At 64.2% G+C, this 57,485-nt stretch carries 49 protein-coding genes, 2 tRNA genes and 2 pseudogenes; 39 read left to right on the top strand and 14 right to left on the bottom strand.

The window, feature by feature from the left end:
- Positions 1-91 precede the first annotated feature (91 nt).
- The 6 genes from tig to YU9_RS0125415 all read left to right on the top strand — a co-directional run bounded on the left by tig (position 92) and on the right by YU9_RS0125415 (position 7,509).
- Positions 92-1,453: a trigger factor gene (gene tig / locus YU9_RS0125440; RefSeq protein WP_027575337.1), complete on the top strand. Its 1,362-nt coding sequence runs from the start codon at positions 92-94 to the stop codon at positions 1,451-1,453.
- 378 nt (positions 1,454-1,831) lie between these two features.
- Positions 1,832-2,467 carry an ATP-dependent Clp protease proteolytic subunit gene (locus tag YU9_RS0125435; protein ID WP_027575336.1) on the top strand — a complete coding sequence of 212 codons (636 nt, stop codon included), beginning with the start codon at positions 1,832-1,834 and terminating at the stop codon, positions 2,465-2,467.
- A 419-nt stretch (positions 2,468-2,886) separates the two neighbouring features.
- Positions 2,887-4,158: an ATP-dependent Clp protease ATP-binding subunit ClpX gene (gene clpX, locus YU9_RS0125430; RefSeq protein WP_008547851.1), complete on the top strand. Its 1,272-nt coding sequence runs from the start codon at positions 2,887-2,889 to the stop codon at positions 4,156-4,158.
- A 323-nt stretch (positions 4,159-4,481) separates the two neighbouring features.
- Complete coding sequence (gene lon, locus YU9_RS0125425) at positions 4,482-6,905, top strand: endopeptidase La (protein ID WP_027575335.1); 2,424 nt, start codon at positions 4,482-4,484, stop codon at positions 6,903-6,905.
- 59 nt (positions 6,906-6,964) lie between these two features.
- Entirely contained in the window at positions 6,965-7,369 is a 405-nt protein-coding gene (locus YU9_RS0125420) for a GFA family protein (RefSeq protein WP_027575334.1), read from the top strand.
- A gap of 63 nt (positions 7,370-7,432) precedes the next feature.
- Positions 7,433-7,509: transfer RNA gene (locus tag YU9_RS0125415), tRNA-Val, on the top strand.
- 202 nt (positions 7,510-7,711) lie between these two features.
- Here the strand turns inward: YU9_RS0125415 and YU9_RS0125410 are convergent.
- The 3 genes from YU9_RS0125410 to YU9_RS0125395 all read right to left on the bottom strand — a co-directional run bounded on the left by YU9_RS0125410 (position 7,712) and on the right by YU9_RS0125395 (position 11,099).
- The gene (locus tag YU9_RS0125410; RefSeq protein ID WP_051380507.1) at positions 7,712-8,071 is read right to left on the bottom strand and encodes a hypothetical protein; all 360 of its coding nucleotides are present in this window, start codon (positions 8,069-8,071) and stop codon (positions 7,712-7,714) included.
- Positions 8,072-8,438: 367 nt separating this feature from the next.
- The gene (locus YU9_RS0125400) at positions 8,439-10,289 is read right to left on the bottom strand and encodes a caspase family protein (RefSeq protein ID WP_027575332.1); all 1,851 of its coding nucleotides are present in this window, start codon (positions 10,287-10,289) and stop codon (positions 8,439-8,441) included.
- A gap of 180 nt (positions 10,290-10,469) precedes the next feature.
- The gene (locus YU9_RS0125395) at positions 10,470-11,099 is read right to left on the bottom strand and encodes a hypothetical protein (RefSeq protein WP_198028299.1); all 630 of its coding nucleotides are present in this window, start codon (positions 11,097-11,099) and stop codon (positions 10,470-10,472) included.
- Between the two features lie 441 nt (positions 11,100-11,540).
- Between YU9_RS0125395 and YU9_RS42450 the strand changes: the two are divergent.
- Together YU9_RS42450 and YU9_RS0125385 are read left to right on the top strand one after the other, a co-directional pair.
- A pseudogene (locus YU9_RS42450) lies at positions 11,541-12,390 on the top strand (class I SAM-dependent methyltransferase).
- A gap of 33 nt (positions 12,391-12,423) precedes the next feature.
- On the top strand, positions 12,424-14,076 hold the full coding sequence (locus YU9_RS0125385) for a hypothetical protein (protein WP_027575330.1): 1,653 nt from the start codon (positions 12,424-12,426) through the stop codon (positions 14,074-14,076).
- Positions 14,077-14,082: 6 nt separating this feature from the next.
- Here the strand turns inward: YU9_RS0125385 and YU9_RS42445 are convergent.
- From YU9_RS42445 to YU9_RS42440, 6 genes and pseudogenes are all read right to left on the bottom strand, one after another.
- Positions 14,083-15,045: pseudogene (locus YU9_RS42445) on the bottom strand (cation diffusion facilitator family transporter).
- A gap of 2 nt (positions 15,046-15,047) precedes the next feature.
- Positions 15,048-18,278 carry an efflux RND transporter permease subunit gene (locus YU9_RS0125375; protein ID WP_027575329.1) on the bottom strand — a complete coding sequence of 1,077 codons (3,231 nt, stop codon included), beginning with the start codon at positions 18,276-18,278 and terminating at the stop codon, positions 15,048-15,050.
- Positions 18,271-19,248 (bottom strand): divalent metal ion exporter adaptor subunit IhpB, encoded by a 978-nt coding sequence (ihpB, locus tag YU9_RS0125370; RefSeq protein ID WP_027575328.1) that lies wholly within the window; start codon positions 19,246-19,248, stop codon positions 18,271-18,273. The genes YU9_RS0125375 and ihpB overlap by 8 nt, the downstream gene beginning before the upstream one ends.
- Positions 19,245-20,519: a divalent metal ion exporter subunit IhpA gene (ihpA, locus tag YU9_RS0125365; protein ID WP_027575327.1), complete on the bottom strand. Its 1,275-nt coding sequence runs from the start codon at positions 20,517-20,519 to the stop codon at positions 19,245-19,247. The genes ihpB and ihpA overlap by 4 nt, the downstream gene beginning before the upstream one ends.
- A 54-nt stretch (positions 20,520-20,573) precedes the next feature.
- Positions 20,574-20,936: a hypothetical protein gene (locus tag YU9_RS0125360; protein ID WP_027575326.1), complete on the bottom strand. Its 363-nt coding sequence runs from the start codon at positions 20,934-20,936 to the stop codon at positions 20,574-20,576.
- 119 nt (positions 20,937-21,055) lie between these two features.
- Positions 21,056-21,292: a hypothetical protein gene (locus YU9_RS42440; protein WP_051380508.1), complete on the bottom strand. Its 237-nt coding sequence runs from the start codon at positions 21,290-21,292 to the stop codon at positions 21,056-21,058.
- 359 nt (positions 21,293-21,651) lie between these two features.
- Between YU9_RS42440 and YU9_RS0125350 the strand changes: the two genes are divergently transcribed.
- Positions 21,652-22,542 carry a hypothetical protein gene (locus tag YU9_RS0125350; RefSeq protein WP_027575325.1) on the top strand — a complete coding sequence of 297 codons (891 nt, stop codon included), beginning with the start codon at positions 21,652-21,654 and terminating at the stop codon, positions 22,540-22,542.
- 63 nt (positions 22,543-22,605) lie between these two features.
- Here the strand turns inward: YU9_RS0125350 and YU9_RS0125345 are convergent, their stop codons facing one another.
- The 5 genes from YU9_RS0125345 to YU9_RS0125320 form a co-directional block, all read right to left on the bottom strand.
- The gene (locus tag YU9_RS0125345) at positions 22,606-23,670 is read right to left on the bottom strand and encodes an MFS transporter (protein WP_245266523.1); all 1,065 of its coding nucleotides are present in this window, start codon (positions 23,668-23,670) and stop codon (positions 22,606-22,608) included.
- 212 nt (positions 23,671-23,882) lie between these two features.
- On the bottom strand, positions 23,883-25,133 hold the full coding sequence (pepT, locus tag YU9_RS0125340) for a peptidase T (RefSeq protein ID WP_027575323.1): 1,251 nt from the start codon (positions 25,131-25,133) through the stop codon (positions 23,883-23,885).
- A 118-nt stretch (positions 25,134-25,251) separates the two neighbouring features.
- Positions 25,252-25,566: an HU family DNA-binding protein gene (locus YU9_RS0125335; protein ID WP_027575322.1), complete on the bottom strand. Its 315-nt coding sequence runs from the start codon at positions 25,564-25,566 to the stop codon at positions 25,252-25,254.
- A 204-nt stretch (positions 25,567-25,770) separates the two neighbouring features.
- Positions 25,771-25,847 (bottom strand) — tRNA-Asp (locus YU9_RS0125330).
- 159 nt (positions 25,848-26,006) lie between these two features.
- Positions 26,007-26,210 carry a hypothetical protein gene (locus YU9_RS0125320; protein ID WP_027575321.1) on the bottom strand — a complete coding sequence of 68 codons (204 nt, stop codon included), beginning with the start codon at positions 26,208-26,210 and terminating at the stop codon, positions 26,007-26,009.
- A gap of 274 nt (positions 26,211-26,484) precedes the next feature.
- On the opposite strand from YU9_RS0125320, the gene YU9_RS0125315 reads away from it, so the two are divergent.
- The 30 genes from YU9_RS0125315 to YU9_RS0125160 all read left to right on the top strand — a co-directional run bounded on the left by YU9_RS0125315 (position 26,485) and on the right by YU9_RS0125160 (position 57,215).
- Entirely contained in the window at positions 26,485-27,000 is a 516-nt protein-coding gene (locus YU9_RS0125315; protein ID WP_027575320.1) for a MarR family winged helix-turn-helix transcriptional regulator, read from the top strand.
- 174 nt (positions 27,001-27,174) lie between these two features.
- Complete coding sequence (locus tag YU9_RS0125310; protein ID WP_027575319.1) at positions 27,175-29,436, top strand: TonB-dependent siderophore receptor; 2,262 nt, start codon at positions 27,175-27,177, stop codon at positions 29,434-29,436.
- Positions 29,437-30,167: 731 nt separating this feature from the next.
- Positions 30,168-30,533 carry an NADH-quinone oxidoreductase subunit A gene (locus tag YU9_RS0125300; protein ID WP_008136158.1) on the top strand — a complete coding sequence of 122 codons (366 nt, stop codon included), beginning with the start codon at positions 30,168-30,170 and terminating at the stop codon, positions 30,531-30,533.
- Positions 30,524-31,111: an NADH-quinone oxidoreductase subunit B family protein gene (locus YU9_RS0125295; protein ID WP_027575317.1), complete on the top strand. Its 588-nt coding sequence runs from the start codon at positions 30,524-30,526 to the stop codon at positions 31,109-31,111. Before YU9_RS0125300 ends, YU9_RS0125295 begins: the two co-directional genes overlap by 10 nt.
- An 11-nt stretch (positions 31,112-31,122) precedes the next feature.
- On the top strand, positions 31,123-31,734 hold the full coding sequence (locus tag YU9_RS0125290; RefSeq protein ID WP_027575316.1) for an NADH-quinone oxidoreductase subunit C: 612 nt from the start codon (positions 31,123-31,125) through the stop codon (positions 31,732-31,734).
- 2 nt (positions 31,735-31,736) lie between these two features.
- Positions 31,737-32,933, top strand: a complete 1,197-nt coding sequence (locus YU9_RS0125285; RefSeq protein WP_027575315.1) for an NADH-quinone oxidoreductase subunit D — start codon at positions 31,737-31,739, stop codon at positions 32,931-32,933.
- A complete protein-coding gene (locus YU9_RS0125280) occupies positions 32,933-33,895 on the top strand; it encodes an FkbM family methyltransferase (RefSeq protein ID WP_027575314.1) in 963 nt (320 codons plus the stop codon). Before YU9_RS0125285 ends, YU9_RS0125280 begins: the two co-directional genes overlap by 1 nt.
- Before the next feature lie 12 nt (positions 33,896-33,907).
- Positions 33,908-34,519: an NADH-quinone oxidoreductase subunit NuoE gene (nuoE, locus tag YU9_RS0125275; RefSeq protein ID WP_027575313.1), complete on the top strand. Its 612-nt coding sequence runs from the start codon at positions 33,908-33,910 to the stop codon at positions 34,517-34,519.
- The gene (locus YU9_RS42435; protein WP_027575312.1) at positions 34,519-34,725 is read left to right on the top strand and encodes a hypothetical protein; all 207 of its coding nucleotides are present in this window, start codon (positions 34,519-34,521) and stop codon (positions 34,723-34,725) included. Before nuoE ends, YU9_RS42435 begins: the two co-directional genes overlap by 1 nt.
- Before the next feature lie 15 nt (positions 34,726-34,740).
- Positions 34,741-36,066 carry an NADH-quinone oxidoreductase subunit NuoF gene (nuoF, locus tag YU9_RS0125265; protein WP_027575311.1) on the top strand — a complete coding sequence of 442 codons (1,326 nt, stop codon included), beginning with the start codon at positions 34,741-34,743 and terminating at the stop codon, positions 36,064-36,066.
- Positions 36,067-36,071: 5 nt separating this feature from the next.
- The gene (gene nuoG, locus YU9_RS0125260; RefSeq protein ID WP_027575310.1) at positions 36,072-38,147 is read left to right on the top strand and encodes an NADH-quinone oxidoreductase subunit NuoG; all 2,076 of its coding nucleotides are present in this window, start codon (positions 36,072-36,074) and stop codon (positions 38,145-38,147) included.
- Positions 38,148-38,157: 10 nt separating this feature from the next.
- Entirely contained in the window at positions 38,158-39,225 is a 1,068-nt protein-coding gene (nuoH, locus tag YU9_RS0125255; RefSeq protein ID WP_100232716.1) for an NADH-quinone oxidoreductase subunit NuoH, read from the top strand.
- Between the two features lie 14 nt (positions 39,226-39,239).
- Positions 39,240-39,728 (top strand): NADH-quinone oxidoreductase subunit NuoI, encoded by a 489-nt coding sequence (nuoI, locus tag YU9_RS0125250; RefSeq protein ID WP_027575308.1) that lies wholly within the window; start codon positions 39,240-39,242, stop codon positions 39,726-39,728.
- A 137-nt stretch (positions 39,729-39,865) separates the two neighbouring features.
- On the top strand, positions 39,866-40,504 hold the full coding sequence (locus YU9_RS0125245; RefSeq protein WP_027575307.1) for an NADH-quinone oxidoreductase subunit J: 639 nt from the start codon (positions 39,866-39,868) through the stop codon (positions 40,502-40,504).
- Positions 40,501-40,809 (top strand): NADH-quinone oxidoreductase subunit NuoK, encoded by a 309-nt coding sequence (gene nuoK, locus YU9_RS0125240; RefSeq protein WP_008547737.1) that lies wholly within the window; start codon positions 40,501-40,503, stop codon positions 40,807-40,809. Before YU9_RS0125245 ends, nuoK begins: the two co-directional genes overlap by 4 nt.
- Positions 40,810-40,816: 7 nt before the next feature.
- The gene (gene nuoL, locus YU9_RS0125235; protein WP_027575306.1) at positions 40,817-42,910 is read left to right on the top strand and encodes an NADH-quinone oxidoreductase subunit L; all 2,094 of its coding nucleotides are present in this window, start codon (positions 40,817-40,819) and stop codon (positions 42,908-42,910) included.
- Positions 42,911-44,419 (top strand): NADH-quinone oxidoreductase subunit M, encoded by a 1,509-nt coding sequence (locus tag YU9_RS0125230; RefSeq protein WP_027575305.1) that lies wholly within the window; start codon positions 42,911-42,913, stop codon positions 44,417-44,419.
- 22 nt (positions 44,420-44,441) lie between these two features.
- The gene (nuoN, locus tag YU9_RS0125225) at positions 44,442-45,878 is read left to right on the top strand and encodes an NADH-quinone oxidoreductase subunit NuoN (RefSeq protein ID WP_027575304.1); all 1,437 of its coding nucleotides are present in this window, start codon (positions 44,442-44,444) and stop codon (positions 45,876-45,878) included.
- A 1-nt stretch (position 45,879) separates the two neighbouring features.
- The gene (locus YU9_RS0125220; RefSeq protein ID WP_027575303.1) at positions 45,880-46,686 is read left to right on the top strand and encodes a biotin--[acetyl-CoA-carboxylase] ligase; all 807 of its coding nucleotides are present in this window, start codon (positions 45,880-45,882) and stop codon (positions 46,684-46,686) included.
- Positions 46,686-48,356 (top strand): ribonuclease J, encoded by a 1,671-nt coding sequence (locus tag YU9_RS0125215; RefSeq protein ID WP_027575302.1) that lies wholly within the window; start codon positions 46,686-46,688, stop codon positions 48,354-48,356. The genes YU9_RS0125220 and YU9_RS0125215 overlap by 1 nt, the downstream gene beginning before the upstream one ends.
- Positions 48,357-48,368: 12 nt before the next feature.
- Complete coding sequence (locus YU9_RS0125210; protein ID WP_156952106.1) at positions 48,369-48,917, top strand: hypothetical protein; 549 nt, start codon at positions 48,369-48,371, stop codon at positions 48,915-48,917.
- Positions 48,918-48,935: 18 nt separating this feature from the next.
- A complete protein-coding gene (gene mce, locus YU9_RS0125205; RefSeq protein WP_027575300.1) occupies positions 48,936-49,340 on the top strand; it encodes a methylmalonyl-CoA epimerase in 405 nt (134 codons plus the stop codon).
- A gap of 9 nt (positions 49,341-49,349) precedes the next feature.
- Positions 49,350-49,625 (top strand): DUF1467 family protein, encoded by a 276-nt coding sequence (locus YU9_RS0125200; RefSeq protein WP_027575299.1) that lies wholly within the window; start codon positions 49,350-49,352, stop codon positions 49,623-49,625.
- A gap of 175 nt (positions 49,626-49,800) precedes the next feature.
- Positions 49,801-50,148, top strand: a complete 348-nt coding sequence (locus YU9_RS0125195) for a hypothetical protein (protein WP_027575298.1) — start codon at positions 49,801-49,803, stop codon at positions 50,146-50,148.
- 33 nt (positions 50,149-50,181) lie between these two features.
- Complete coding sequence (mtnK, locus tag YU9_RS0125190; protein WP_027575297.1) at positions 50,182-51,468, top strand: S-methyl-5-thioribose kinase; 1,287 nt, start codon at positions 50,182-50,184, stop codon at positions 51,466-51,468.
- A gap of 348 nt (positions 51,469-51,816) precedes the next feature.
- The gene (locus YU9_RS0125180) at positions 51,817-53,406 is read left to right on the top strand and encodes an ABC transporter substrate-binding protein (RefSeq protein ID WP_027575296.1); all 1,590 of its coding nucleotides are present in this window, start codon (positions 51,817-51,819) and stop codon (positions 53,404-53,406) included.
- A 54-nt stretch (positions 53,407-53,460) separates the two neighbouring features.
- Complete coding sequence (locus tag YU9_RS0125175; RefSeq protein ID WP_027575295.1) at positions 53,461-54,384, top strand: ABC transporter permease; 924 nt, start codon at positions 53,461-53,463, stop codon at positions 54,382-54,384.
- Positions 54,381-55,202 (top strand): ABC transporter permease, encoded by an 822-nt coding sequence (locus YU9_RS0125170; protein WP_027575294.1) that lies wholly within the window; start codon positions 54,381-54,383, stop codon positions 55,200-55,202. The genes YU9_RS0125175 and YU9_RS0125170 overlap by 4 nt, the downstream gene beginning before the upstream one ends.
- A complete protein-coding gene (locus tag YU9_RS0125165; protein WP_027575293.1) occupies positions 55,199-56,179 on the top strand; it encodes an ABC transporter ATP-binding protein in 981 nt (326 codons plus the stop codon). The genes YU9_RS0125170 and YU9_RS0125165 overlap by 4 nt, the downstream gene beginning before the upstream one ends.
- On the top strand, positions 56,172-57,215 hold the full coding sequence (locus YU9_RS0125160) for an ABC transporter ATP-binding protein (protein WP_027575292.1): 1,044 nt from the start codon (positions 56,172-56,174) through the stop codon (positions 57,213-57,215). Before YU9_RS0125165 ends, YU9_RS0125160 begins: the two co-directional genes overlap by 8 nt.
- Positions 57,216-57,485: the final 270 nt, after the last annotated feature.

The raw sequence follows: 57,485 nt of genomic DNA, 5'->3' as shown, positions 1-57,485 counted from the left end.
GCGTGGAGGCGTTTGCCTCGCGCCGGATCGATTAATGACAGCGTCCCGACGCGCGACGTGCCGGGACCGAACGAAAAGAAGATTGGACGCCATGCAGGTCACAGAAACCCTCTCGGAAGGTTTGAAGCACGAGTTCAAGATCAGCGTTCCCGCGTCTGATCTCGATGCCAAGGCCGGCGCCAAGCTCGTCGACCTCAAGGACAAGGTCCGCATCAACGGCTTCCGTCCGGGCAAGGTGCCGGTCTCGCACCTGAAGAAGGTCTACGGCCGCTCCGTAATGGCCGAGACCATCGACCAGACCATTCGCGACACCAACACGCAGCTGTTCTCCGAGCGCGGCTTCCGTCTCGCGACCGAGCCGAAGATCACCATGCCGACGGAGCAGAAGGACGTCGAGGAGCTGCTGAGCGGCAAGACCGATCTGACCTACACGGTCGCGATCGAGGTGGTGCCGGCGATCGCGCTCGCCGACTTCAAGACGTTCCAGGTCGAGAAGCCCGTTGCCGACGTCTCCGACGTCGACGTCGATGAGGCGATCAAGCGCATTGCCGATTCCAACCGCACCTTTGCCGACAAGGGCGAGGGCGCCAAGGCCGCCTCCGGCGATCGCGTCACCATCAACTTCAAGGGCAGCATCAACGGCGAAGTCTTCGAGGGCGGCACCGGCGAAGGCATCCAGGTCGTGATCGGCTCCAACACCTTCATCCCCGGCTTCGAGGAGCAGCTCATCGGCATCGGCGCCAATGAGACCCGCACACTGAAGGTGTCGTTCCCCAAGAACTACATGAACGACAAGCTGGCCGGCCAGCCCGCCGAGTTCGAGACCTCCGCGACCCTGATCGAGGCGCCGCAGGACCTTGCGATCGACGACGAGTTCGCCAAGTCGCTCGGCCTGGAATCGCTGGACAAGCTCAAGGAAGCCGCGCGCGAGCGCCTGACCGCCGAGTTCGCCACTGCGACGCGCCAGCGCGTCAAGCGCGCGCTGCTCGACCGCCTCGACGAGGCGCATCGCTTCGAGGCGCCGCCCTCGCTGGTCGACGAGGAGTTCAATCTGATGTGGAACTCGGTCAAGGCCGAGATGGACTCCGCCGGCAAGACCTTTGCCGACGAGGACACCACCGAGGACAAGGCGAAGGAAGAGTACCGCAAGATCGCCGATCGCCGCGTGCGGCTCGGCCTCGTGCTCTCCGAGATCGGCGAGAAGAACAAGATCACCGTGACCGACGACGAGGTCGGCCGCGCCGTGATCGAGCGCGCGCGCTCGATGCCCGGCCGCGAGAAGGAGGTCTGGGACTATTACCGCAACAACGCCCAGGCGCTGGCCCAGCTTCGTGCGCCGATCTACGAGGACAAGGTCGTCGACTTCATCCTCGAGCTCGCCAACGTGACCGAGAAGAAGGTCTCGCGCGAGGATCTCTACAAGGACGACGACGCGGAAAAGACCGCAGCCTGAAGGCTCTAGAGCGTTTTCGAGGGAAGTGGACACCGGTTCGCGTGAAGAGAAACGCGCCAAAATTGAAGCTAGAGCCCTTTCCGATTCCATCGGAACGGGGCCCTAGGACAGCCTTCTATTAAGGATGATCAGGAAAGAGGCCCAAGCTAGCCAGATGGCCGGCTGGGCCTCCTTGTGCGAATCAGCTTCAACTCCCCAACGGATTAAGCCTTAATGCGCTCCACACTTGTCAGGCGCGAATTGGGCTATATCTGTCGCTACGCGTTCTACCTCTACCAAGTTCCTGCATCACGGGACGTCCATCCGCCCTTCCGGCACATCCAGCCAAACTGGCGGCCAGGCCCGGCGATGTCCGTCTCCGAAAACCCTAGGTGACTCATGCGCGATCCGGTTGAAACTTACATGAACCTCGTGCCCATGGTGGTCGAGCAGACCAACCGTGGCGAGCGCGCCTACGACATTTTCTCGCGCCTCCTGAAGGAGCGCATCATCTTCGTGACCGGCCCGGTCGAGGACGGCATGTCGACGCTGATCGTCGCGCAGCTCTTGTTCCTCGAGGCGGAAAATCCGAAGAAGGAAATCTCGATGTACATCAACTCGCCGGGCGGCGTGGTGACGTCGGGCCTTGCGATCTACGATACCATGCAGTTCATCCGCCCGCCGGTCTCGACGCTGTGCACGGGGCAGGCGGCCTCGATGGGCTCGCTGCTGCTCGCCGCCGGCGAGAGGGACATGCGCTTCTCGCTGCCGAACGCGCGCATCATGGTGCACCAGCCCTCCGGCGGCTTCCAGGGCCAGGCCACCGACATCATGCTGCACGCCCAGGAAATCCTGAACCTGAAGAAGCGGCTTAACGAGATCTACGTGAAGCACACCGGCCAGACCTACAAGTCGATCGAGGACGCGCTGGAGCGCGACAAGTTCCTGACCGCGAACGACGCCAAGGAGTTCGGCCTGGTCGACAAGGTCATCGACAAGCGCGCCGAGGAGCCAGTGCCGGCGAAAGCCCCGTAGCACTACTGGGGCATCATCACGGCGATCCCTCGGCTCCGCGCGGGTGCGCGCGTCGCAAAACGTGGTTTTGCGCGCTGCGACAAGCAGAAAGTTCCGCTTTCGTGCTTGTTTTTCGTGGCAATCCCGCAACGCCGGGGTGATTTCGATAACTTTGGCCCGTGCCAAGTCCGGAAATCACGGTATTGTCACGGGTAGCCGGCGACCCCCGATTAGCGAATTCTTGATAGTCGGGTGACAGCATGGTTGGCTACGCTTGATCGGCTATGATCGCGGAGAATCGAGTGACCGTGATTCGCAACGGATGTAATGCGTAGGGTCTTTATTGGTACGGAATTTGCTCTACTTAAGCTTCATCCCGGCCATCGTGTCGGAATGGAGCGATCGAGCGGAACGGGATCGAACCGCGGACGGAGACAGGAATGAGTAAGGTCGGCACGAGCGACTCCAAGAACACGCTATATTGCTCGTTCTGCGGCAAGAGCCAGCACGAAGTCCGCAAACTGATCGCGGGCCCCACGGTCTTCATCTGCGACGAGTGCGTCGAGCTCTGCATGGATATCATCCGCGAGGAGAACAAGTCCTCGCTGGTCAAGTCGCGCGACGGCATTCCGACGCCGAAGGAAATCTGCAAGGTGCTGGACGATTACGTGATCGGCCAGAGCCATGCGAAGAAGGTCCTGTCTGTCGCGGTGCACAACCACTACAAGCGTCTCAACCACCAGACCAAGCACAACGACGTCGAGCTCGCGAAGTCGAACATCCTGCTGATCGGTCCGACCGGCTCGGGCAAGACGCTGCTCGCGCAGACGCTCGCCCGCATCCTGGACGTGCCGTTCACGATGGCGGATGCGACGACGCTGACCGAAGCCGGCTATGTCGGCGAGGACGTCGAGAACATCATCCTGAAGCTGCTCCAGGCCGCCGACTACAATGTCGAGCGCGCCCAGCGCGGTATCGTCTACATCGACGAAATCGACAAGATCAGCCGGAAGTCCGACAACCCCTCGATCACGCGCGACGTGTCGGGCGAGGGCGTGCAGCAGGCGCTGCTGAAGATCATGGAAGGCACGGTGGCTTCGGTCCCGCCGCAAGGCGGCCGCAAGCATCCGCAGCAGGAGTTCCTGCAGGTGGATACCACCAACATCCTGTTCATCTGCGGCGGCGCTTTCGCCGGTCTCGAGAAGATCATCTCGGCACGCGGACGGTCGACCTCGATCGGCTTCGGCGCCCAGGTGCTCGCGCCGGAGGATCGCCGTACCGGCGAGATTTTCCGTCACGTCGAGCCTGAGGACCTCCTGAAGTATGGCCTCATCCCCGAATTCGTCGGCCGTCTGCCGGTCGTGGCGACGCTCGAGGACCTCGATGAGACCTCGCTGAAGAAGATCCTCACGGAGCCGAAGAACGCGCTGGTGAAACAGTACCAGCGGCTGTTCGAGATGGAGAACATCGAGCTGACCTTCGCCGACGAGGCGCTTGGCGCGGTCGCCCGCAAGGCGATCGAGCGCAAGACCGGCGCGCGGGGCCTGCGTTCGATCCTCGAGGCGATCCTGCTCGAGACCATGTTCGACCTGCCGGGCCTGGAAGGTGTGGAAGAAGTCGTGATTTCCCGCGAAGTGGTGGAAGGAACGGCGCGTCCGCTCTACATCTACGCCGATCGATCCGATCGCGCCGTCGAGAACGCCAGCGCCTGATCTGGCGGCGCTGGAACGCTCCAATTGTCTCCTCAATGTGGGCTGCGGAACTGGTATTTCCGCAGCCGGTGTTGCGTCGCTTATTGCGTGCGTAAGCGCCTGATGGCGCGCGTTTTTCAGTGACTTGACACCCCCCGGGTCGATAGCCACCTAATGTCGGCGGGCGAGCGAAAATTCTCTTCAAGATTCGCCTCAGTTCCGATCCGGCGAGCCGGTCCAACTCGTAGAGGACATACCGGTCTTGCGGATCACCTCGGCACCTTGTGGCGGTTGCGCATGATCAGCGGGCTGCGTGCAAGGGGGCAAAGCAAAAGGAAAAGGCCATGACTAATCCCAAACCCCGGCCAACCATCGTCCACGGCGAAACGCACGCCTATCCCGTGCTGCCGCTGCGCGACATCGTCGTCTTCCCGCACATGATCGTTCCGCTTTTCGTCGGCCGCGAGAAGTCGATCCGCGCGCTCGAAGAGGTGATGAAGAACGACGCGCTGATCATGCTCGCGACGCAGAAGAACGCGTCCGACGATGATCCGGCGCCCGATGCCATTTACGAGACCGGGACGCTTGCCAGCGTGCTCCAGCTCTTGAAACTTCCCGACGGCACCGTGAAGGTGCTGGTCGAGGGGCTCGAGCGCGCGCGCGTGTCGAAATACACCGACCGCGCCGACTATTACGAAGCGACTGCCGTTGCGCTCGCCGATACCGACGCGAAGTCGGTCGAGGCGGAGGCGCTGGCGCGCTCGGTCGTGTCCGACTTCGAGAGCTATGTGAAGCTCAACAAGAAGATCTCGGCCGAGGTCGTCGGCGTCGTGCAGGCGATCACCGACTTCGCCAAGCTCGCCGACACGGTCGCATCGCATCTCGCCGTCAAGATCGCGGATCGGCAGGGCATCCTGGAGACGCTGTCCGTCACCACGCGCCTTGAGAAGGTGCTGGGCCTGATGGAGAGCGAGATCTCGGTGCTGCAGGTCGAGAAGCGCATCCGCTCGCGCGTCAAGCGCCAGATGGAGAAGACCCAGCGCGAGTACTATCTCAACGAGCAGATGAAGGCGATCCAGAAGGAACTCGGCGACGACGACGGTCGCGACGAGCTCGCCGATCTCGAAGAGAAGATCTCCAAGACCAAGCTCTCCAAGGAAGCGCGCGAGAAGGCGCAGCATGAATTGAAGAAGCTGCGCCAGATGTCGCCGATGTCCGCGGAAGCGACCGTCGTGCGCAACTATCTGGATTGGCTGCTGTCGATCCCGTGGAACAAGAAGTCCAAGGTGAAGAAGGATCTGGAGCAGGCGCAAGCCATCCTGGATTCCGATCACTACGGGCTCGAGAAGGTCAAGGAGCGCATCGTCGAGTATCTCGCGGTGCAGTCGCGCGCCAACAAGCTGACCGGGCCGATCCTGTGCCTCGTCGGGCCTCCCGGCGTCGGCAAGACCTCGCTCGGCAAGTCGATCGCGAAGGCGACGGGGCGCGAATTCGTGCGCGTCTCGCTCGGCGGCGTGCGCGACGAGGCCGAGATTCGCGGTCACCGCCGCACCTATATCGGCTCGATGCCCGGCAAGATCATCCAGTCGATGCGCAAGGCCAAGTCGTCCAATCCGCTGTTCCTCTTGGACGAGATCGACAAGATGGGCGCCGATTTCCGCGGCGATCCGTCCTCGGCGCTGCTGGAGGTTCTCGATCCCGAGCAGAACGGGACGTTCAACGACCACTATCTCGAGGTCGACTACGATCTGTCCAACGTGATGTTCATCACGACCGCGAATACGCTCAATATTCCCGGGCCGCTGATGGACCGCATGGAGATCATCCGGATCGCGGGCTACACCGAGAACGAGAAGGTCGAGATCTCGCGCAAGCATCTGATCCCGAACGCGGTGTCCAAGCACGGCCTGGACTCCAAGGAGTTCTCGATCGACGACGAGGCGCTGCTGCTCTTGATCCGCCGCTACACCCGCGAAGCGGGCGTGCGTAACCTGGAGCGTGAGCTCTCCACACTCGCCCGCAAGGCGGTGAAGGAGCTGATGATCTCCAAGAAGAAGTCGGTCAAGGTCACCGAGAAGACTCTGGAAGAGCTGCTCGGCGTTCCGAAGTACCGCTTCGGCGAGATCGAGAGCGAGCCGCAGGTCGGCATCGTCACGGGTCTTGCCTGGACCGATGTCGGCGGCGAGCTGCTGACCATCGAAGGCGTCATGATGCCCGGCAAGGGCAAGATGACGGTCACGGGCAATCTGCGTGACGTCATGAAGGAGTCGATCTCGGCGGCGGCGTCCTATGTCCGCTCGCGGGCGATCAACTACGGCGTCGAGCCGCCGCTGTTCGACCGGCGCGACATCCACGTGCACGTGCCCGAGGGCGCGACGCCGAAGGATGGTCCGTCCGCAGGCGTTGCCATGGCCACCGCGATCATCTCGGTCATGACCGGCATCCCGGTCCGCCACGATGTCGCGATGACCGGCGAGATCACGCTGCGCGGCCGCGTGCTGCCGATCGGCGGCCTCAAGGAGAAGCTGCTGGCTGCGGCCCGTGGCGGCATCAAGACGGTGCTGATCCCCGAGGACAACGCCAAGGATCTCACGGAGATTTCCGATGCGATCAAGGGCGGCATGGAGATCATCCCGGTCTCGCGCCTCGACGACGTCGTCGCCAAGGCGCTGGTGAAGAAGCCGGTGCCGATCGTCTGGGAAGAGGACACCAAGGTGACGGTGAAGCCGGATGGCGACGAAGCCGCCGGCGGCCTGACCGCTCACTGATCTCGAGCGAAAGATGATAAAACGGCGCCTTCGGGCGCCGTTTTTGTTCGAGGCTGGCCATGCAGATCGACGGACAATGCCATTGCGGGAAGATCACCTTTGAGGCCGAGATCGATCCCGAGGCGGTCTCGGTGTGCCATTGCACCGATTGCCAGACGTTGACCGGCTCGCCGTTCCGCGTGACGGCGGTCTGTTCCGGGACCGATGTCCGCCTGACCGGCGGCACGCCAAAAATCTACGGCAAGCGCGGCGACAACGGCCGGATGCGTTTCCAGCACTTCTGCGCCGATTGCGGTTCCCCGCTGTTCACGAGCGGCGAGGGCGACCAGGCCGATGATTGGGGCATCCGCTGGGGCAGCATCCGCCAGCGCAACGCGCTGCGCCCCAGCTGGCAGATCTGGTGCCAGTCGGCGGCGGTGTGGATCGATACCGTGCCGCTGCTGCCGGGCAGGCCGCAGGATTGAGGCCCAAGTCGTTTGAGCTGGGGTCTTGCCGGTTCGGGGCCCGTAGGGCTAAAGAGGCGGCGAGGGCGGTTAGCTCAGCTGGTTAGAGCATCTCGTTTACACCGAGAGGGTCCGCGGTTCGAATCCGTGACCGCCCACCACTCTTCGCTTTGCGGGGCCAAGCATGCTGCCATGCCGGGCGGCCAATTGGAGCATGGCTTCAGCGCAAAGCCCTCCATTCGGTCCGCGGCTGGCTGGTTCGTTCGAAGGGCATATCACCCAGCAAATCTCGACCGGGCATGCCAAGGACCACCGTGGGGACGTCACGTGCCCCACAGTGGCGCGTCATTCCTGACGGAAGTATCAGGCCGTCTTGGTGAATAGTGTCAGGACGCCTTCGGCAATGTTGATCGCAACGACCTGGGACGAGGTCAGACCCTTCGCCTTGAGCGCGGAGGCCGCCTGGGGAGTCGCGTCAATCGTTTTCCGGAGCGATTGAATATCGTCATCGCTTGTCTGTGCGACGATTTCATCGACCTTCGAGCGCACCGCTGGTTGCAGGTCCTTAATGTCCACGACCTGAATCTGGCGGATGACGGTGCCCTGCGCGGCCGGCGATTCCGCTCCCGGTTGCGACGATGTTCCTTGCGCCTGCACGAAAGTCGGCGTCCCGAAGGAGAGGGTTGCGATGATGAGGGGTGCCATGAAGCTGCGCATGGTCATGCCTTTCCAAGGTGAGCAACCTGGAAACACTATCCACGAAATCTGGTTGTCGTCTGATTCCGATGTGGCCGTTCGGTGAAACCAATGCGGCCGCAATGCGCACAGGTGAGACACGCTGCGCCGGGTCCGGTGATATCTACGACAGGCGGTTAGCTCAGTTGGTTAGAGCATCTCGTTTCCACAGAGACGGTCCGCGGTTCGAATCCGTGACCGCCCACCACACTCGCTCACGCAACGAAGCAGGCTGCCGCGCCGACCATGGCGGCGAGGGAGGACATTTCCCTGACAATTTCCGCGGGGCAGTCCCACTCCTGTTTTCCAAAAGCAGCCAATTAGAAGATCCGAAACATCCAGGGAGCGTACTGGCTTAGTTGCAAACTTCAACACTCTCGCCGGTGTGGGTATTGGCATTGCCGCCGCCCCTGCGAAACTCCAATCGACAACCTTTGGATACGGGTCGGCAGCCGGCACTGTTGCATACGATTTGTCCGCTCGACTGCGGCTTGGATGGAGCAGACTCGGCCTTCTTGCGCTCTGCATCACGTGTGGCGCTATTGTCGCGCGTGGCGACCGTGTTCTTCTCCTGCACCTTCTCGCATTCATTGTCGTCATTGACGCGATAGCCGGCGCGGCAGGTGATCTTGACGCAGGCGTCGCCATCGGCCCTGAAGCCGCGGTCGCAGACCAGCGGACAGACGCGGCCCGGCTTGGCCTTGAGCGCGTCCAGCGCGTCGAAGCTGGCGAGCTTGGCGTCGAACTTGGTGCCGGCATATTTGTTGAACAGCGTCAGCGAACGTTGTGACGACGCATTCCAATCGCCGTCTGCCGAAGCTGTCAGACAGCCGACGCGGCGGAGCTCCGCCTGCACCAGCTTCGTCATCTCCTGCGGCGATAGCGACGGCGCGGTTGAGGAGGGCGCGATCGCCGCGACCTTCTGCTCTGCGTTGGCAGAGGCTTGTTTCTCGGCAGCTTGCTTGGCGGCCAGCTCGGCGGCGGCCTTGTCGCTCGCGAGTTTCTCGGCAAGCGCGTTCTCGGCCGCTTGCTTGTCAGCCAGCGCCTTCGCTGCGGCGGCCTCGGCTTCCTTCCGGCGTTGTTCGGCTGCGGCCGCCTTGGCCTCCTCGATCTGCTTGGCCTTCTCGGCAGCGAGACGCCTCTCCTCGGCTGCTTTAGCCGCGGCCGCCGCCTTCTCCTGCTCGGCCTTGGTGGCGCGCTCGGCGGCGAGCCGCTCCTTTGCTTCCTCAGCCTGGCGCGCCTTGTCGGCGGCGGCCGCGCGGCTTTCTTCGGCGGTGATTTTGTTCAACTGGCCTTTGGCAAGATCGGCATAGAAACCGCCCGGAAAGCGGTTGAGGAAGGCTGTCCATCCGTCACGGGTCCCGAGCTGAAGCGCCAGTTCGTAGTCGCGCCGGATTTCGCTGTCGGGGTTTGGCTGGGGGCCGGCCACGACAGGCTTCGCCGCAACCAGCGACACATCGTCTCCGCCCAGCGAGCCATAAACATAAGGCTCCTGCTTGTAGCCGGTGTTCTTGAGAACGTCGTCGCGGACGAAGCCGAACGCCTTGCGCAGGTCGAGCCCGGGCGTCGGCAGCCGCTCGACCAGCGCTGCGGCAAACGGACTGTTTTTGGAGTCGCCGTCGGAGGCGGTCGAACCGGCCTTGGCCGCAAAGGCGACCATGGTGTTCGGGCTGGTCGGCTCGACCTTGGCGAGGCCGCGGCCAATGGCGCGCGATGCAACGGTGCGCTTCATCGTCTTGGCGAACGGGTTGTCGCGGCAGGCATCGAGGATGACGAGGCGGAGCTGCTTGGCCGGCTCGATGGCGAACAACACCCGATCGAGCGGAAAAGCCTCGTCGAAGACGTCGGTGTCGGTTTCCAGCGCAGCGTCGGTTGGAATGAGATAATTGTTGCCGTCCAGCTCGATGCCGTGGCCGGCATAATAGATCACCGCGACATCGGCCTCGCGCGCCTTGGTCCCGAACTCACGCAGCGCCTTGCGCATGTCGACGACGCTGAGGTCGAGCTTGACATCCACAGTGTCGAACCCGGCTTTCTTGAACATGCCGCCGACCAGGGAGGCATCGTTCACCGGGTTGGTCAGCCTGGCCACGCTCTTATAGGCGGAATTGCCGATGACCAGCGCGACGCGGCGCTCGGCGTGTGCCCATCCGCAGCCGATCCAGACAGCAAAAATGAACAAACCAAAAAACCGTAGCGCGCCCATCGCAGCCCCAAATCACAATGTGATCAGAGTATCCGGAGCCTTGCGGAAGGCAAGCGGACGGTCCGTGATGGACGTCACAATCTGCCGCGCTTCTCCCGTGGGGTTAGCAGGCGGCGAGGGCGGTTAGCCCTCGCTCCCACGCCCCGCGAGCGCTCGGTCCTCGAGCCCTGCGTTGTGCCGTCACGTCATCGGCCGCGCCGTTTCCTTCAGCGCCTGGGCTGTCGTCGCCATGCCGGCGGCATAGGCGGCTCCTGCGCCAAGGAGAAGCGAACAGAAGCTTGCAAACATCACGTACGAGAAGTGTTTGCGGGCCTCGTCGAGCTGGGCCGGCGTCGCCGGCCGAGTCGTCGCACCGACCGTGTCCCGTCCCGTATTGTTCGTCCAATAGGCGACGCGGGCGCTCGCTGTATATGACGGGCCGACCAGGTTGCTGGCGATGCTGGTCGCGGACATCGGCATCATCGCGGCCGCAGCCACTATGACGACAGTCGTAACCGCCCAGGCGGCAAGGGCGTGGCCGACGCGGCCGAGCCCGGACTGATCCGGCGAGTTGGCTGCCGCAACGGCACCGCCAACAAAGGCGGCAATGATCCCCGACACCGCCCACCACACGAACGCCGCCCAGCTAGCGCCGGCAGGTGCCGACGAGGCCGTGGGAATGTCGATTGCGAGCAGACCGACGCCAAGACCGAGCATCGTCAGCAGGATCTGGACGACCAACGATGCGAACATGCCAGCCAGTACGGCCGACCATGTCCAGCCAAAAAAGGGGTTAGGAAATGCACGTGTCACCATGACGAAATCCTCCACGAAGTTCGTTTCTAGTTCCAACGCGCGCTCGAATCTTCCGTTCCTGGGAGCAGGAACTCCCGAGGCATTCGCGGTTTGGTTCGCACAAGATGGAAGAAGGCCGGATACCATGACGCTTGGTAGAGGCGCCCTGTTGTGGCTGCTAGGTATTCCTCTCCCTGTCATCCTGCTGCTTGCGCTGTTCTGGCGTTAGCTTGCGGATCGGAGAGAGGGCGGAGAAGGCGCGGCGCTCGATGGCGTGTCGGCGCACAATTAGGTTTTGGCAAAGGTGGCAACCGCCGGCGGCACAGATCCGCCTCACCCACGTGCAATCCGTCACACTTCTTCGGCCAAAGGGCTGCACAGGGTCCCCAGACGTGATATCGCCCGCTATGGTGCTGCAGCGTTTGATTGGATAGCGCTGGCGTCAGCATCGCGCGAATGGCAACGACCGGGGACACCATGCAACAGCCCAGCGGACACGCTGAGAACGCCGACCAGGAACGGGCCGAGCGGGCAGCGCTAGGCCGATCGCCATGCGGTGCAAGAGAAGCTGCTCGGACCCATTGCCGACGTCCTGATCGAGCGCGCCAAGCCGAGGCGGGGTGAGCGCGTGATCGACGTTGGCTGCGGCTCCGGCGCGACGACGGTGGCGTTCGCAAAGGCTGTTGCGCCCGATGGTTTTGCGCTCGGCCTCGACGTCTCCGAGCCGATGCTGTCGCAGGCGCGCGCGCTGGCGCCAAAAGGCCTGCCGCTGGATTTCGTGCTGGCGGATGCGACAGTGCATCCGTTCGAGCCGGCGAGCTTCGATCTGCTCGCCTCGCGCTTCGGCGTGATGTTCTTTGCCGACCCCATTGCATCCTTCATCAATTTGCGTCGCGCGCTGAAGCCGACAGGGCGGCTCGCCTTCGTCTGCTGGCGCGAGCCGAAGGAAAATCCCTGGATGATGGCGCCGCTGATGGCGGTCTATCACCACGTGCCGAAGATGCCGCCGGTCGGACCGGAGGAGCCGGGCCCGTTCGCCTTTGCGTCGGAGGAGCGCGTGATGCGCATCCTGAAAGGTGCAGGCTTCGCGCAGGTGGCAATGGAGCCGCATAATCTGGCGATGGATATCGCGATCGGCGGCGGCCTCGATGCCGCCGTCGACGGCTCGCTGCAGATCGGCCCGGCCAGCCGCGCGCTCCAGGGCCATCCGCCCGAGACATACGAGGCCGCCAGGGCCTCGATCCGCGAGACGCTCGCGCCGTTCCTGAAGGGGCCAAGCGTCGAATTGCAGGGCGCGATCTGGATCGTGACCGCGAAGACAGCGTAGTCGTCCCCGAACTTCCGGTTGCGAGCATTCAAAATGGATCAAGCACTGGACCAGCGCACTGGTCTTTCGTCCGCTTTGCCCCGGTGGGCAGATTCTATCGCGTGGTTCTGGATCTGGGTTGGTGCGATCGGCCTCGCCCTGCTGGTTCACCTTGCTTTCCTGGTGGCCTGGCCGGATCACTTCATTCATGAAGACAGTGCGGCCTATATCATACAGGCCGAATCCATCCTGAGAGGACAATATATCGAGGATGTGATGAAGCGGCCGTACGGCGTGGCCGCCTTCCTAGTACTGCTGTCGAAGCTGTTCGGCCCGCACATCCTCGTCTTCGTCATCGCGCAGCACCTGATGAGCGTCGGCACCGCGCTTTTCGTTGCAGCGATCGTGCGTTTTGCCGGCGCGCCGCGTTTCTTCGCGCTGTTGGCCTTTTGTCTTGCGGCGCTGCACGGCCGCCTCATCCACTACGACAATACAATTGGTGCGGAGACGATCTCGAACTTCCTGATCAGTCTTGCGGCCTTCATCGCCGCGGGCGCCGCATTGAGGAAATGGCCGGCGTTGCCGGCCGCAGCGGCCGTGGGCTTGACGCTCGGCGCCGTCATGACCTGCCGGTCGGCGGCGATAGGACAGGCCGCTGTCATTCTCTTGTGGCTGGCGGTGGTGTTGGACGCGGGACTCCTGCGCCGTCTTGGCGTGCTTGCACTGGCGGGCTTTCTCGCCTCGGCCGTCTACCTGACGCCGACGGCGATCAATGTCGTGATCGGCAAGCGTCCCGCCGGCAACGAGACCCTGGCCGTGATGGCCTTCGTGGTCGGCTATTCCGGCGATTTCGAGCATGGCGTTCATCTCGACCGGAAGGCGCAGGCGCGGCCGTTCGTCGAGCAGATGCGGGCTGCGGACACCCCTCGGGGATGGTCCGACATCGGTGTCTATCAGTGGCCATTCGGCGCGATGCACCGTCTAGCAAAGCCAGGCGACAAAGATGCAGATCTCGAAAGGGTCGTGCGTGACATCTTCATCGAAACACTGACGACGCCGTCGACGCTCTATCGACACCTCACGAAGCACTTTCTCCGGGAAATGTATTTCCTGCTCTTCGACGCAAATTCGGTTGCGCGGCGGGCACCCAGTCCGCAGGGCTACGAGTTCTTCACGGACCGAGACAGGTTCCCGTTCTTTGGAACTCCGACCGGGTTCAAACCCGGACAGTTGATTCACGACTACTACAAACCCTGGTGGCCACTGTCGCGGCTGCTGCCGAGCGCGGATCAGTTTCAGCTCACCTTGAGCCGTCTCTTTGCGCGCGGCTACGCGCCGAGTTCGGATCTGGTCCCGCTGTGCTGCGGGTTGAAAGTCTCGACTGAATACGATGATCGTCCGGGCGCGATGTTATGGCTGTCTTCGGCAACACTCATCCTCGCTCTTGTGCTTCTGATTGGCGTCCCCGCGAGCCATGCGGGCTTGGTCCGGCAGTCATCCGGATGCCTCATTGCCGGCAGCAGCTTGATGATCCTGCTGGCGGTGGTCAGCTCCGCATTTCCGACCTTCCTCATTTATGGACTCAATCGCTACGCGTACTACACCATTCCCTTCCTCGCCGGCGCGAGCGCGATGCTGGGGAACGTGGTGTTCGACTGGCTCAGGGCCAGAGCCAAGGCCGGCCGGGCCGGCGGCGACAAGGCCTAGTCGCGTTCACACCACGTCATCCGGCGCCAGCGCGCAGCCATTGTCCGGATGCGTCTCGACCTGAAGCGTGGTGTGGCCGATGCGGAAGGATGTCTTGAGGAGTTGCGCCGTCTGCATCAGGAATGCGTCGTCCGCGCGCGTGGGCATGACGAGGTGACAGGTCAACGCCGTCTCGGTGGTCGAGATCGGCCAGACGTGGAGATCGTGGATCGCTGACACGCCGGGCCGCGCCAGCAGGAACGCCCTGATCGCGGCGAGGTCGGTACCTTTGGGGGCGGCAGCCATCGACATGTCGATCGAGCCGCGCAAGAGGCTGGTCGTGCTCCAGAGGATGGTGGCGCAGATGACGAGACTGGTGACGGGATCGAGCCAGAGCCAGCCGGTCCCGATGATCAGCGCCGCCTAGACCACGACGCCGAGCGAGACCGCGGCGTCGGCGGCCATGTGCAGGTACGCACCTTCGATGTTGATGTCGTCCTTGCGCCCGCGCGCGAACAGCATGGCGGTGAAGCCGTTGATGAGGATACCGATGCCGGCGACCACCATCACCGTGACGCCGGCAATCGCCTCCGGCTGGCGCAGGCGCAAGATCGCTTCCCAGCCGATCGCGCCGGTTGCGACCAGCAGGAACACCGCGTTCGCAAGTGCCGCGAGAATCGTGGAGGCGCGCAGGCCATAGGTGAAGCGGCCGCTCGGGGCGCGGCGCGCCGCGATCGATGCACCCCAGGCCACGACCAGGCCGAGCACGTCGGAAAGGTTATGGCCGGCATCGGCGAGCAGGGCGGTGGAGTTGCCGATATAGCCGTAGACCGCTTCGGCCACGACCAGCGCAGTGTTGAGAGAAATGCCGATCGCGAACGCCTTGCCGAAATTCGCGGGGGCATGGACATGGCCGTGACTGTGGTCGTGACCATGACCACGGTCGCCATGATCATGGTGGGGATGACCGTGTTGATCATGGCTGCCCAATTCTAGCGCTCCTCGGACGCCGCCAAATCAGGCGCCATTGTAGGCGTTTCGCTTGCCACGTCACGACGGAAAAGCACGTAGAGTGCTGGCAGCACCAGCAATGTCAGCACCGTCGAGGAGATGATGCCGCCGATCACCACGGTTGCAAGCGGCCGCTGCACCTCCGCGCCGGCGCCGGTGGCGAGCGCCATCGGCACGAAGCCGAGGGAGGCAACGAGCGCGGTCATCAGCACCGGGCGCAGCCGCGTCAGCGCGCCTTCGCGCACGGCCTCGACGAGGGGGCGCCCCTCGCTGCGCAGCCGCTCGATGAAGGCGATGATGACGAGGCCGTTGAGCACGGCGACGCCCGATAGCGCGATGAAGCCGACACCGGCGCTGATGGACAGTGGAATACCCCGGAGCAAGAGCGCCGCGACGCCCCCGGTCAGCGCCAGCGGCACGCCGGAGAACACCAGCGCTGCGTCGGCTGCCGATCCCATCCCCATGAACAGCAGCAGGAACACCAGGAGCAGCGCCACCGGCACCACGATCGTCAGCCGCTTGGTGGCGGACACCAGCTGCTCGAACTGTCCGCCCCAGCCAATCCAGTAACCCGGCGGCAGCTTGACCTTCTCGGCCACCGCCGCTTCGGCATCAGTGACGAAGGAGCCGAGATCGCGCGCGCGGACATTGGCGGTGACGACGATGCGCCGCTTGCCGTTCTCGCGGCTGATCTGGTTGGGCCCGGGCGTCGCATCGACGGTGGCGACCGACGACAGTGGCACATAGCGCATCTGAGCCAGGGGAGAGGCGGCCAGCGTGGTTCGAATGGCCGTGCCGGAGCCGACCTCCTCGCCGGGAGGCAGTGGAATCGGGATTGCGCGGATGGCCTCGAGATTGCCGCGCAGATGCTCTGGCAGGCGCACCACGATATCGAAGCGGCGGTCGCCCTCGAACAGCTTGCCGGCCGACTTGCCGCCGACCGCGATCTCGACGATGCCCTGCACCTCACCGACACTGAGGTCGTAGCGGGCCAGCGCCTGGCGGTCGAGGCGGACGGTGAGGATCGGCAGGCCCGCGACCTGTTCGATCTTGACGTCGCTGGCGCCACGGATGCCGCGGATCGCGGCCTCCACCTGTCGTGCGGCGCCTTGCAGGATGTCGAGATCGTCGCCGAAGATCTTGACACCGACATCGGTGCGCACGCCGGAGATCAGCTCGTTGACGCGGAACTGGATCGGCTGGGAGATTTCATAGGCGCTGCCGGGAATGTCGTCCGCGGTATGGTCGATGGCCTCGATCACCTCGGATTTCGGCTTGTCCGGGTCGGGCCATTCGGCGCGCGGCTTCAGCATGATGTAGCCGTCGGTCTGCGCCGGCGACATCGGGTCGGTCGCGATCTCCGCGGTGCCGATGCGGGTGAAGAACTCCTTCACCTCGGGGATCTGCTTGATGCGCTTTTCCAGCGCCTTCTGAAGGTCGAGCGACTGAGTGAGGCTGGTGCCGGGAATCCGGATCGAAGCCAGCGCGACGTCGCCTTCGTCCAGGCTGGGGATGAACTCGCCCCCCATGCGCGAAGCGGCGATGCCGCTTGCGACCACGATGACGACCGCCATGATCGCAACCGCGGCCCGATTGTCGATGGCAAAACGGAGCAGGGCGAGATAAGCGCGCTTCGCCGCCCGCATGAACAGGTTCTCATGCTCGGACACCTTGCCGGTGACGAAAATGGCAACGGCCGCCGGCACGAAAGTGATGGAGAACAGCACGGCCGCCCCGAGCGCCATCAGCACGGTCAGCGCCATCGGCGTGAACATCTTGCCTTCGACGCCGGTCAGCGTCAGCACGGGAAGGTAGACCACGGCGATGATGAGCGTCCCGAACAGGCTCGGCTTGATCACCTCGCTCGACCCGCGCAGGATCGCGCGCAGCCGTTCCGAGGTCGTCAGCAGCCCGCCCTTCTCGCGCTGGGCCACGGCCAGCATGCGCAGGCAGTTCTCGACGATGATCACGGCACCGTCGACGATAATGCCGAAGTCGATCGCGCCCAGACTCATCAGATTGGCGCTGACCTTGGTCTCGACCATGCCGGTGATCGTCATCGCCATGGACAGAGGAATGACGCAGGCCGTGACTAGCGCAGCGCGAATGTTGCCGAGGATCAGGAACAGCACGGCCACCAGCAGCGCCGCACCTTCCAGGAGGTTGTTCCGGACCGTGCGAATGGTGGCCTCGACCAGATCGGTGCGGTCGTAGACGGTCCGTGTCACCACACCCTCGGGCAGCGATTTGGCGATGTCCTCGAGGCGGGCTGCGACGCGGCGCGCCACGGTCCGGCTGTTCTCGCCGATCAGGAGCATCGCGGTGCCGAGCACGGTCTCCTCGCCATTGCGCGTCGCTGCTCCCGTGCGCAAATCGCGGCCTTCCGTCACGGCCGCGACGTCCCTGATCCTAACGGGATTGCCGCCGCGCGAGCCGATGACGATGTCCTGGATCTCGCTCACATTGGCGACCTGGCCCGGCGCGCGAACGAGGTATTGCTCGCCGTTGCGCTCGATATAGCCGGCCCCGACATTGGCGTTGTTGGCGGCGAGCGCGGTCATGACGTCGCGAAAGCCGAGCCGGTAGGCCATCAGCTTGCCGGGGTCCGGCAGCACGTGGAATTGCCGCTCGAAGCCGCCGATGGTGTTGACCTCGATCACCCCAGGCACGTTGCGAAGCTGCGGCCGGATGATCCAGTCCTGCACGGTACGCAGATCGGTCAGCGAATAGTCGTGACCGCCTTGCGTCTTGGCGTCCGTCTTGGCGCCCGCTTTGGCCTCGACGGTATACATGAAGATTTCGCCGAGCCCGGTCGAGACTGGGCCCATCGCCACCTCGACACCCGCCGGGAGTTGGTCTTTCACCTGCTGGATGCGTTCGCCGACGAGCTGGCGGGCGAAGTAGATGTCGGTGCCGTCCTTGAAGACCACCGTCACCTGGCTGAGGCCGTAGCGCGACAGCGAGCGGGTGTAATCGAGCTTGGGCAGGCCGCCCATCGCGGTCTCGACGGGGAAGGTGATGCGCTGCTCGGTCTCTAGCGGCGAATAGCCGGGGGCGCGGGTGTTGATCTGGACCTGGACGTTGGTGATGTCAGGCACGGCGTCGATCGGCAGGCGCTGGAAATTCCAGGCGCCGAAAGCGACGGCGCCGAGCGCGAGCAGCAGGACCAGCCAGCGTTGGTGCAGCGATACGGCGATGAGACGCTCAATCATGCTCGGCCTCGCCCTTGCCCATCTCCGCCTTCACGACGAAGCTGTTCTCCGCGACGTAGTGCTCGCCGGCCGCAAGACCGGCCTTGATCTCGACGAACTTCGGATCGGAATCCCCTGTTTCGACCGGGCGCGCCTCGATCTTGTCGCCGTCCTCGCGCACGAACACGATGGTCTTGTTCTCCAGCGTCTGGATCGCGCTGCGGCGCACGGCGACCGCAACATTGCGCGCCGCGAGGATCAGCCGCGCCGTGACGAACAGGCCGGGTCGCAAGCGTCCGTCCGAATTTGGCAGCACCACGCGCGCCAGCGCGGTCTGGGTCTCGCTACTGCCGATCGGCGCCATGTAGGAGATCGTGCCCTTGATCTCGCCGCGGCCGTCGTCGGGATCGATCAGCACCTCGTCGTTGATGTGGACGCGCCTGAGGTCCTGCCGATAGATCGACAGGTCGACCCAGATAGTCGAGAGATCGGCAACGACGAAGGCCGGCTTCTGCTCGGAGGCATATTCGCCGAGGGAGATCTGCCGCTCGATGATGGTGCCGGCGATCGGCGCCTTCAGCTCGTAGACGGTGAGGCTCTGGTTGCTCTCGATGGCGGCGAGCAGGTCATCCTTGGCGACCCTGTCGCCGATGCGCTTCAGGATGGATTTGACGACGCCCGGAAAGCGCGGCGTCACCTGCACCACGGCTTCCTGGTTGGCGCGCAGGATGCCATTGAAGGACAGCGTGTCGGTCAGTGTGGCGCTCGCGGCCTCCGCCAGGGTCACGCCGGCAGCGGCCAGCTTCACGTCGGAGATGCGGATGCGGTCTGCGCCGTGCTCGTCCTGCTCGACATGATCGTTCGGCTTCTTCTGTTCGGAATGCTCGGCATACTCGGTGTGTGCGAGCTTGGCCGGGGCGAGCAGGGAATAGAAGTAGGCGCCGAGCGCGGCGGCAACGATGGCGATGAGAATGGTGGAGGAGGTCCTCATCGTGCGCTCTCCCGCGCCAGCGTGAAGGGGTTGCCGACGAGGCCTTCGATGGTCGCAACGCCGGCATGGAAATTTTGCAGCGCCTCCTGCTCGCGCAGCCGCGCCTGGGTGACGCTGGCCTGGGCGTCGAGCACCTCGAGCAGGGTGAAGCGGCCCTGGCCGTAGCCTTGCGAGATCGCCTCGGACGCTTCGACGGCCTTAGGGATCGCGGTCTCGCGCAGCACCGCGAGCTCGCGCAGCGAGCTCTGGAGCGAGTCGTAGGCGCGGCCGGCGATCACGATCAGCGTGTTGCGATTGCCCTCGCGCTCGGCACGGGTCTTGGCGAGGCTTTCCTGGGCCGAGAGGATGTTGCCCTGGTTCTGATCGAACACGGGGACCGGCACCGAGAGAGTGAGGCGCACGGCATCGTCATTGGTTTCGTTGTAGTGGCGCCAGCCGGCGGCAATCCGCACGTCGGGATAGGGCTTGAGCCGCGCCAGCAGCAGCTCGGCATTGCGCTGCGCGTAAACGGCGGTCCAGCGCACCAGTTGCGGATTGGCATCGATGGCGGCGACCACCGCCTGGAACGCGGGCGGGCGTCCCGTGATGTCGAGCCGGCCGGAGACCTCGCCGAATTTTGCGGCGGGATCGCCCATCAGCACCGCAAGCTCGCGCCTGGCGCCGGCCAGCGTCGCCTTGAAGCGCTCGCGGTCGGCTTTCACCAGGGCGGAGGCGACCTCGGCGCGGCCGGTCTCGGCCGGCGAGGAGGCGCCAGCCTCGACGCGGCGGCGCAGCAGCGGCGTCAGCCGGTCGATGGCGGCAATCTGCTCGTCGAGGATCTGGATGCGCCGCTGCGCGCCAAGCACGCTGAGGAAGGCGATCGCGGTCTCCGACAGCACCTCCAACCTGACAGCTTTGCGCTGGATCGCGGCGACCTCGACGCCGGCCTGTCCGGCGGCGATCCGCGCGTCGCGCTTGCCGAACAGCTCGAAAGCCTGGCTGATCTGAAGCGTTGTCTCGGCCGATCGCGTCCCGCGATATTTGCCGGAGCCGAATGAATCGTCCTGCTCGTAGGACAGTTCCGGATTGAGCAGCGCGCCCGCCTGGATGCGCTGGCCCGTGGCGATGCCGACGTCGCGTTCCGCCGCTGTCAGCCGTGGGCTCGCGGCCAGCGCGCGCGACAACGCGCTCCGCATCGTCAAAGTCTGGGCGTGAGACGGCGATAGCGCCACGCCGGCAATCAGGCACGCCGCCGCGCACGCCAGGCGCGCGGCCATTCCCCTGCAAAACATGAACCGACCTGTGAAGGATGAACCTAATGGGCGCGGGACGCCCGACCAATCCGTTCAGGCAAAATGTTTGGGAGGCGGGGAGTCGGTATCCAGGACAATTCCGGCGAGCCGGGGTGCACGTTGCGGGCTCGCTGCCGACACGAGCGTGACCGATGCGGTCACTGGCGCCGGCTGCGTCACCGTCAGCGAGAAGCAGCCATGGCAGTGATGGCTGCCGATGACCTTGTGGTCGCCGTGGCCCGCGGGGCCATCAAGGACCGCAGCGATCTCCGAACCGCCGGCGGGCGTGGTGACGTCGATGTCGTGCGAGCCGTGTAGCGCGCTCGCGAGCAGATAGACCGCCGCGATCAGCACGGACAGCAGCCCGCGCCAGTTGCGCGAGCGGCAGGATCCTGAGGGCTGGCGGTTTGCGAGCACGACGTCACTCTGGTTGCGGTCTGCGCTCGGCCTAGCATGGGCGCGGGAACAGTGTCGACCCGCAACATTGTTACGTCCCTGGAACAATGCCGCCGCGGTGCACACGTCGCCAACGCCTCTCACTGGCGGATAATGACGGGCCGATGCGGGGCCATGGCTTCGATCGTGGGGGCCAGCTCCGGAGCGTCGCCGCCGCCGTCAGCCTCCATGGTGATGACGGCGTGACAGCTCGCTTCCATCGCCCGTTCCAGCCATTTGATGGCTTCATCGATCCATTGGTCGTGGTGCTCGGGATCGGCGAGGGCCTTCTCCCGGAATGCATTGGCCTGCTGCAGGCACGCCGTTCTGCGATCCACGCGCATCTCCTGATTTGGAGGTTCCGCCCCAATCGCATCTTTGATGATCCCGGCCCCGGCGTCGTTAACATAGGACAGGGACGGGCAAGCTGACTGCCACGCGGAAAGGCCCCAGCCGGACGAACCGGCTGAGGCCTCATGTGCTCACACTCTCTATCCTTGGGACAGAGCATGTAACCTGCGTCTCTCCAATTCGTTCCCGACGATCTGTCCGATTTGGAACGTTCCTCATACCTCGCGATTAGCGAGCAGAAGAAACTGAGGAGGACGGACAATGGACGGACTGATTTATCTGATCGGCTTGATCGTCGTCATCATGGCGATCCTGTCGTTCTTCGGTCTGCGCTGAGAGCGCCGCGATGACGGTTGAAACTCTCATGCGGGAAGAGGTCATGGAAGGCGGCCTGGCGATCGACGCGCCTCGAGCCATCCAGTGGAGCTCGGTGTTCGCAGGCGCACTTGCTGCAGGCGCAATGTCGTTCATCCTGCTGGGCTTTGGTGTTGCCATCGGCCTTGGCGTCAGTTCGGCCTCGCCGTCGTGGCGCGATGCCTCGGCTGCGCTGGCGCTGCTCTCCGGGCTGTATCTGATCATCCAGGCCATCATTAGCTTCGGCTTCGGCGGCTACGTCGCCGGCCGGACAACGCAACCGGCGCCGACGCCGGCCAAGATCGAGGATGATGGCGAGCGGCGCGACGGCTTGCATGGCCTGACCGCCTGGGCTCTCGCTGTGCTCCTCGGCGCAGCTCTGCTCGCGCTTCTCGGCGCTGCTGCGATCGACCGTTCGCCGATGCGCAGCTCGGCGAGCAACACGTCAGCCGCCGAGCCCCTGTTGAGCTATGAGCTCGACAAGCTGTTCCGCGCGCCGCGCCGCGCGCCGAACACTGATCTGAGGGAAGCCCGCGCCGAAGCGGGACGCATCCTGATGACTTCGTCCAGCCACAGCGGCGTCAGCACCGATGACCGGGCCTACCTCGTGCAGCAGGTCGCGGCTGTGACGGGCCTCGCGGCACCTGACGCCGAACGGCGGGTCGACACCCTGATCGCAGAGTCCAAGACGGCCATCAACCGTGCGCGACGCAACTCGATCATCGTGGCGTTCTCGGTCGCAGCCGCGACCCTGGTCGGCGCCGCGGTGGCCTGGGCTGCAGCCGTCGCCGGCGGGCGGCATCGCGATGGAGAACCGTTGCCGAACTGGATGGCGAGCTCCAACCGCTTCCATCGCAATCCGCGCGCGATGCCGGTGCCGTAGGATCGTCACGCAAGATCGTGTCGGCCGCGCTCGTTGGCGGGGGGCGGCCGACGTCCCTGGCTCTCACTGGGTGGCTGGTTGCGCTTGCGTTCGCCGCGCCAGGGCAAAGACCGGCACCGCCAATAGCTGCATCGCAATCGAAAACACGATCAGCGCCGTCATCGAGCGGTCGTACAGGAGGCCGGTGACGATGCTGCCGACCAGCCACCCAACGCCATAACCAGCGTAGTACAGACCGAACGCCAGGTTGCGCTTTCCCTCGGGAAGCACCTCGGCGACGAGCGCCTTGAGCAGGGTATCCTGCGTCGCGTAGCCAACGCCCCACAACAGCATGCCGATGAGCACCAGTTGAAAGTCTCCGAGGAACACGAGCGGCGAGAACGGGGCGGAGAGGCACACCGCGCCGATCACCACGGGGAGACCGAGGTGATCGTAGAGCCTGCCTAGAGCGAGACTCGCGAGCACGCCGAACGCCGTCGAGGCCGCCAGCAAGACCGGAATCCACTGCTCGGATGCGACCTTCGATTTTGACAGATGGTACGAGATCAGCTCGAAGCTCATCAGGCCGGCGGCAAACAAGGCGCCCGCCAGCATGTACAGCCAATACGGCAGGGCGAAGCTTCGCGCCGGCGCCGTCTGTCCCTGCTCGAGCCGTGACGGCAACGGGAAATTCACGCGTGCGACGACCAGTGCGAGGAGCGCGGACACGGCGGATATCAGCAGAAGCGCATAACCAGTCCGATAATCTCCTTTCAGGAACAGGACCAGGGCGATCAGAAGCGGGCCAATGGTAGCCCCGATCTCGTCCAGCGCGGTGTTGACAGCGTAGACCCATCCCTTGCCGAGCTCGCCCGTCGTGTAGGAGAGCATCGCCTCGACCGTCGGCTTGCGCAGCGCGCGTCCGATTCTTTCGGCAAGAATGAATGCGGCTGCCGTCTGCCAATTCCAGGCAAGGGCCATGGCTGGAACCGCAAACAGGTTGATGACGTAACCAGCGAAGGTGATGAGCCAATAGCGACCGGTGCGGTCTGCGAGATAACCAGCACCGAGCCGCAGCGAATAGCCGAGGAACTCACCCGCACCGGCTGTGATGCTGACCGCCGCCGCGCTTGCGCCGAGCGAGGCCATGAAGGGACCATTGATGCTCGCGCCGCCCTCGTAAGTGACGTCGCCGAACAGGTTGACCACGCCCATCGTCAGTACGAACGTGAAAGCGGGCGATGCGTGCGCGGGCAATTTGATCATAGCCCTGATCCTGCCGGGCTGGGGAGCCGCTTAGTGCCTGGCCGCGCTCGCAAACGACTTGCCGGCGCGGGCGCGGACCTGAATCCGGTCGACGGCTAGGCGCGCTCTTCCCAGATCATCGCCAGATGCACGATGGTCTGCACCGCCTTTTCCATGTCCTGCCGGCTGACCCATTCGAGCCGCGAATGAAACGCGTGCTCGCCGGCGAAGATGTTGGGGCAGGGCAGGCCCATGAAGGACAGGCGCGAGCCGTCGGTGCCGCCGCGGATCGCCGTGCGGATCGGGCGCAGGCCGGTACGGCGGATGGCCTCGATGGCGTATTCGAGAACGTGCGGGTGACGATCGATCACCTGCTTCATGTTGCGGTACTGCTCCTTCACCTCGAACTTGTAGGTCGAGCGCGGATAGTCCTTCATCACGTCCTTGACGATGCTCTCGAGCAGGACCTCCTTCTCCCGCAAGCCTTCCTCGGTGAAGTCACGGACGATGAAGGAAAGCGTCGCCTGTTCCAGCGCGCCTTCGATGCCGATCGGATGCAGAAAGCCCTGCTTGCCCGAGGTCGTCTCAGGCGAGCAGCCCTCCTTCGGCAACCGCTCGACGATGGCGGCGGCGATCTTGATCGCGTGCTCCATCTTGCCCTTGGCGTAGCCGGGATGGGCGCTGACGCCATTGATGGTGATGGTGGCGCCGTCGGCCGAGAACGTCTCGTCCTCGACGCAGCCGGCGCTCTCGCCGTCCATGGTGTAAGCGAAATCGGCGCCCAGCTTCTTCAGGTCGACATTGTCGACGCCGCGGCCGATCTCCTCGTCCGGGGTGAACAGGATCTTGATGGTGCCGTGCTTCACATCGGGGTTGTTGAGGAAGAAATGCGCGGCATCCATGATCTCGGCGACGCCGGCCTTGTTGTCGGCCCCCAGCAGCGTGGTGCCGTCGGTGGTGATGATGTCGTTGCCGATCTGGCTCTTCAGCGCGGGGTGCTCGGCGAAGCGGATCACCTGGCTGGTGTCGCCCGGCAGCACGATATCGCCGCCGCGATAATTCTTCACGACCTGCGGTTTGACGTCCTTGCCTGTGACATCCGGCGAGGTGTCCATATGCGAGCAGAAGCAGATCACCGGCACCTTCTTGTCGGTGTTGGCCGGGATCGTTCCGTAGACGTAGCCGTAATCGTCGAGATGGGCGTCGGCAACGCCCATGGCCTTCAGCTCGGCGGCGAGCACGCGGCCGAGATCCTTCTGCTTCTCGGTCGAGGGCGAGCGAGGGGATTCCGGATCGGACTGGGTATCGATGGTGACGTAGCGCAGGAAGCGCTCGGTCACGGTATGCGAAAAGGTGAGGGAGGACATTTCTGGTCAAACCGCCGGGTCTTTAGGGAGCAGGTCTTGGGGAAGCAGGCGGTATATCAGAAAAGCGGGCCGCGATGCGGCCGGAACGAGATCAGATCAGGCTTAACGAAGGGTGATCTCAGATCGCCTCTTTCAGTTCCTTCACCGGGCGGAACGCGACCTTCCGGCTGGCCTTGATGTGAATCGCCTCGCCGGTGGCAGGATTGCGGCCGGTGCGGGCGGCGCGCTTGCGGACCTGGAGGATGCCAAGGCCCACGATACGGACACGGTCGCCCTTCTTGAGGTGCTTGGCGATCAGGTCGACCATGTCGGTCAGGACGGCTTCGGCGTGCTTTTTCGACAGGTCCTGGCGCTCCGCAATGTCGGCGGCGAGGTGCTTGAGCGTGATGGTGGCGGGAGCGGCTGCCTTCTTCGCCGAATCCTTCTTAGCCATGATTGGCCTCCTGGCGTTGTCCAATGACAGGGAGTCCCTGGAAAAGCCGAGAATGCGTGGGGATCCCTCTAAGTCCTTTCAGGCGTAGACGATTCGGGCGCCGCCTGACTATGCCGAGAGTTCCCTCCGGGCGCCTGCAATCGCTGGCAGAGCCGCGAAAGGCGTCGAGAAGTTCGGGCTAAGACTATGAGAGGGTTGCCAAAATGGCGCGAGAGACGGGGCTCGAACCCGCGACCTCCGGCGTGACAGGCCGGCGCTCTAACCAACTGAGCTACTCCCGCGTGGTTCGCTGGACGCGCGCGGAACGAGGGGGACTTAAAGGGGGGACATGGTGAAGTCAAGGACGTTGCGCTTCCCCAGGGCGTCCCGGCTAAGCATTGCTCTGGAAAACGAAAAAGGCCGCCCGGAGGCGGCCATTGGTCAGCTCGGAAGAGGCCGTATCAGCGAATCTCCGACGTCCCCGCGCTCGTCACCACGACCGGCTTGCCGGCCTTGATCACATGGGTGGACTGGGCGGTCTGGCTGTAATCGGCATGGGTGCGGGCTGCGATCCCGAAGCCGGCCACGACGATGCCGGCCACCAGCGCCACCACCACGATTTTCAGGTGGGTCGCACGATCAGCAGAGTGAATAGAGTGGTTCATCTGAGCCTCCCGACGGGCTTTGCCGCCGTCTATGGGCTCTTCTTCTAGCGGCCATCTGTTTCCGGATGGTTTCGCGGGTTCCGCAAAATGGTTTCATTAATGCGCCCGCTTGGTTTCGCCGGGCTGGTGGCCTGGAGCGGCGTGAGGCGGCCGCCCGGCCTATGTCATCCCGGATCGCGCGGCTCACAACTTCGAGCGGTCCTCGCGGTGGCTTATTTGCGCCCGCCGTGACCGGGGGTTGGCACACCCCGGCTTTCTTGGGAGAGGTGGAAGCATGAGCCAGACCGAGAGCAGGGGCGGGTCGACCTCGTCGGAAACGGACGAGAGCGCGCCGGCGGCGCCGATCACCGTGATGCTGTCGTCGCGGCTGATGGTGCTTGCCAATTTGCTCAAGCGCGGCGCCATCCTGCGTTACAAGCGCCTGACTGGACTGAACTCGGTCGAGTTCGGTCTCGTCGCCTCGCTCGGCCGGCGGCCGCCGATGAGCGTGGCACGGCTCGCCGAAGCCGTCGGCCAGGACAAGGGACAGATCAGCCGTGCACTGGCAAATCTGCTGTCGCGCAAGCTGATCGCGAAAACGGCCAATCCGAAGGACAGCCGCGAGGTGCTGATCTCGCTGACCGCGACGGGCCTCGCCGCGCATGATGCGATCGTCGACGGCGCGCAGGCGCGCAACCGGCGCCTGCTGGAACATCTGAGCGAAGCCGAGCTCGATGCATTGCTGCGGCAGGTCGATCAGCTCACGGCGATCGCCGCCGAGATGCTCGAGAGCGAGAAGAATTCGCGCTGATCGCTGCAACACGCGGAACTATTGGAGTGCTTCTAAGAGCCTTTCTAAGAAGCTTTCAATTAGGGAAATCGCGCGCCCTCACATAAGCGTCATCGCAAGCGCATGCCATCCGGGGACAGGCGGCATGACGCATCGAACATGCAGCTTTGGGGTGGCGCGTTGAACAGTCTTGGAATGCTGCGGTCGGCCGTGTTGGCGACCGCATCCGCTTGGGTCTTGATGCCGCAGGCATCGCTCGCACAATCTTCCGTGCAGAGTGGCGCGCAGAACATTCCGTCGGTGACGGTCACAGCGCCGGAAGCGCGCCGCCGCGCCGCGGCGACCCCTCAGCGCCGCGCGACGCGGATCTCGGTGCAGACCCCCGCCAGGAACAGGCCGCAGCCGCGGCGCGAAGTCGGCTTCGTGGAGACGCCACGCGGGCCGGTGAACGGCTACGTCGCCGGCCGCAGTTCGTCAGGCACCAAGACCAACACGCCAATCATGGAGACGCCGCAGGCGGTGTCCGTCATCGGTGCCGAGCAGATCCGCGACCAGAAGCCGAACAAGCTCGATGAGGTCCTGCGCTACACCGCCGGCGTGCGGGCAGGGACCTTCGGTGCGGACACGCGCAACGATTGGTGGCTGATCCGCGGCTTCAAGTCCGACGACATCGGACTATTCCTCGACGGTATGCAGCTGTTCTACACGGCCTATGCGAGCTGGCGTCTGCCGCCGTCCAACATGGAACGCGTCGAGGTGCTGCGCGGTCCGTCCGCGGTGCTCTATGGCGGATCGAGCCCGAGCGGCATCGTCAACGTCATCAGCAAGATGCCGCCGGCAGAGCCGATCCGCTACATCGAGACCGGCGTCAACAACTTCGGCAACGCCTATGTCGGCTTCGATTTCGGCGGGCCGGTCGCGACGCAGCCCCAGGACGGAAAGCTGTTCTACCGAGTCGTCGGCGAAGTCAGGAACGGCGGCACGCAGGTCGACTTTACGCCTGACAACAACTACTTCATCGCACCGTCGTTCACCTGGAAGCCTGATGCCGATACGACCTTCACGGTTCTCGCATCGGCGTCGAAGACGGACACCCGCGGTATCAACTTCCTGCCCTACCAAGGCACAGTAACCAACGCTCCGTTCGGCAAGATTCCGACCAGCTTCTTCGTCGGCGATCCCAGTGTCGACAAGTTCACGCGCGAGCAGGAAATGCTCGGCTATCAGTTCGAGCGCCATCTCACTGACGACTTGACGTTCCGGCAGAACGCGCGGTTTGCGCATGTCGACGTGACCTATCGCGGTTATGTCGGCAGCGGCTGGACCGACGTCAACACGGCCTCTCTCGCGCGCTACAATTGGTATGCGAAGGACACCGCCAATCAGGCCAATCTCGACAACCAGCTCGAGTATCGCTTCAATACAGGCCCGGTCAGGCACACGATGCTGTTCGGGGTCGACCTGAGAGGCTATCAGATCGACGACTACCAGCTGTTCGAAGTCGGTGCCATTCCTTCGATCAACGTGTTCAATCCGTCCTACGGCTTGGGCGATATTCCGTTCGCGGCGCCTCAGTTCCAGACCAATTTCCGCATCACGCAGAAGCAGGCCGGCACCTATGTCCAGGACCAGATGAAGCTCGGCAACTTCACACTGGTGCTGAGCGGCCGCAACGATTGGGTCGAGACGACGCAGGCCGCCCGGGACACCGGCGCGACCGTCGCAAGTCGCGATGACAGCCGGTTCAGCGGCCGAGCCGGGTTGATCTATAATTTCGACAACGGTATCGCACCTTACGTTTCTTACGCGACCAGCTACAATCCGATCATCGGCATTAATAGTACAACGAACCGTCTGTTCCTGCCGGAGACAGGCCAGCAGGCCGAGATCGGCGTCAAGGTCGCGCCGAAGGGATTCGACGGCTACTTCACCGCCTCGGTCTTTGACCTGAAACGTCAAAACGTGGCCACGACCGATCCGGTCATCACCACGTTGCAAAACCAGACCGGTGAGGTGACGTCGCGCGGCATCGAGCTCGAGGCCGTGGCCAATGCCACGAAGGAGCTGAAGTTCATCGGCGCCTTCACGGCCTATCATCTCTTCACCAGCAAGGATCTCAATCCGGCGTTGGTCGGTAAGACGCCGACCAATACGCCCGAGATGCTGGTGTCCGGCTGGGCCGACTACACCTTCAAGGACGGACCGCTCGCAGGATTCGGCTTCGGCGGCGGCGTGCGTTATATCGGCTCGTCCTGGGCCGACCAGGCCAACACGCTCGAGGTTCCTGCGGTCGTGCTCGGCGATCTCGCGCTCCACTACGAATGGCAGAACTGGCGCACGGCGCTGAACGTGATCAACCTGACCGACAAGATCTATGTCGCGAGCTGCGCGTCAGCCTCGTCCTGCTTCTACGGCGACCGCCGGCGCGTCACCGCCAGCGTCTCCTACAAATGGTGAGCACGGGCGAGGGCAGGGCCATGGCGGCGCAGGCTCAGGGATTTGGACCAACTGATCGACGGTCCTTCGACTCCGCCTGGACGACCGCTGATCTGCCGTCACGATGAGCCCCGGGCCATGCCCCCCAGCCCGAAGCGCATCCGAGCGCGGCGCGAGCGACCAACCAGCAAGTCGCCGGCCGCCGCGCTCGCGGCCGTTCTGGAGCTGACCGCCGACGCATTCGCCAGACGAGTCCCGGCCCCTTCGGGGCGCATGGCTCTCTGATCGTTCGCAGCTGTGGATAGGTAGCTTTTGTTGCGCCTGTCCTGATCAGGCAGCGCCCTCAATGGCTCCTGGCTGCACTGCTCGGGGCCCTTGGCAAAGGACCCTTGGAAAAATATGTAAAAGGGGGCGGCGGGTGCCCGCACCGGTCGTTGCCAGTGTGGACGCGCTGCCGCAGCGGAAAAACCGTACATTTTGGTCGGTCAAGGCGGGGCCGACAGCTGCCTCGGCCGGCGCGCCGCAATCTCAGAACTGCTGGCCTTGCGAAACCGTGACTGCCCTTGCTGGGGCGGGCGATCTGCTCCATACCAGCCGCGCGGTGATTCCGGGATTTTCACCGCTCTGGGGGCGGCAAAGGGCCTGAAAAGACCGTGTCTTGCGCCCATTGGTGCACTGCGCTAAGGCTCAGAATAATTCCAAATCGGACGAATCCGTGGCTGTCCCGAGGCTGCGGGAAAAAGGGCTCGTCAATGAGCGGCATTCTTCAGAATTATCTTCCACTCGTCGTCTTTATAGGGGTGGCGGGCCTCATCGGTCTCGTGCTGCTGATCGCGCCCTTCATCGTGGCGTTCCAGCAGCCGGACCCGGAAAAGCTGTCGGCCTATGAGTGCGGTTTCAACGCCTTCGACGACGCCCGCATGAAGTTCGACGTCCGCTTCTATCTGGTCGCGATCCTCTTCATCATCTTCGACCTCGAGGTGGCGTTCCTGTTTCCCTGGGCGGTAGCGTTCGGCAAGCTTGGCGCGACCGGCTTCTGGTCCATGGTGGTGTTCCTCGCCGTGCTGACGGTCGGGTTCGCCTATGAATGGAAGAAGGGAGCACTGGAATGGGATTGAACCCTGCATCGTCCACCGGTCCGGTCATCGCGCCGGCCCCGAAGGGCATCCTGGATCCATCGACCGGCAAGCCGGTCGGGGCCAATGATCCGTTCTTCGTCGAGGTCAATTCCGAGCTGGCCGACAAGGGCTTCTTCGTGGCCGCGACCGACGATCTCATCACCTGGGCGCGCACCGGCTCCCTGATGTGGATGACCTTCGGTCTCGCCTGCTGCGCGGTCGAGATGATGCAGGTGTCGATGCCGCGCTACGACGTCGAGCGCTTCGGCTTCGCCCCGCGTGCCTCGCCGCGCCAGTCCGACGTGATGATCGTCGCGGGAACCCTGACCAACAAGATGGCGCCGGCGCTGCGCAAGGTCTACGACCAGATGCCGGAACCGCGCTACGTCATCTCGATGGGCTCCTGCGCCAATGGCGGTGGCTACTACCATTATTCCTACTCGGTCGTGCGCGGCTGCGACCGCATCGTGCCGATCGATATCTACGTGCCGGGCTGCCCGCCCACGGCGGAAGCGCTGCTCTACGGCGTGCTGCTGCTGCAGAAGAAGATCCGGCGCACCGGCACCATCGAACGCTAAGGTTTTACGTCATGGACGACGCCAAGCTCGACGCCCTGGGGCAGACGATCGTTAGCGCGCTTCCGGGCGCCGCGACCGGTCACTCGGTGGCCTTCAATCAGCTGACCGTGGATGTCGAGGCCAGCAAGATCGTCGAGGTGGTCAAGTACCTCCGCGATGACCCGAACTGCCGTTTCGTCAACATCACCGACATTACGGCGGTGGACTACCCGGATCGCGAGAAGCGCTTCGACGTGATCTACCACTTCCTGTCGCCGACCTTGAACGCGCGGATCCGGCTCAAGGCGCAGGCCGACGAGACCACGCAGGTGCCGTCGCTGATCGACGTCTTTCCCGGCGCCGACTGGTTCGAGCGCGAAGCCTACGACCTCTACGGCGTGTTCTTCGTCGGCCATCCCGACATGCGCCGCATTCTCACGGACTACGGCTTCGAGGGCCATCCGCTGCGCAAGGATTTCCCGCTCACCGGCTTCGTCGAGGTCCGCTACGACGACCAGGAGAAGCGGGTGGTGTACGAGCCTGTCCGGCTCAACCAGGAATTCCGCAAGTTCGACTTCCTCTCGCCGTGGGAAGGGGCGGACTATCCGTTGCCGGGGGATGAAAAAGCGGGGCCGAAGAGCTGATCATGAACGAGCAACCGCAGAATCTCCGTAACTTCACCATCAATTTCGGACCGCAGCATCCGGCGGCGCACGGCGTGCTGCGCCTGGTGCTGGAGCTCGACGGTGAGGTGGTCGAGCGCGTCGATCCGCATATCGGCCTGCTTCACCGCGGCACCGAAAAGCTGATCGAGCAGAAGACCTATCTCCAGGCGATCCCTTATTTCGACCGGCTCGACTACGTTGCGCCGATGAACCAGGAGCACGCCTTCTGCCTCGCCGCCGAAAGGCTGCTCGGCATCGAGGTGCCGCGCCGCGGCCAGCTGATCCGCGTGCTCTATTGCGAGATCGGCCGCATCCTCTCGCACCTGCTCAACGTCACCACGCAGGCGATGGACGTCGGCGCGCTCACCCCGCCGCTGTGGGGCTTCGAAGAGCGCGAGAAGCTGATGGTGTTCTACGAGCGCGCCTCGGGCAGTCGCATGCATGCGGCCTTCTTCCGTGTCGGCGGCGTGCATCAGGACTTGCCGCAGAAGCTGATCGACGACATCGAGGCCTGGTGCGATCCGTTCCTGAAGGTGGTGGACGACCTCGACCGGCTGCTCACCGCCAACCGCATCTTCAAGCAGCGCAACGTCGACATCGGCGTGGTGCCGCTTAGGGAAGCCTGGGAGTGGGGTTTCTCGGGCGTGATGGTGCGCGGCTCGGGCGCGGCCTGGGATCTGCGCAAGTCGCAGCCCTATGAGTGCTACGCCGAGATGGATTTCGACATCCCGATCGGCAAGAACGGCGACTGCTACGACCGCTATCTGATCCGCATGGAAGAGATGCGCCAGGCCGTGCGCATCATGAAGCAGTGCATTCAGAAGCTGAATGCGCCTGATGGCAAGGGCCCTGTCGTCGTCGCCGACAACAAGGTCGCTCCGCCGCGCCGCGGCGAGATGAAGCGCTCGATGGAAGCGCTGATCCACCACTTCAAGCTCTACACCGAAGGCGTCCACGTGCCGCCCGGCGAAATCTACGCCGCGGTCGAGGCGCCCAAGGGCGAGTTCGGCGTCTATCTCGTGTCCGATGGCACCAACAAGCCCTACAAGTGCAAGATCCGCGCGCCGGGCTTTGCCCATCTCCAGGCGATGGACCACATCTGCCGCGGCCATCTGCTCGCCGACGTCTCGGCGATCCTGGGCTCGCTCGACATCGTGTTCGGAGAGGTCGATCGGTGATGGCGCAGGCGCCAATCCAGTTTGACCGTGCCTCGGGGGCCCTTGAAGGGGCCAACCTGTGGGAGCGGACGGCTGCCTTGGCGCTGGTGACGGGATCGAAGATCTCCTCGCGCTTCTCGCACATGGGTTACATCGCCTGCGCGAACCTGCTGCGGAAGACGCTGCCGGAGCGCAACATCGCGATCAGGCTCAATCCCGACGCCGTGTTCGAGTTCCCCTATGGCGACGGCTATTGGAGCAAGCTGCTCAACCGCTCGTACAACTATGAAGACGAGCTCGAGCTGCTGTTCGCCGACTCCATCGACGTTGACTACACGCTGCTCGATTGCGGCGCCAATTACGGCTATTGGTCGGTGCTGGTCTCGAGCAAGCCGTTCGGCGCGCACAAGGCGATTGCGATCGAGCCGTCGGGACAGAACTATCCGAAGCTCGCCAACAATGCCCGCGTCAACGCTGGCCGCTTCGAGACCATGAAATGCGCCATCGGCGCGGCCCGCGGGACCGCGCGGCTGTCGGGCACCAAGCACGAGGCCTTCAGCATCGCCGGCGATCCGTCGGCGGGAGGTGAAGAAGTGCCGGTCATTGCGCTCGACGATCTGATCGACGACGGCAAGGTCGCAGCCACCGGCAAGTACCTGATCAAGCTCGACGTCGAGGGCGTCGAGATCGAGGCGATCAAGGGCGGCGTCCGGCTGCTGCAGGCCGACAGCGTCATCATGTGCGAGGAGCACGGCAGCGACCGCTCTCATGCCGTGTCACGCTTCATCCTCGAGCAGACCCCGCTGAAGCTGATCGTGTTCGATCCGCGCAGCAACCGGATGGAGACCGTGACCGAGCTGTCGATCCTCGACCGCATCAAGGTCTCGACCCACGTCGGCTACAACGTTTTCGGCACCGCAAGCGCATTCTGGCAGGACAGGATCGAAGCCATGAATGCGAAAACCGCGCGCCGCATGCAGTGAGAGATTGAAGCTATGTCCGTCCGCCGATTAGCACCGAAGGAAGTCCAGCCCGCGAGCTTCGCGTTCACGGAGGAGAACCTCGCGTTCGCCAGGCAGCAGATCGCGAAATATCCGGCCGGACGTCAGGCTTCCGCCGTCATCGCCATTCTCTGGCGCGCGCAGGAACAGAATAACGGCTGGGTCTCGGAAGCCGCGATCCGCGTCATCGCCGACATGCTCGACATGCCCTATATCCGCGTGCTGGAGGTCGCGACCTTCTACACCATGTTCCAGCTGGCCCCCGTGGGCAAGAAAGCCCACGTCCAGGTCTGCGGCACCACGCCCTGTCGCCTGCGCGGCGCCGAGGATCTGATCCACGTCTGCGAGCACCGTATCCATCACGAGCCCTTCCATCTCTCCAAGGACGGCAATTTCAGCTGGGAAGAGGTGGAGTGCCTGGGCGCCTGCGTGAACGCGCCGATGGTGCTGATCGGCAAGGACACCTATGAGGACCTGACCAAGGAGAGCTTCGGCAAGGTGCTCGACGGCTTTGCGTCGGGCAATCCGCCCAAGCCCGGTCCGCAGAACGGCCGCCAGTTCTCGGCGCCGATCACCGGACCGACCACGCTGAAGGAGATCACCTGATGCGTGATCTTGCGTCGCCTGGAGTGCAGGGGAGCGGTGCCATGAAGAAATGGGGCTTCATCGCGATGCATGCCGCCGTGGCGGCTGCCTTCATCTTTCTCCTGCAACGCTTCAGCCTGAACGCGTCGCTGGAATCCAGTCTGCTCTGGGCGCTGACCTTCGCCGTCTGCGCCGCCGGACTTGCCTACAAGCAGTCCAATCGTTGATCGGAAAGCACTGATATGCTCGAGGACAAGGACCGCATCTTCAAGAACCTCTACGGCCTCCACGACTGGGGGCTCGAGGGCGCGCGGCGCCGCGGCGCCTGGGATGGCACCAAGAATATCATCGACAAGGGCCGCGACTGGATCATCAACGAGATGAAGGCGTCGGGCCTGCGCGGCCGTGGCGGCGCCGGCTTCCCGACCGGTCTGAAATGGTCCTTCATGCCGAAGGAGTCGACCGACGGCCGGCCGAGCTATCTCGTCGTCAACGCCGACGAATCCGAGCCCGGCACCTGCAAGGACCGCGAGATCATGCGGCACGATCCGCATCTCCTCGTCGAGGGCTGCCTGCTCGCCAGCTTCGCGATGAACGCGCATGCCTGTTACATCTACGTGCGCGGTGAATTCATCCGCGAGCGTGAGCGCCTCCAGGCCGCGATCGACCAGGCCTACGAGGCCAAGCTCATTGGCAAGGACAACATCAACGGCTGGCCGTTCGACCTCTACGTCGCCCACGGCGCCGGCGCCTACATCTGCGGCGAGGAAACCGCGCTGCTGGAAAGCCTCGAGGGCAAGAAGGGCCAGCCGCGTCTCAAGCCGCCGTTCCCGGCGAACGTCGGCCTGTTCGGCTGCCCGACCACCGTCAACAACGTCGAGTCCATCGCGGTTGCGCCCGACATCCTGCGTCGCGGCGCGGCGTGGTTCGCCGGCATCGGCCGTCCGAACAATGTCGGCACCAAGCTGTTCTGCATCTCCGGCCATGTCGAGCGGCCCTGCAACGTCGAAGAGGCCATGGGCATCCCGTTCCGTGAGCTGATCGACAAGCATTGCGGCGGCATCCGCGGTGGCTGGGACAACCTCAAGGCCGTGATCCCCGGCGGCTCGTCGGTGCGCATGGTGCCGGCCGAGCAGATCATCGACACGCCGATGGATTTCGATAGCTTGAGCAAGCTGCGCTCGGGCCTCGGCACCGCGGCCGTGATCGTGATGGACAAGTCGACCGATCTGATCCGCGCCATCGCCCGCATCTCCTACTTCTACAAGCACGAGAGCTGCGGCCAGTGCACGCCGTGCCGCGAGGGCACGGGCTGGATGTGGCGCGTGCTCACCCGCATGGCCGAAGGCCGGGCCCATAAGCGCGAAATCGACATGCTGCTCGAAGTGACAAAACAGGTCGAAGGCCACACCATCTGCGCGCTTGGCGATGCGGCGGCCTGGCCGATCCAGGGGCTGATCGCGCACTTCCGTCACGAGATCGAAGCGCGCATCGACCAGTATTCGCATAAGGCCGATGTCGACGATATCGGCGTCCGCGACCCCGTGAACATGGTCGCGGCGGAGTAAGAGACATGACCAAGCTCATCATCGACGGCAAAGAGATCGATGTCCCCGCCGAGTACACGCTGCTTCAGGCGTGCGAGGCGGCCGGCGCCGAGATTCCGCGCTTCTGCTACCACGAGCGGCTGTCGATCGCCGGCAATTGCCGGATGTGCCTCGTCGAGGTGAAGGGCGGCCCGAAGCCGGTCGCGAGCTGCGCCTGGGGCGTGCGCGATTGCCGTCCGGGTCCCAAGGGCGAGCCACCGGAGATCTCCACCCGTTCGCCGATGGTGAAGAAGGCGCGCGAAGGCGTGATGGAATTCCTTCTGATCAACCATCCGCTGGACTGCCCGATCTGCGACCAGGGCGGCGAGTGCGACCTGCAGGACCAGGCGATGGGCTATGGTGTCGACACCAGCCGCTTCGCCGAGAACAAGCGTGCGGTCGAGGACAAATATCTCGGCGCGCTGGTCAAGACCTCGATGAACCGCTGCATCCAGTGCACGCGCTGTGTCCGCTTCTCGGCGGAAGTCGCAGGCGCGCCCGAGATGGGGGCGACCGGCCGCGGCGAGGACATGGAGATCACGACCTATCTCGAGCACGCGCTGACCTCGGAACTGCAAGGCAATCTCGTCGACATCTGCCCGGTCGGCGCGTTGACCTCGAAGCCCTATGCCTTCGCCGCGCGCCCTTGGGAGCTCGGCAAGACCCAGTCGATCGACGTCATGGACGGCCTGGGATCGGCGATCCGCGTGGATACCCGCGGCCGTGAGGTGATGCGGATCCTGCCGCGCATCAACGAGGCCGTGAACGAGGAGTGGATCTCCGACAAGACCCGTCACGTCGTCGACGGCCTGCGCACCCAGCGCCTCGACCGGCCCTATATCCGCGAAGCCGGCAAGCTGCGTGCCGCGAGCTGGCCCGAGGCCTTCGCCGCCATCGCCGCCAAGGCGGCCCGCACCGACGGCAAGCGCATCGGCGCGATCGCCGGCGACATCGCCGGCGTCGAGGAGATGTTCGCGCTGAAGGATCTCTTGGCCAAATACGGCTCGACCAATCTGGCGGTGCAGGGCGGCGACGCCTTCGATCCCGCCCTCGGCCGCGGCTCCTACATCTTCAATCCGACGCTGGCAGGCGTGGAGCAGGCCGATGCGCTGCTCATCATCGGCGCCAATCCGCGCAAAGAGGCGGCCGTGTTCAACGCCCGCATTCGCAAGCGCTGGCGTGCCGGCGGCTTCAAGGTCGGCGTGATCGGCGCCAAGGCCGACCTGACTTATGATTACGATCACCTCGGCGCGGGCACCGAGACGCTCAGTGAGCTCGCGGCCGGCAAGCACTCCTTCATGGACGTGCTGAAGAACGCCAAGCACCCGATCATCCTGGTCGGTGCGGGTGCGGCGGCCCGTCACGACGGAGCCGCCATTCTCGCCGCTAGCGCCAAGCTCGCGCTCGATGTCGGAGCGGTCAAGGACGGCTGGAACGGCTTCGGCGTGCTGCACGAGACTGCCTCGCGCGTCGGTGCGCTCGATATCGGCTTCTCCGCCGCGGCGGGTGGGCTGAACGCCGCGCAGATGACGACCTTCGGCACGCTGGACTTGCTGTTCCTGCTCGGGGCCGACGAGATCAAGGCGCCGGACGGCACCTTCGTCGTCTATATCGGCACCCACGGCGACCGCGGCGCACATCGCGCCGACGTGATCCTGCCGGCAGCGGCCTACACCGAGAAGTCCGCGATCTACATCAACACCGAAGGCCGCGTGCAGATGACCGGCCGCGCCGCGTTCCCGCCGGGCGAAGCCCGCGAGGACTGGGCGATCATCCGCGCGTTGTCGGAAGCGCTCGGCAAGAAGCTCGGTTACGACTCGCTTTCGGCGCTGCGCCAGGCGATGTTCAAGGCCGTGCCGCATCTGATCCGTCTCGGCCAGATCGAGGCCGGCTCCGCCGACCAGATCAAGAAGCTTGCAGGCAAGGGCGGCTCGCCGGAAAAGGTGCCGTTCAAGCCTCTGGTCGAGGACTTCTACCTGACCAACCCAATCGCGCGTGCGTCCGCCGTGATGGCGGAATGTTCGCGCCTCGCCTCCGGGCACATGCTGACCGCAGCGGAGTGAGCGTGATCTGATGGAATTCTTCGAAAGCGCATTCTGGACCGGCTTCCTCTGGCCGCTGATCATCATGGTCGCGCAGAGCGTCTTGGTGCTCGTCGTCCTCCTGGTCGCGATCGCCTATATCCTGCTCGCCGACCGCAAGATCTGGGCGGCGGTGCAGATCCGCCGCGGCCCGAACGTGGTCGGCCCGTGGGGCCTGCTGCAGTCCTTCGCGGATCTCTTGAAGTTCGTGCTCAAGGAGCCGATCATCCCGGCGGGCGCAAACAAGGGCGTTTTCCTGCTGGCGCCGCTGGTGTCGTGCGTGCTCGCGCTCGCAGCCTGGGCGGTGATCCCGACCAATCTCGGCTGGGTGATCTCCGACATCAACGTCGGCGTCCTCTTCATCTTCGCGATCTCGTCGCTGTCGATCTACGGCATCATCATGGCCGGCTGGTCGTCGAACTCGAAGTATCCGTTCCTGGCCGCGCTGCGCTCGGCGGCGCAGATGGTGTCGTACGAAGTCTCGATCGGCTTCGTCATCATCACGGTGCTGCTCTGCGCCGGCACGCTGAACCTCACGGCCGTGGTCGAGGCCCAGCATGCGCGCGGTCTTGCCAGCCTGATCGGGCTGCCGCAGCTGACGATCCTGAACTGGTACGTCTGGCCGCTGTTCCCGATGTTCGTGGTGTTCTACGTCTCGGCACTGGCGGAAACCAACCGTCCGCCGTTCGATCTCGTGGAAGCCGAATCCGAGCTCGTCGCCGGCTTCATGGTCGAATACGGCTCGACTCCATACCTCCTGTTCATGCTCGGCGAGTATGTCGCGATCGTCACGATGTGCGCGTTGGCGACGATCCTGTTCCTCGGAGGCTGGCTGCCGCCGGTCGATCTGCCGCCCTTCAACTGGGTGCCGGGGATCATCTGGTTCTCGCTGAAGCTGTTCTTCATGTTCTTCCTGTTCGCGATGGCGAAGGCGATCGTGCCGCGCTACCGCTACGACCAACTGATGCGCCTCGGCTGGAAGGTGTTCCTGCCGCTGTCGCTGGTGATGGTGGTCGTGGTGGCTGGCGTGCTGCATTTCGCCGGCATCGCGCCGAAGTGAGGGCCGTCATGGGTATCAACATCAACGCCACTGCACGCTCGCTTCTGCTGTCGGAATTCGTCTCGGCGTTCTTCCTCGCCATGCGCTACTTCTTCCAGCCGAAGCCGACCATCAACTATCCGTTCGAGAAGAACCCGATCTCGCCGCGGTTCCGCGGCGAGCACGCGCTGCGCCGCTATCCGAACGGCGAAGAGCGCTGCATCGCCTGTAAGCTGTGCGAGGCGATCTGCCCGGCGCAGGCCATCACCATCGAGGCCGGCCCGCGCCGCAACGACGGCACCCGCCGCACCGTGCGCTACGACATCGATATGGTGAAGTGCATCTATTGCGGCCTCTGCCAGGAGGCCTGTCCGGTCGATGCCATCGTCGAAGGCCCGAACTTCGAGTTCGCGACCGAGACCCGCGAGGAGCTCTATTATGACAAGGCCAAGCTGCTCGCCAACGGCGACCGCTGGGAACGCGAGATCGCGAAAGCGATCGAGCTCGACGCGCCGTACCGGTGAGGTGAGGGCATGATGCTTCCCGCCAACCTCTCGTCATTCCGGGGCGCGCGAAGCGCGAACCCGGGATCTCGCGCCACAACCTCCAGATTCCGTGTTCGCGGGCTTTGCCCGCGCCCCGGAATGACGGGGAATGTCCGATGATCCTTCCCGCGTTGTTCTTCTATCTCTTTGCCGGCGTCTGCGTCGCCTCGGCCGTGATGGTGATTGTCTCGCGCAATCCCGTGCACTCCGTGCTGTACCTGATCCTGGCCTTCGTCAACGCCTCCGGCCTGTTCGTGCTGATGGGTGCCGAGTTCCTCGGCATGATGCTGATCGTCGTGTATGTCGGCGCGGTCGCGGTGCTGTTCCTGTTCGTGATCATGATGCTCGACGTCGACTTCCTCGAGCTGCGCGAGGGTTTCATCGAGTACCTGCCGGTGGGCCTCGTGATCGGCGGCATCTTCCTGTTCGAGCTGCTGCTCACCGTCGGCTTCTGGGTCATCAACCCCGGTGTCTCCAAGACGATCACGGCGGCAATCCCCACGAATGTCTCGAACACCGAGGCGCTCGGTCTCGTGCTCTATACGAAGTACATCCACTACTTCCAGCTCGCCGGCATGGTGCTGCTGGTTGCGATGATCGGTGCGATCGTGCTGACGCTGCGGCATAAGGCGAAGGTCAAGCGGCAGGACATCAACGTTCAGAACGCACGCACGCCCGACATGGCGATGGCGATGCGCAAGGTCGCGTCGGGGCAGGGGCTCTCGGACGCCGATGCTGCGGAGTGGGTGAAATGACGATCGGGCTCGGACATTATCTGGCGGTCGGCGCGATCCTGTTCACGCTCGGCATCCTCGGTATCTTCCTGAACCGCAAGAACATCATCGTCATCCTGATGTCGATCGAGCTGATCCTGCTCTCGGTCAACATCAACCTCGTGGCGTTCTCGACCTTCCTCGGCGACATCGTCGGCCAGGTCTTCGCGCTGCTGGTGCTGACGGTTGCGGCCGCCGAAGCCGCAATCGGTCTCGCCATCCTGGTGGTCTATTTCCGCAACCGCGGCTCGATCGCGGTTGAGGACGTCAATCTGATGAAGGGTTAACCCGGCTATGGTTCAGGCAATCGTCTTTCTGCCTCTGCTGGGCGCAATTCTTGCCGGCCTGATCTCGCTGGTCGGGGCGCATGGGCGCAACCCCTCAGGCGACACCGTCGAGCATCACCACGAGGCGCACGGTAATGGTGCGAATAACGGTCATGTCTCCGCTGCCTCCATCAAGGAGGAGGGGAGCGTTATTCACGAGACCCATGACGAGCCGGGCCATCACGACCACGAGCCGCCGGCGGCTGGGTCGCGGGGCGCCGAGCTGATCACCACGGGGCTGCTGTTCGTCTCGGCCGCACTGTCCTGGATGACCCTGGTCGATGTCGGCTTCATGCACCATGACGCCCGCATCCAGCTGCTGCCCTGGATCTTCTCGGGCGACCTCCAGGTCTGGTGGACGCTGCGGGTCGACACGCTCACCGCCGTGATGCTGGTGGTGGTCACGACCGTGTCCTCGCTCGTGCACCTCTATTCCATCGGCTACATGGATGAGGACCCGAACCGGCCGCGTTTCTTCGGTTATCTCTCGCTGTTCACCTTCGCCATGCTGATGCTGGTGACGGCCGACAACCTCGTGCAGCTGTTCTTCGGCTGGGAAGGGGTGGGTCTCGCCAGCTATCTGCTGATCGGCTTCTGGTACCAGAGGCCCTCGGCGAACGCCGCCGCCATCAAGGCCTTCGTGGTCAACCGCGTCGGCGATTTCGGCTTCGCGCTCGGCATCTTCGCGATCTTCATGCTGGCCGGCTCGACCGATTTGGAGACCATCTTCCATGCCGCACCCGGTCTCACCGGCAAGACCATCAACTTCCTCGGCTGGCATGCCGACGCGCTGACCCTGACCTGTCTCCTCTTGTTCATGGGCGCGATGGGCAAGTCGGCGCAGTTCCTGCTGCACACTTGGTTGCCGGACGCGATGGAAGGCCCGACCCCGGTGTCGGCGCTGATCCATGCCGCGACCATGGTCACCGCCGGCGTGTTCATGGTGGCGCGCCTGTCGCCGCTGTTCGAGCTCGCCCCGAATGCGCAGGCCGTCGTCATGTTCTTCGGCGCGACCACCGCGTTCTTCGCGGCGACGATCGGTCTCGTCCAGAACGACATCAAGCGCATCGTTGCCTACTCGACCTGTTCGCAACTCGGCTACATGTTCGTCGCGATGGGAGCAGGGGCCTATTCGGTCGGCATGTTCCACCTGTTCACGCACGCCTTCTTCAAGGCGCTGCTGTTCTTGGGCTCCGGCTCGGTGATCTACGCGATGCACCACGAGCAGGACATCCGCAACATGGGCGGCCTCTGGAAGAAGATCCCCTACACCTATGCGGTGATGGTGGTCGGCACCTTGGCGCTGACCGGCTTCCCGCTCACCGCCGGCTATTTCTCCAAGGACGCGATCATCGAGTCCGCCTACGCCGCGCACAATCCGTTCGCGATGTACGGCTTCCTGATGACGGTCGTCGCCGCCGGCCTGACCTCGTTCTACTCCTGGCGCCTGATCTTCAAGACCTTCCACGGCGAGCCGCATGACGAGCATCACTACGAGGCCGCGCATGAGGCTCCGATCTGGATGCTGATCCCGATCGGCGTGCTCGCGGTCGGCTCGTTCATCGCAGGGCTCCCGTTCAAGGAGCTGTTCGCCGGTCACGGCATCGAGGAGTTCTTCCGCGAGTCCGTGAAGATGAACCCGCACATCATCGAGGAGATGCACCACATCCCCGAGACCATCGCCTTCCTGCCGACGGTGATGATGGTGGTGGGCTTCCTGATCTCGTACCTGTTCTATATCCAGCGGCCCTACATCCCGGTCCAACTCGCCAAGGAGCAGCCGGGGCTGTACCAGTTCCTGCTCAACAAATGGTACTTCGACGAGCTCTACGACATTATCTTCGTCCGTCCGGCGAAGTGGATCGGCTACCAGCTCTGGAAGAAGGGCGACGGCTTCATCATCGACGGCCTCGGACCTGACGGCGTCTCGGCCCGCGTGCTCGACGTCACCCGCAACGTCGTGAAGATCCAGACCGGCTATCTCTATCATTATGCATTCGCCATGCTGATCGGCGCGGCCGGCCTGATCACCTGGTTCATGTTCGGCTTTGGAGGCCAGTAAATGACAACCTGGCCCATTCTTTCGGTCACGACGTTCCTGCCGCTGGTCGGTGCGCTGATCGTCTATCTCAGCCGCGGCGATGACGAGGCGGCCCGGCGCAATTCGCGCTGGATCGCGCTCTGGACCACGCTGATCACCTTCGCGGTGTCGGTGATCCTGGTTCTGCGCTTCGATCCCGCAAACCCCGACTTCCAGTTCGTCGAGAAGGCGAGCTGGCTCGCCACCGGCATCACCTACCACATGGGCGTCGACGGCATCTCGCTGCCGCTCGTGATCCTCACCACCGCCGTGATGCCGTTCTGCATCATCGCGAGCTGGAAGGCGATCACGAGCCGCGTCCGCGAATACATGATGGCGTTCCTGATCCTGGAAACGCTGATGGTCGGCACCTTCTCGGCGCTCGATCTCGTGCTGTTCTACCTGTTCTTCGAGGGCGGCCTGATCCCGATGTTCCTGATCATCGGCGTCTGGGGCGGTCCGCGCCGGGTCTACGCGTCATTCAAGTTCTTCCTCTACACGCTGCTCGGCTCGGTCTTGATGCTGCTCGCCATCATGGCGCTGTACTGGAACGGCGGCACCACCGACATCCCGACCCTGATGCACACCGCCGTGCCGCGGTCCTTGCAGACCTGGGCGTGGCTTGCCTTCTTCGCCTCCTTTGCGGTGAAGATGCCGATGTGGCCGGTCCACACCTGGCTGCCCGACGCGCATGTCGAGGCGCCGACCGCGGGCTCCGTGGTCCTCGCCGCGATCCTCCTGAAGATGGGCGGCTACGGCTTCCTGCGCTTCTCGCTGCCGATGTTCCCGCTGGCCTCGCACGACTTCGCGCCGCTGATCTTCACGCTCTCGGTCATCGCCATCATCTACACCTCGCTGGTGGCCCTGATGCAGGAGGACATGAAGAAGCTGATCGCCTACTCGTCGGTGGCGCATATGGGCTTTGTCACCATGGGCATCTTCGCCGGCACCATGCAGGGCGTCGCCGGCGGTATGTTCCAGATGATCTCGCACGGCATCGTCTCCGGCGCGCTGTTCCTGTGCGTCGGCATCGTCTACGACCGCCTGCACACCCGCGAGATTGCGGCCTATGGCGGCCTCGTCAACCGGATGCCGCTCTACGCGATGACCTTCATGGTCTTCACCATGGCCAATGTCGGCCTGCCCGGCACGAGCGGCTTCGTCGGCGAGTTCATGACGCTGCTCGGCACCTTCAAGGTCTCGCTCCCGACCGCGTTCTTCGCCACTTTTGGCGTGATCCTGTCGGCTGCTTACGCGCTGTGGCTCTATCGCAAGGTCGTCTTTGGGGCCCTGGTCAAGCCGTCGCTGATGAGCATGAAGGATCTCACCTTCCGGGAGTGCCTGACGCTGTTCCCGATGATCGCGCTGACGATCCTGTTCGGCGTCTATCCGAAGCCGGTGCTCGACATGTCGGCCGCCTCGGTCCAGCAACTCGTCAACAATTACAATACCGCCGTGACGGCCGTGAAGGCCGCCGCACTGCTCCAGTGATCGGGCAGGTCAGGATATCGCCATGAGCTTTTCGACTGCAGGTTATCAACTGGCGCCGGTGCTGCCCGAGCTCGTGCTCGCGGTCGGCGCCATGGCGCTTCTGATGCTGGGAGCCTATCGCGGGCAGGGGACGACCAGGACGGTCACCTCGCTGGCAGTGGTGTTGCTGATCGTGGTCGGCGCGCTCGTCTACGGCCAGCCCGCGGGCAAGCAGGTGACCTTCGGCGGCAGCTTCATCGTCGACGACTTCGCCCGCTTCATGAAGATCCTGGCCCTGATCGGCTCGGCGGTGACGCTGATCCTGTCGACCGAGTTCCTCTCCGACCCGTCGCGCCGCATCTTCGAATACGCGATCCTGGTGCTGCTTTCGACGCTCGGCATGATGGTGCTGATCTCGGCCGGTGACCTGATCTCGCTCTATCTCGGCCTCGAATTGATGTCGCTGGCGCTCTACGTCGTGGCAGCCTCGAACCGCGACAACGCCAAATCGACCGAAGCCGGCCTGAAGTATTTCGTGCTCGGTGCGCTGTCCTCGGGCATGCTGCTCTACGGCGCCTCGCTGGTCTATGGCTTCACCGGTACCGTCAGCTTCACCGGCATCGCCGGGGCCGCGACGGTCTCCAACATCGGCCTGATCTTTGGCCTCGTTTTCCTGCTCGTCGGCCTCTGCTTCAAGGTCTCGGCGGTGCCGTTCCACATGTGGACGCCGGACGTGTATGAAGGCGCGCCGACCCCGGTCACCGCCTTCTTCGCCTCGGCGCCGAAGGTAGCCGCGCTCGCCGTGTTCACCCGCGTCACGCTGACGGCATTCCCCGGCATCGTCTCGCAGTGGCAGCAGATCCTGGTGTTCGTGTCGATCGCCTCGATGGCGCTCGGCTCCTTCGCCGCGATCGGCCAGAGCAACATAAAGCGCCTGATGGCCTATTCCTCGATCGGTCACATGGGCTTCGCGCTGGTCGGCCTGGCCTCGGGCACGGTCGAGGGCGCGCAGGGCGTGCTCATGTACATCGTGATCTATGTCGCGATGACGCTCGGCTCGTTCTCGATCATCCTCGCCATGAAGCGCAACGGCCAGGCCGTGGAGCAGATCAGCGATTTCGCCGGTCTGTCGCGCACCAATCCGCTGCTCGCGTTCATGTTCGCGATGCTGCTGTTCTCGCTCGCTGGCATTCCGCCGCTCGCCGGCTTCTTCGCCAAATGGTACGTCTTCGTCGCCGCCATCAAGGCGAACCTGTTCACGCTTGCCGTCATCGGCGTGCTGACCAGCGTGGTGGGTGCCTATTACTACCTCGCCATCGTCAAGACGATGTACTTCGACGAGCCGGCCGGCCAGGTCGATCCGGTGCGCATCGAGGTGCGGACGGTGCTGGCGGTCGCGGGCGTGTTCAACATCCTGTTTGCGCTGTTCGCAGGTCCCGTGGTGAGCGTCGCCTCCGCCGCGGCAAAGTCGCTGTTCTAGGATGGGCTTCGCGCTCGGTCCTCGCGCACTCTCGGCGGGCTACAAGCTCGCCGCGTTCGAACGGACCGGCTCGACCAATACCGAGGCGATCGAGCACGCCCGCGCCGGCGAGCGCGGCCCGATGTGGTTCGTGACGTCGGAGCAGACCGCCGGCCGCGGCCGCCGCCAGCGTGCCTGGATTGCGCCAAAGGGCAATCTCGCCGCCAGCGTCCTCGAGATCCTCGACATCGCGCCTGCGGTTGCCGCCACCATCGGGTTTGCGGCAGGGCTGGCGGAAGAAGCCGCGCTGGAGAAGGTCAGCGTTGAGGCCGCGCTGCGGCTCGGTCCCGACCGTACCCGATACGCCCTGAAATGGCCGAATGACGTCCTCGCCAATGGCAAGAAGCTGGTTGGGATCGGCCTCGAGGCGGAGGTCGTCGGCGACCGGCTCGCCGTCGTCGTCGGCATCGGCACCAACGTCGTGGCGGCGCCCGAGGGCACGCCGACGCCCGCCGTGTCGCTCGCCGCCCTCGGTGTCCAGATCAGCGCGGACGAACTGTTCTCGGCCCTGTCCGATGCCTGGGTCGAGTTCCGTGGCATCTGGGACAATGGCCGCGGCTTTGCCGAGATCCGCAAGCTCTGGCTGGAGCGCGCCGCCGGCCTCGGCGAGAAGTTGGCGATCCACACGGGAACCATGACGCTGGAAGGCATTTTCGACACGATCGACGACACCGGCTGCCTGATCGTCCGCACCGCCGAGGGCCGCCTTGTGCCGGTGGCCGCGGGCGAGGTGTTCTTCGGCCCCGTCGCCTCCGTGGGAGCTGCGTGATGGCAAGGCCCGACGAACTGGTGTTTGCGCCGCTCGGTGGCGTCGGCGAGATCGGCATGAACCTGTCGATCTATGGCCTCGGCAACCGTCACCAACGCGCCTGGCTGGCGGTCGATCTCGGCGTCTCCTTCGGCGACGAGGAGCATCTGCCCGGCATCGACCTGATCATGCCCGACATCAGCTTCCTGGAGAAGGAGCGCAAGAACCTGATGGGCCTCGTGCTGACCCACGCCCATGAGGATCATTTCGGCGCCATCATCGACCTCTGGCCCAAGCTGAAATGCCCGATCTACGCCACCAAGTTCAGCGCCGCACTGTTCGAGGCTAAATGCGCCGCCGAGCGCAATGTACCCGAGATCCCGGTCACCGTCGTCCCCTCGGGCGGCCGCGTCGATATCGGCCCGTTCAACGTCGAGTTCATCCCCGTCGCGCACTCGATTCCGGAAGCGCACGCGCTGGCGATCCACACCGAAGCCGGCATCGTGCTGCACACCGGCGACTGGAAGATCGACCCGACCCCGACATTGGGGGCTCCGACCGACGAGAAGCGGCTGCGCGAACTGGGCGAGCAGGGCGTGCTCGCCTTGATCGGCGATTCCACCAACGCCGTGCGCGACGGCCGCTCGCCGTCGGAGGCCGAGGTCGCCAAAACCATCATCGACCTCGTGAAATCAGCCAAGGGTCGCGTCGCGGTCACGACCTTTGCCTCCAACGTCGCCCGCGTCAAAGCCGTCGCCGACGCCGCCAGGGCCGCGGACCGCGAGGTCGTCGTGGTCGGCCGCGCCATGGAGCGCGTGGTGCAGGTCGCGCGCGAGACTGGCTATCTCGAGGGCGTGCAGAACTTCCGCTCGCCCGATGTCTACGGTCACCTGCCGCAGGACAAGGTACTTGCCCTGTGCACCGGCAGCCAGGGCGAGCCGCGCGCCGCGCTGGCGCGCATCGCCAATGACGACCATCCTGAAATCACGCTGAATCGCGGCGACAGCGTCATCTTCTCCTCGCGCACCATTCCCGGCAACGAGAAGGCGGTCGGCTCGATCATCAACAATCTGGTGCTCCAGGGCGTCGAAATCATCACCGACCGCGACGCTCTGGTCCACGTCTCCGGCCACCCTCGCCGCGACGAGCTGCGCGATTTGATTTCCTGGGTGAAGCCGCAGCTCCTGATCCCCGTCCACGGCGAGGCCCTGCATCTGCACGAGCACGCCAAGCTCGCGCGCGCCGCCGGCGTCCCGCGCGTGCTGGTCTGCCGCAACGGCGACCTCGTCAAGCTCGGCCCCGGCGATCCCGGCATCGTCGGCGAGGTGCCGTCGGGCCGTCTCTACAAGGACGGCACGATCCTGGAGGATTCCAAGTCCCGTGCTGTGATCGAGCGCCGCCGCATGGCCTTCTCCGGCTGCGCCTTCGTCGCCATCGCCATGACCGCGCAGGGCGAGCTCGCCGACGAGCCCGAGGTCGATCTCGTCGGAATCCCAGAGAAGAACAGGGCCGGCGAGACCTTCGACGACCTGGTTTTCGACGCCGTGATGTCCACGATCGAGGGGCTGCCGAGGGCGCGCCGCCGCGATCCGGACGCCCTGGCCGAGTCGGTGCGACGCGCGGTCCGGGCCGTGATCAACGAACATTGGGGCAAAAAGCCCCCCTGTCTGGTACATGTGCTGACAGTTTGAGGGAGAACGTCGGTGCTTGCCACAGGGTACGGGAGTTTCTCGTCAAGACTGATGGTTGGCCTGCTCGTCCTGTTCAATTGGGCTCTGGAGCCGGCGATTGCCGCGCAAGCAATGTTCGCTCTCCACGCGGATATGACTTTTCTCTTTGTGTGCGAGCGGCAGCCGCGCGCGGAAGTGGAGCGACAATCCGAGGCCTTCCTGAAGCAGAATGGATTTCGGGTTCTGAACCTAGCGGACGTTCAGCATCGCCACGGATTCCGCTTCATGGAAAGTCACCTGGTCGCGCTCGATCGGGACCAGAGGATGGTCGAGATCATGTCGGTTCCGAGCGGCAAGGAACTGTATTCCTTTGCGCTGTATTCCATGCCGCCGACCGAACACTCCACCGCCTTCGAGGGAGACGCGCTGAGGCTTGCCTCCGGCGCGCTTGGGTGTGAGAACCGTCAGATCGACCGCCACGAGAACGGACCGGAACGGCGGCCCTTCTTTGAATCTGAGATCAGGCGCGTTGAGAGGTTGTTCGAACAGGCGGATCGGCTTAACGGTGAGCGCCGTATCTAGGCTTGGGAGGAATTGAAGATGCTGGGTCGCCTCAACCATGTCGCGATCGCGACCAAGGATGCGGTCAAGGCCGCGAAGATCTACGGCGCGGCATTCGGTGCTCAGATTTCGGAGGCCGTGCCGCTGCCCGAGCATGGTGTCACCACCGTGTTCGCGACGCTGCCCAACACCAAGATCGAGTTCATCGAGCCGCTTGGTGAATCCTCCCCGATCGCAAAATTCCTCGAGCGCAATGCCGACGGAGGCATCCACCACGTCTGCTACGAGGTCGTCGACATCATCGCCTCGCGCGACACGCTGGTGAAGGAGGGCGCGCGGGTGCTCGGCGACGGCGTGCCGAAGGTCGGCGCCCACGGCAAGCCGGTGCTGTTCCTGCACCCGAAGGACTTTTCCGGCGCGTTGGTCGAGATCGAGCAGGCGTAAGGCCGTCCCATGGCCATCCAGATATCGACCGCGATCGCGATCTACTTCATCATCTGGTGGGTCGCGCTGTTCCTGACGCTGCCGTTCGGCGTGCGCAGCCAGCACGAGGACGGCGTCGGCGCCCCCGGCACCGACCCCGGCGCGCCGATCCTGACGCGGATGGGCCGCAAGCTGATCTGGACCACGATCATCTCGGCGGTGATCTACGGCCTCGGCCTAGCGGCCTATCATGCCGGCCATCTCTCGATCGAGCGCCTGTCGAAATTGATGGGAATGCCGTTCTAGGAGATCGAGTCGATCGCGCCGAAAGGCGATAGGCTAAGGCTCTCGACCAAGCTCGTCATTGCGAGCGAGCGAAGCAATCCAGTATCCCACCGCGGAACGATTCTGGATTGCTTCGCTCCGCTCGCAATGACGCCGGAGATAGTTTGTATATTGAATCAAAGTTTGGGGGGAACGAATGACTTTTCAGCGTATCGTCATTGCGCTTCTGGTGCTGATCGTCGCCGGTCTGGGTGCCATCGGCTATGTCGAGTGGAAGATGGCCGTGCAGGTGCGCACCCTGAAGGCGTTCGTCGAGGGCTATGTCTTCAACGAGGCTGTGCTGGCCTGCGAGCAGGCCAGGAGCTCGACGCCATTCAAATGGAACGGGGGCAAGAGCACCTCCGTGATCGGCCTGAACTCGGTCAAGCCAGACAAATACACCGTCAGCGCCAGCTACACGCTGGTGGCGGACGGCGTCTATTGTGATTACGATCCGATCAAAAGAAAGGCCGGGATCGGCTCGAGCTTCCTGGAGCGGGAGTAACGATCCGGCCCATACAGATTGGGTGGCATCGTCATGGCGCAGGGGCAGGGGGACTACCGGATTCTGCATGAGGCGGCCTTGCGGGATTATCTCGCGGGTCTGCCGGAGCTCAAGGCGATCCTTGGCGGCGAGCCCGCCTCCTGGGCGATCACCGAAGTCGGCGACGGCAATCTCAATCTCGTCTTCATCGTCAATGGCGACGGCGGCGGCATCGCCGTGAAGCAGGCTCTGCCCTATGTCCGTCTCGTCGGCGAAAGCTGGCCGCTGCCGTTGTCGCGGGCCCACTACGAATATCTCGCCCTGTCCCGGCAGGCCCAACTCGCCCCGGGCCTGGTGCCGGCTCTGCTGCATCACAACGAGACCTTGGCACTGACGGTGATGGAGCTGCTCGAACCTCACATCATCATGCGCAAGGGCCTGGTCGCGGCAACGCGCTATCTGCGTTTCGTGGACGATATCACCACGTTCATGGCGCGGACGCTGTTCTTCACCTCCGACCTCGCGCGCTCCGCGGCCGAGAAGAAGGAGGCCATCGCCGCCTTTGCCGGCAACCACGCACTGTGCAAGATCACAGAGGATTTGATCTTCACCGATCCCTACCGCATCGCCGAGCAGAACCGCTGGACCGCGCCGTATCTCGACGGGCTGGCTGCGAGCTTGCGCGACGATATGGATCTGCACGTCGCCATCTCAAGGCTGAAGCTGAAGTTCATGGCAAGCCCCGAGGCGCTGATCCATGGCGATCTCCACACCGGCTCGATCATGGTGACGGAGAACGAGACGCGGGTGATCGATCCCGAATTCGCGTTCTACGGCCCGATGGGGTTCGATGTCGGCGCCGTGCTGGCCAATCTCCTGATGGCCTATTTCGCCTCCGCCGGCCACGCGCGCGCGCCGGGTGAACGGGCGGCATTCGAGGCCTGGGTGCTGGAGACCGTCGAGCAGGTCTGGACCGAGTTCGCCCGCAAATTCCTCGACCTCTGGCGGGCGGGCGCGGCTGGCGACGCCTATCCAGTCTCACTCTTCGGCGGCGAGAACGGCGCCAGGCGGCTGGAGGCCGAGCGGCAAAGCTACATGCAGCGGCTGTTTGCCGATACCGTCGGCTTCGCCGCCGCAAAAACCATCCGCCGCATCTTCGGCCTCGCCCACAACATCGATTTCGAACTGATCGAGCACCCGAAGCAGCGGGCGGTCAGCGAAGCCCGTGCCGTGCGGCTGGCGCGCGCGATGATGGTGGAGACAGCGGCGTTTCCGGCGATCGCCGACGTCACCGGCGCTGCCCGGAAATTGCGGGACTGGCAGCCGGAGCTAACGAGCTGACAGAACCTTGTGGCAAGGAGCGTGCCACTACACCCCGTCATTGCGAGCGCAGCGAAGTAATCCAGAATCTTGCCGCGGAGCCAGTCTGGATTTGCTTCGCTGCGCTCGCAATGATGGTGGAGGGAGCCGCGCTCGCGGCGCAAATAATGTTCCTGAGCGTGGTCTCGTTGATCAGGAAAAATGTTCACTGAACCTTGGTCGCTCGATGATGCACCGCGTCAATGCCCCCCCGGTCGAAGGACTGCCTCAGGAACTGGCATCGGTTGCCATTAAAACGAAGCTTGCTTTCGACAGGCGACGAATGATCAAATCTCTTATCGGACTACACCTGCGTTGTTGGGGGAACACATGATGTTCAGGACAATCGCGATCGTCGCGGGGCTCGGACTGGCGCTCGCCGCCACGGCGGAGGCCCAGACGCCGCGCAAGGGCGGAACCATCCGGATGACGGCGCCCTATGGCTCGAGCTTCACAAGTCTCGACATTCACACCACGCAACGTGCCCAGGATGAGATCTACGCCAAGGCCTTGCACCGGTCGCTCTACATCTGGAATTCCGCGGAAGGAAAGCCGGTCCTGGAACTCGCCAAGGATGATGTGGTCTCGGGCGGAGGTCTCGTGCACACCTTCAAGCTGCGCGATGACGCCTATTTCCACAATGGCCGCAAGATGACCGCCGACGACGTGATCTGGTCCTACAACCGCATCATGGACGGCACCAAGGCCTACCCCGGCGCGCGCTATGTCCGCGTGATCGAGGGCGCGTCCGCGGTCGAGAAGGGCCAGGCCAAGGAGATCTCCGGCCTGAAGAAGATCGACGACTTCACCATCGAGATGAAGCTGACCGAGAAGGTCGATCCCGGCTTCTACTTCTTCACCGCGCTGACCTCGATCTACCCGGCCGACGAGGCCGCCAAGGAGAGCTTTATCCAGAAGCCGATCGGTCTCGGGCCGTTCAAATTCGTCGAGCACGTGCCGGGATCGCGCATCGTCCTGGAGCGATGGGACCGGTTCTACAAGCCCGGCAAGCCCTATGCCGACAAGGTCATCGTGTCGGTGATGGGCGAGGCCGCTGCGCGCGATGTCGCCTTCCGCAACAAGGAGATCGATACCTCGGTGCTGGGACCCGCGCAGTATGTCGCCTACCAGTCCGACGCCGCCCTCAAGGGCACCATCGTTGAGGTCGCCGAGGTCTTCACGCGCTACATGGGGATGAATACCTCGTTCAAGCCGTTCGCCGACAAGCGCGTCCGGCAGGCGATCAACTACGCGATCGATACCGATTTGATCATCAACAAACTGGTCAAGGGCAAGGCCTATCGCGCCACCAGCTGGCTGCCGCTGACCTCGCCGCTCTACGACAAGACCATGAAGCCCTACGCTTATGACCCCGCCAAGGCCAAGCAGCTGCTGACCGAAGCGGGCTATCCTGGCGGCTTCGAGTTCGAATGGACCACCAGCCAGAATGAGAGCTGGGGCCTGCCGATCGTGTCGGCCGTCATCCCGATGCTGGACAAGGTCGGCATCAAGGCCAAGGTCAAGCAGGTCGAGACCGCAGTGCTGGCGGAGGTGGTTCGCAGCGGCGACTATCAGGCCTTCATCTATTCCCAGCAGACCGGCCCGGATCCCCAGGCCGCGCTGAAATGCTTCCACTCGGCGACGCCGCAATCGGCCTGCAACTACATGAATTTCAAGAATGCCGACTTCGACAAGTTGATGGATGAGGCCGGACAGGCCGACGACGTGGCCAAGCGCGGCCAGTTGCTGCAGAAGGCCAATGCGCTGCTCTATGACGAGGCGCCGGTCTGGTTCTTCAACTACAACAAGGCGGTCATGGCGGTGCAGCCTTGGCTCAAGGGAGTTCAGCTCAACGCGACGGAGCTGACCCATCAGAACGTCGAAGACCTCTGGGTCGACGAGACCTCGCCCGCGAAGTGACACGCGCGCTCCCTCCATCGTGACCGACGATGGCGGGAGCGAGGAAAAGTGCCGATGCTCTCGTTCCTGATCCGTCGCCTCCTGCAAACCGTTCCGACCGTGCTCGCCGTCGTGCTGCTGGTGTTCGTGCTGTTCAGCGTCGTTCCCGGCAGCATCGTCTCGACCATGAGCGACGACAGCGATCCGCAGGTCGAGCTGCGCATGAAGAAGCAGCTCGGCCTCGATCAACCCGTCTACATGCGCTTCGGCGCCTATGTCGCGAGGCTTGCGACCGGTGATCTGGGGGCCTCGTTCCGGACCCGCGAGCCGGTGACGACCATGATCGCCAAGCGGGTATGGCCGACGCTGCAGCTGATTTTCGCATCCATGGCGTTTGCGATTCTGCTCGGCGTGCCGCTCGGCTTCGTCGCTGCCTTGCGGCCGGGCAGCCTCGTCGACACCGCCTCGATGGTCCTGGCGGTGTCGGGCCTGTCATTGGCCAAGTTCTGGCTCGGGCTGCTGTTGATGTACCTGTTCGCCCTGAGGCTCGGCTGGTTGCCGAGTTTCGGCTATGGCGATGGTGGCCTCAAATATCTGATCCTGCCGGCCGTGACGCTCGGCGTCTCGCCGATGGCGCTGCTGGCCCGGACGACGCGCGCCGCGGTCCTCGAGATCATGACCGCCGACTTCGTCCGCACGGCACGCTCGAAGGGCATGAGCGAGACCAGGGTCGTGAAGTGGCACGTGATGCGCAACGCGCTCGTCCTCATTCTCACCACCATGGGCCTGCAATTCGGCGCGCTGATGGGGCAGGCGGTCGTGGTCGAGAAACTGTTCTCCTGGCCGGGGATCGGCTCGCTCCTCGTGGACAGCGTCTTGCAGCGCGACATTCCCGCCGTCCAGGGCTCCATTCTCGTGGTGGTGCTGTTCTTTCTCGCGATCAATCTATTGATCGACGTACTCTACGGCGTGATCGATCCCAGGATTAGATACGCATGAAGCTCCGCGCCAATCTCGTCATCGGCGGGTCGTTGTTCGCGCTCGCGATCCTGGTGGGCCTGCTCGCGCCCTGGCTGGCGCACACGGATCCTGTCATGGACGCCAATCTGATGAATGCGGAGGAGCCCCCGAGCTGGACCTGGTGGTTCGGCACCGACGGGCAGGGCCGCGACATCTATTCCCGCGTCCTCTACGGCGCACGCGTGTCCCTGACCGTCGGCATCGTCTCCCAGCTCATCAACAGCGTCATCGGCGTGGCGCTAGGCCTGAGCGCCGGCTATTTTGGCGGCTGGTGGGACGATTTCGTCAATGCCCTGACCAATCTCATGCTCGCGATCCCCTCGCTGATCTTTGCGCTCGCCATCATGGCGGTGCTCGGTCCCGGTCTGACGAGCCTGCTGATCGCGCTCGGGCTGACCAACTGGTCCTTCACGTGCAGGCTCGCGCGCGCATCGGCGTTGTCGCTGCGGAGCCAGGGCTATGTGCAGGCCGCAACCGTGCTCGGCTACGGCGATTTGCGCATCATGATCACGCAGCTCTTGCCGAACATGCTCGGGCCGATCGTCGTCATCGGCACGCTCGGCATGGGCAGCGCGGTCTTGTCCGAAGCCGCATTGTCGTTCCTCGGCCTCGGCGTCCGCCCGCCTTTTCCGAGTTGGGGCAGCATGTTGTCGGAGGCCCGCGACCAGATCACGACGGCGCCGTGGCTCTCGATGTTTCCCGGCCTTGCCATCTTCCTGACGGTGCTCGGTCTCAACCTGCTCGGCGACGGCCTGCGCGACATCCTTGATCCCCAATCGCGGAGCCGGCGCACATGACGGGCTCGCCGCTGATCGAGGTCGAAGATCTCCGCATCGATCTCGATGACGGATCGAGGCGGGTTCCGGCGGCCGAAGGCGTCTCGTTCCGCATCGATCGGGGCGAGACGTTCGGCCTTGTCGGCGAATCCGGCTGCGGCAAGAGCATCACGGCGCTTGCCTTGATCGGCCTGTTGGGGTCGCCCTTGTCAATCGGCGGTGGCGTCATCCGGTTCGAGGGGCGGCAGATCCAGAACCTCTCAGCCGCCAGGCAGCGGGAGCTGCGCGGCAACCGCATCGCCATGATCTTCCAGGAGCCGATGACGGCGCTGAATCCGGTCTCGCCGGTGGGACGGCAGATCGCCGAGATGTTCGTGCTGCACAAGGGCAAGAGCTGGCGGGAAGCCAACCAGCTGGCGGTCGAGGCGCTCGCGAGCGTCCGCGTCCCCGCCCCAGAGCGGCGCGTGAAGGATTACCCGCATCAGCTGTCCGGCGGCATGCGCCAGCGCGTGATGATCGCCATCGCACTCGCCTGCGGTCCGGACCTGCTGATCGCCGACGAGCCGACCACCGCGCTCGACGTCACCGTGCAGGCGGAGATCATCGAGCTGATGCGTAATCTCTGCGCTGAGCGCGGAACGGCGATCCTGATGATCAGCCACGATCTCGGCCTCGTCGCCAATGTCTGCCGCCGCGTGGCCGTGATGTATGCCGGCCGCATCGTCGAGGAGCGCGGCTCGGCCGATATCTTCCGCGCGCCCTCGCACCCCTATACGCAGGGCCTCGTCGATTCCCTGCCGCGGCTGGGCAGCCGCGCTGCGCTCGGCCGCAGCAGGCTTAAGGAGATCGCAGGCGTCGTTCCGGCGATCACGAATTTCCCTGATGGCTGCCGGTTCAATCCGCGTTGCGCGCAGGCGACGGATATTTGCCGAACCACCGCGCCGCAGACGGATGGGCTGGAGGCGGGCGGTTTCGTCCGGTGTCACCACCATGCATGAGCCGCAGAACATGCTGGGTGAAGCCCGGCGGGACGACGATCTCATTCTCACCATCGAGGATCTCGCGGTTCATTTCCCGCTGGGAGGTGGCCTGCTGGGCCGCGGCCGGCGGCTGCTGCGCGCGGTTGACGGTGTCGATCTCAAATTGAAGCGTGGCGAATGCCTCGGTCTGGTCGGCGAGTCCGGGTCCGGCAAGTCGACGGTCGCATTGTCGATCCTCGGTTTGCTGACGCCGACGCGCGGCCGCATCATGCTGGACGGGCAGGTCGTGACCGGCGGGCAATCCGGTGATCGCAAAGCGCTGGCCCGCATCGTGCAGATGGTGTTCCAGGATCCCTATGCCTCGCTCAATCCGCGCCAGACGGTTCGCCGCACGCTCGAAGATCCCCTGCGCGTGCACGGCGTGACCGCGAAGAGCGAGATCGAGGACCGCGTCGCGACCATGCTGCGGCATGTGGGCTTGCGCCCCGAGCAGGCCGACCGCTACCCGCATGAGTTCTCAGGCGGCCAGCGCCAGCGCATCGGTATTGCCCGCGCCCTGATCCTCAATCCAAAGATCGTCATCTGCGACGAACCGGTCTCGGCCCTCGATGTCTCGATCCGCGCCCAGATCATCAATCTGCTCTTGGAATTGAAGGACACGCTCGGCCTGTCCTACATCATGATCAGCCACGACCTCGGCGTCGTCGAGCACATGAGCGACCGCGTCGCCGTGATGTATCTCGGCCGCATCGTCGAGAACGGCCACTGGCGCGAGATTTTTGAGCACCCAGCGCACCCCTACACGCAAGCCCTGATCGCCGCCATCCCCGATCCCCTGCGCCATGCCCCGCTGGCAACGACAGGCGGGGACCTTCCCAATCCGCTCAACCCGCCGAACGGCTGCGCCTTCAGCCCGCGGTGTCGATATGCGGAGGCGATGTGCCGGAGCGAGCCGGGGCCGGTGCTGGAGACGCGGGCGGATGGGCACGCGGTGCGGTGCTGGCGGAGTGAGGAGCTTGCGGGGCGGGTGGCGTTAGTCGCGACCGAGGGGTGATACGCCGAAGGCGCGTTTCCCCCAGGGATACGAGTCGAAGAAATTTAGCATGCCCGCTGTTGGCCGCTATCCGGTGTAAACCGGACGCGCCGCCGCGCTCATTTCGACCGCCGCTTATGACCCAGGCCGTGTGAAAAGGCTCTGTTTGCTGTGATTCGGGCGATAAGATTTCCTGCGATTTTGCGGGGCATCTGATGAAGCGCTTTGTTGAAGGGGTGGATCGGGGGCAGAGCACGCTGTTTCCGTCGTCGCTCGATGACTATGTGAGCG

The organism is Bradyrhizobium sp. WSM1743 (assembly GCF_000473065.1).
Taxonomy (GTDB): domain Bacteria; phylum Pseudomonadota; class Alphaproteobacteria; order Rhizobiales; family Xanthobacteraceae; genus Bradyrhizobium.
Note: the sequence above shows the minus strand (reverse complement) of the source record. Positions and strands in the feature narration are given on the sequence as shown.

What these genes read in the sequence shown, in the direction of transcription:
- clpX (WP_008547851.1), top strand. Translation starts at nt 2,887, where the DNA reads ATGAGTAAGGTCGGCACGAGCGACTCCAAGAACACGCTATATTGCTCG.
- nuoH (WP_100232716.1), top strand. Translation starts at nt 38,158, where the DNA reads ATGGAATTCTTCGAAAGCGCATTCTGGACCGGCTTCCTCTGGCCGCTG.
- YU9_RS0125215 (WP_027575302.1), top strand. Translation starts at nt 46,686, where the DNA reads ATGGCAAGGCCCGACGAACTGGTGTTTGCGCCGCTCGGTGGCGTCGGC.
- YU9_RS0125320 (WP_027575321.1), bottom strand. Translation starts at nt 26,210, where the DNA reads ATGAACCACTCTATTCACTCTGCTGATCGTGCGACCCACCTGAAAATC.
- YU9_RS0125295 (WP_027575317.1), top strand. Translation starts at nt 30,524, where the DNA reads ATGGGATTGAACCCTGCATCGTCCACCGGTCCGGTCATCGCGCCGGCC.
- YU9_RS0125245 (WP_027575307.1), top strand. Translation starts at nt 39,866, where the DNA reads ATGATCCTTCCCGCGTTGTTCTTCTATCTCTTTGCCGGCGTCTGCGTC.
- YU9_RS0125220 (WP_027575303.1), top strand. Translation starts at nt 45,880, where the DNA reads ATGGGCTTCGCGCTCGGTCCTCGCGCACTCTCGGCGGGCTACAAGCTC.
- nuoE (WP_027575313.1), top strand. Translation starts at nt 33,908, where the DNA reads ATGTCCGTCCGCCGATTAGCACCGAAGGAAGTCCAGCCCGCGAGCTTC.
- YU9_RS0125170 (WP_027575294.1), top strand. Translation starts at nt 54,381, where the DNA reads ATGAAGCTCCGCGCCAATCTCGTCATCGGCGGGTCGTTGTTCGCGCTC.
- YU9_RS0125290 (WP_027575316.1), top strand. Translation starts at nt 31,123, where the DNA reads ATGGACGACGCCAAGCTCGACGCCCTGGGGCAGACGATCGTTAGCGCG.
- YU9_RS0125435 (WP_027575336.1), top strand. Translation starts at nt 1,832, where the DNA reads ATGCGCGATCCGGTTGAAACTTACATGAACCTCGTGCCCATGGTGGTC.
- mtnK (WP_027575297.1), top strand. Translation starts at nt 50,182, where the DNA reads ATGGCGCAGGGGCAGGGGGACTACCGGATTCTGCATGAGGCGGCCTTG.
- YU9_RS0125285 (WP_027575315.1), top strand. Translation starts at nt 31,737, where the DNA reads ATGAACGAGCAACCGCAGAATCTCCGTAACTTCACCATCAATTTCGGA.
- YU9_RS0125175 (WP_027575295.1), top strand. Translation starts at nt 53,461, where the DNA reads ATGCTCTCGTTCCTGATCCGTCGCCTCCTGCAAACCGTTCCGACCGTG.
- YU9_RS0125230 (WP_027575305.1), top strand. Translation starts at nt 42,911, where the DNA reads ATGACAACCTGGCCCATTCTTTCGGTCACGACGTTCCTGCCGCTGGTC.
- YU9_RS0125180 (WP_027575296.1), top strand. Translation starts at nt 51,817, where the DNA reads ATGATGTTCAGGACAATCGCGATCGTCGCGGGGCTCGGACTGGCGCTC.
- YU9_RS0125385 (WP_027575330.1), top strand. Translation starts at nt 12,424, where the DNA reads ATGGATCAAGCACTGGACCAGCGCACTGGTCTTTCGTCCGCTTTGCCC.
- YU9_RS0125375 (WP_027575329.1), bottom strand. Translation starts at nt 18,278, where the DNA reads ATGATTGAGCGTCTCATCGCCGTATCGCTGCACCAACGCTGGCTGGTC.
- YU9_RS0125345 (WP_245266523.1), bottom strand. Translation starts at nt 23,670, where the DNA reads ATGGCCTCGCTCGGCGCAAGCGCGGCGGCGGTCAGCATCACAGCCGGT.
- YU9_RS0125315 (WP_027575320.1), top strand. Translation starts at nt 26,485, where the DNA reads ATGAGCCAGACCGAGAGCAGGGGCGGGTCGACCTCGTCGGAAACGGAC.
- YU9_RS42435 (WP_027575312.1), top strand. Translation starts at nt 34,519, where the DNA reads ATGCGTGATCTTGCGTCGCCTGGAGTGCAGGGGAGCGGTGCCATGAAG.
- YU9_RS0125165 (WP_027575293.1), top strand. Translation starts at nt 55,199, where the DNA reads ATGACGGGCTCGCCGCTGATCGAGGTCGAAGATCTCCGCATCGATCTC.
- nuoK (WP_008547737.1), top strand. Translation starts at nt 40,501, where the DNA reads ATGACGATCGGGCTCGGACATTATCTGGCGGTCGGCGCGATCCTGTTC.
- tig (WP_027575337.1), top strand. Translation starts at nt 92, where the DNA reads ATGCAGGTCACAGAAACCCTCTCGGAAGGTTTGAAGCACGAGTTCAAG.
- nuoF (WP_027575311.1), top strand. Translation starts at nt 34,741, where the DNA reads ATGCTCGAGGACAAGGACCGCATCTTCAAGAACCTCTACGGCCTCCAC.
- YU9_RS0125160 (WP_027575292.1), top strand. Translation starts at nt 56,172, where the DNA reads ATGCATGAGCCGCAGAACATGCTGGGTGAAGCCCGGCGGGACGACGAT.
- pepT (WP_027575323.1), bottom strand. Translation starts at nt 25,133, where the DNA reads ATGTCCTCCCTCACCTTTTCGCATACCGTGACCGAGCGCTTCCTGCGC.
- YU9_RS0125335 (WP_027575322.1), bottom strand. Translation starts at nt 25,566, where the DNA reads ATGGCTAAGAAGGATTCGGCGAAGAAGGCAGCCGCTCCCGCCACCATC.
- YU9_RS0125300 (WP_008136158.1), top strand. Translation starts at nt 30,168, where the DNA reads ATGAGCGGCATTCTTCAGAATTATCTTCCACTCGTCGTCTTTATAGGG.
- YU9_RS0125280 (WP_027575314.1), top strand. Translation starts at nt 32,933, where the DNA reads ATGGCGCAGGCGCCAATCCAGTTTGACCGTGCCTCGGGGGCCCTTGAA.
- YU9_RS0125200 (WP_027575299.1), top strand. Translation starts at nt 49,350, where the DNA reads ATGGCCATCCAGATATCGACCGCGATCGCGATCTACTTCATCATCTGG.
- nuoN (WP_027575304.1), top strand. Translation starts at nt 44,442, where the DNA reads ATGAGCTTTTCGACTGCAGGTTATCAACTGGCGCCGGTGCTGCCCGAG.
- mce (WP_027575300.1), top strand. Translation starts at nt 48,936, where the DNA reads ATGCTGGGTCGCCTCAACCATGTCGCGATCGCGACCAAGGATGCGGTC.
- YU9_RS0125350 (WP_027575325.1), top strand. Translation starts at nt 21,652, where the DNA reads ATGACGGTTGAAACTCTCATGCGGGAAGAGGTCATGGAAGGCGGCCTG.
- nuoL (WP_027575306.1), top strand. Translation starts at nt 40,817, where the DNA reads ATGGTTCAGGCAATCGTCTTTCTGCCTCTGCTGGGCGCAATTCTTGCC.
- YU9_RS0125400 (WP_027575332.1), bottom strand. Translation starts at nt 10,289, where the DNA reads ATGGGCGCGCTACGGTTTTTTGGTTTGTTCATTTTTGCTGTCTGGATC.
- ihpB (WP_027575328.1), bottom strand. Translation starts at nt 19,248, where the DNA reads ATGAGGACCTCCTCCACCATTCTCATCGCCATCGTTGCCGCCGCGCTC.
- YU9_RS0125420 (WP_027575334.1), top strand. Translation starts at nt 6,965, where the DNA reads ATGCAGATCGACGGACAATGCCATTGCGGGAAGATCACCTTTGAGGCC.
- lon (WP_027575335.1), top strand. Translation starts at nt 4,482, where the DNA reads ATGACTAATCCCAAACCCCGGCCAACCATCGTCCACGGCGAAACGCAC.
- ihpA (WP_027575327.1), bottom strand. Translation starts at nt 20,519, where the DNA reads ATGTTTTGCAGGGGAATGGCCGCGCGCCTGGCGTGCGCGGCGGCGTGC.
- YU9_RS0125195 (WP_027575298.1), top strand. Translation starts at nt 49,801, where the DNA reads ATGACTTTTCAGCGTATCGTCATTGCGCTTCTGGTGCTGATCGTCGCC.
- YU9_RS0125410 (WP_051380507.1), bottom strand. Translation starts at nt 8,071, where the DNA reads ATGACCATGCGCAGCTTCATGGCACCCCTCATCATCGCAACCCTCTCC.
- YU9_RS0125310 (WP_027575319.1), top strand. Translation starts at nt 27,175, where the DNA reads ATGCTGCGGTCGGCCGTGTTGGCGACCGCATCCGCTTGGGTCTTGATG.
- nuoG (WP_027575310.1), top strand. Translation starts at nt 36,072, where the DNA reads ATGACCAAGCTCATCATCGACGGCAAAGAGATCGATGTCCCCGCCGAG.